The organism is Roseateles noduli, assembly GCF_050626985.1.
GTDB lineage: Bacteria > Pseudomonadota > Gammaproteobacteria > Burkholderiales > Burkholderiaceae_C > Roseateles > Roseateles noduli_A.
This window is the reverse complement of record NZ_CP192463.1, coordinates 3,949,791-4,006,498: the sequence shown is the minus strand read 5'-3', so window position 1 is coordinate 4,006,498 and position 56,708 is coordinate 3,949,791. Positions and strand designations below refer to the sequence as shown.

General features: G+C 68.5%; 47 protein-coding genes and 1 tRNA gene (2 of these 48 cut by a window edge). 20 read left to right on the top strand and 28 right to left on the bottom strand.

Annotation, left to right across the window (positions count from 1 at the left end):
- The 3 genes from prmC to hemA all read right to left on the bottom strand — a co-directional run.
- Positions 1 to 710: the 5' portion of a peptide chain release factor N(5)-glutamine methyltransferase gene (gene prmC, locus ACQ4L4_RS17510; protein WP_431100195.1), read on the bottom strand. Its footprint begins 130 nt before the window's first position; only the first 710 of its 840 coding nucleotides appear in the window; the start codon lies at positions 708 to 710; its stop codon lies beyond the left edge, outside the window.
- Positions 707 to 1,798, bottom strand: a complete 1,092-nt coding sequence (gene prfA / locus ACQ4L4_RS17505; RefSeq protein WP_431100194.1) for a peptide chain release factor 1 — start codon at positions 1,796 to 1,798, stop codon at positions 707 to 709. The genes prmC and prfA overlap by 4 nt, the downstream gene beginning before the upstream one ends.
- Before the next feature lie 121 nt (positions 1,799 to 1,919).
- On the bottom strand, positions 1,920 to 3,248 hold the full coding sequence (gene hemA / locus ACQ4L4_RS17500) for a glutamyl-tRNA reductase (RefSeq protein WP_431100193.1): 1,329 nt from the start codon (positions 3,246 to 3,248) through the stop codon (positions 1,920 to 1,922).
- Positions 3,249 to 3,387: 139 nt separating this feature from the next.
- On the opposite strand from hemA, the gene ACQ4L4_RS17495 reads away from it, so the two are divergent.
- The gene (locus ACQ4L4_RS17495) at positions 3,388 to 3,660 is read left to right on the top strand and encodes a hypothetical protein (RefSeq protein WP_431100192.1); all 273 of its coding nucleotides are present in this window, start codon (positions 3,388 to 3,390) and stop codon (positions 3,658 to 3,660) included.
- Positions 3,661 to 3,708: 48 nt separating this feature from the next.
- Here the strand turns inward: ACQ4L4_RS17495 and miaB are convergent, their stop codons facing one another.
- The 3 genes from miaB to ACQ4L4_RS17480 form a co-directional block, all read right to left on the bottom strand.
- Complete coding sequence (gene miaB / locus ACQ4L4_RS17490; RefSeq protein WP_431100191.1) at positions 3,709 to 5,049, bottom strand: tRNA (N6-isopentenyl adenosine(37)-C2)-methylthiotransferase MiaB; 1,341 nt, start codon at positions 5,047 to 5,049, stop codon at positions 3,709 to 3,711.
- A gap of 20 nt (positions 5,050 to 5,069) precedes the next feature.
- A complete protein-coding gene (locus tag ACQ4L4_RS17485) occupies positions 5,070 to 5,534 on the bottom strand; it encodes a hypothetical protein (protein WP_431100189.1) in 465 nt (154 codons plus the stop codon).
- A gap of 171 nt (positions 5,535 to 5,705) precedes the next feature.
- Positions 5,706 to 6,371 (bottom strand): hypothetical protein, encoded by a 666-nt coding sequence (locus ACQ4L4_RS17480; RefSeq protein WP_431100188.1) that lies wholly within the window; start codon positions 6,369 to 6,371, stop codon positions 5,706 to 5,708.
- A gap of 466 nt (positions 6,372 to 6,837) precedes the next feature.
- On the opposite strand from ACQ4L4_RS17480, the gene ACQ4L4_RS17475 reads away from it, so the two are divergent.
- Genes ACQ4L4_RS17475 through ACQ4L4_RS17465 form a run of 3 tightly spaced genes read left to right on the top strand, consistent with a single transcriptional unit; the run spans position 6,838 to position 12,789 of the window.
- Complete coding sequence (locus ACQ4L4_RS17475; RefSeq protein WP_431104964.1) at positions 6,838 to 10,089, top strand: efflux RND transporter permease subunit; 3,252 nt, start codon at positions 6,838 to 6,840, stop codon at positions 10,087 to 10,089.
- A complete protein-coding gene (locus tag ACQ4L4_RS17470; protein ID WP_431100187.1) occupies positions 10,040 to 11,299 on the top strand; it encodes an efflux RND transporter periplasmic adaptor subunit in 1,260 nt (419 codons plus the stop codon). Before ACQ4L4_RS17475 ends, ACQ4L4_RS17470 begins: the two co-directional genes overlap by 50 nt.
- A gap of 26 nt (positions 11,300 to 11,325) precedes the next feature.
- Entirely contained in the window at positions 11,326 to 12,789 is a 1,464-nt protein-coding gene (locus ACQ4L4_RS17465; protein ID WP_431100186.1) for an efflux transporter outer membrane subunit, read from the top strand.
- A gap of 25 nt (positions 12,790 to 12,814) precedes the next feature.
- Here ACQ4L4_RS17465 and ACQ4L4_RS17460 read toward each other — a convergent pair whose 3' ends face one another.
- Together ACQ4L4_RS17460 and ACQ4L4_RS17455 are read right to left on the bottom strand one after the other, a co-directional pair.
- Entirely contained in the window at positions 12,815 to 13,123 is a 309-nt protein-coding gene (locus tag ACQ4L4_RS17460; RefSeq protein WP_431100185.1) for an addiction module antidote protein, read from the bottom strand.
- Positions 13,124 to 13,126: 3 nt separating this feature from the next.
- Positions 13,127 to 13,315 carry a type II toxin-antitoxin system RelE/ParE family toxin gene (locus ACQ4L4_RS17455; protein WP_431104963.1) on the bottom strand — a complete coding sequence of 63 codons (189 nt, stop codon included), beginning with the start codon at positions 13,313 to 13,315 and terminating at the stop codon, positions 13,127 to 13,129.
- 448 nt (positions 13,316 to 13,763) lie between these two features.
- On the opposite strand from ACQ4L4_RS17455, the gene ACQ4L4_RS17450 reads away from it, so the two are divergent.
- Positions 13,764 to 15,236 carry a pectate lyase family protein gene (locus ACQ4L4_RS17450; protein WP_431100183.1) on the top strand — a complete coding sequence of 491 codons (1,473 nt, stop codon included), beginning with the start codon at positions 13,764 to 13,766 and terminating at the stop codon, positions 15,234 to 15,236.
- Between the two features lie 162 nt (positions 15,237 to 15,398).
- Here ACQ4L4_RS17450 and ACQ4L4_RS17445 read toward each other — a convergent pair.
- Positions 15,399 to 15,475, bottom strand: a tRNA-Met gene (locus tag ACQ4L4_RS17445).
- 100 nt (positions 15,476 to 15,575) lie between these two features.
- On the opposite strand from ACQ4L4_RS17445, the gene ftsY reads away from it, so the two are divergent.
- Positions 15,576 to 16,820 carry a signal recognition particle-docking protein FtsY gene (ftsY, locus tag ACQ4L4_RS17440; protein WP_431100182.1) on the top strand — a complete coding sequence of 415 codons (1,245 nt, stop codon included), beginning with the start codon at positions 15,576 to 15,578 and terminating at the stop codon, positions 16,818 to 16,820.
- Between the two features lie 177 nt (positions 16,821 to 16,997).
- Here the strand turns inward: ftsY and ffh are convergent, their stop codons facing one another.
- Entirely contained in the window at positions 16,998 to 18,392 is a 1,395-nt protein-coding gene (ffh, locus tag ACQ4L4_RS17435) for a signal recognition particle protein (protein WP_377160192.1), read from the bottom strand.
- A 45-nt stretch (positions 18,393 to 18,437) separates the two neighbouring features.
- Between ffh and ACQ4L4_RS17430 the strand changes: the two genes are divergently transcribed.
- The 7 genes from ACQ4L4_RS17430 to ACQ4L4_RS17400 all read left to right on the top strand — a co-directional run bounded on the left by ACQ4L4_RS17430 (position 18,438) and on the right by ACQ4L4_RS17400 (position 28,794).
- Complete coding sequence (locus ACQ4L4_RS17430) at positions 18,438 to 19,271, top strand: cytochrome C assembly family protein (RefSeq protein ID WP_431100180.1); 834 nt, start codon at positions 18,438 to 18,440, stop codon at positions 19,269 to 19,271.
- A 50-nt stretch (positions 19,272 to 19,321) separates the two neighbouring features.
- On the top strand, positions 19,322 to 19,636 hold the full coding sequence (locus ACQ4L4_RS17425) for a PP0621 family protein (protein ID WP_431100179.1): 315 nt from the start codon (positions 19,322 to 19,324) through the stop codon (positions 19,634 to 19,636).
- A gap of 14 nt (positions 19,637 to 19,650) precedes the next feature.
- Entirely contained in the window at positions 19,651 to 21,399 is a 1,749-nt protein-coding gene (locus ACQ4L4_RS17420) for a sensor histidine kinase (RefSeq protein WP_431100177.1), read from the top strand.
- Positions 21,389 to 23,041 carry a sigma-54-dependent transcriptional regulator gene (locus tag ACQ4L4_RS17415; RefSeq protein WP_431100176.1) on the top strand — a complete coding sequence of 551 codons (1,653 nt, stop codon included), beginning with the start codon at positions 21,389 to 21,391 and terminating at the stop codon, positions 23,039 to 23,041. The genes ACQ4L4_RS17420 and ACQ4L4_RS17415 overlap by 11 nt, the downstream gene beginning before the upstream one ends.
- 546 nt (positions 23,042 to 23,587) lie before the next feature.
- Positions 23,588 to 26,515, top strand: a complete 2,928-nt coding sequence (locus ACQ4L4_RS17410; RefSeq protein ID WP_431100175.1) for a ribonucleoside-diphosphate reductase subunit alpha — start codon at positions 23,588 to 23,590, stop codon at positions 26,513 to 26,515.
- A 281-nt stretch (positions 26,516 to 26,796) separates the two neighbouring features.
- Positions 26,797 to 27,969 carry a ribonucleotide-diphosphate reductase subunit beta gene (locus ACQ4L4_RS17405; protein ID WP_377160204.1) on the top strand — a complete coding sequence of 391 codons (1,173 nt, stop codon included), beginning with the start codon at positions 26,797 to 26,799 and terminating at the stop codon, positions 27,967 to 27,969.
- A 219-nt stretch (positions 27,970 to 28,188) separates the two neighbouring features.
- Positions 28,189 to 28,794 (top strand): histone, encoded by a 606-nt coding sequence (locus ACQ4L4_RS17400; RefSeq protein ID WP_377160206.1) that lies wholly within the window; start codon positions 28,189 to 28,191, stop codon positions 28,792 to 28,794.
- A 150-nt stretch (positions 28,795 to 28,944) separates the two neighbouring features.
- On the opposite strand, the gene ACQ4L4_RS17395 is transcribed toward ACQ4L4_RS17400, so the two are convergent.
- The 11 genes from ACQ4L4_RS17395 to ACQ4L4_RS17345 all read right to left on the bottom strand — a co-directional run bounded on the left by ACQ4L4_RS17395 (position 28,945) and on the right by ACQ4L4_RS17345 (position 40,319).
- Complete coding sequence (locus ACQ4L4_RS17395) at positions 28,945 to 30,465, bottom strand: zinc-ribbon and DUF3426 domain-containing protein (protein WP_431100174.1); 1,521 nt, start codon at positions 30,463 to 30,465, stop codon at positions 28,945 to 28,947.
- A 187-nt stretch (positions 30,466 to 30,652) separates the two neighbouring features.
- Positions 30,653 to 31,549 (bottom strand): 50S ribosomal protein L11 methyltransferase, encoded by an 897-nt coding sequence (prmA, locus tag ACQ4L4_RS17390; protein WP_431104962.1) that lies wholly within the window; start codon positions 31,547 to 31,549, stop codon positions 30,653 to 30,655.
- 231 nt (positions 31,550 to 31,780) lie between these two features.
- Positions 31,781 to 33,130 (bottom strand): acetyl-CoA carboxylase biotin carboxylase subunit, encoded by a 1,350-nt coding sequence (accC, locus tag ACQ4L4_RS17385; RefSeq protein ID WP_297532228.1) that lies wholly within the window; start codon positions 33,128 to 33,130, stop codon positions 31,781 to 31,783.
- A 122-nt stretch (positions 33,131 to 33,252) separates the two neighbouring features.
- The gene (gene accB, locus ACQ4L4_RS17380; protein WP_431100173.1) at positions 33,253 to 33,720 is read right to left on the bottom strand and encodes an acetyl-CoA carboxylase biotin carboxyl carrier protein; all 468 of its coding nucleotides are present in this window, start codon (positions 33,718 to 33,720) and stop codon (positions 33,253 to 33,255) included.
- An 86-nt stretch (positions 33,721 to 33,806) separates the two neighbouring features.
- Positions 33,807 to 34,259, bottom strand: coding sequence for a type II 3-dehydroquinate dehydratase (aroQ, locus tag ACQ4L4_RS17375; RefSeq protein WP_377160213.1), 453 nt, complete (start codon positions 34,257 to 34,259; stop codon positions 33,807 to 33,809).
- 167 nt (positions 34,260 to 34,426) lie between these two features.
- A complete protein-coding gene (locus ACQ4L4_RS17370; protein ID WP_431100172.1) occupies positions 34,427 to 34,969 on the bottom strand; it encodes a TlpA family protein disulfide reductase in 543 nt (180 codons plus the stop codon).
- A gap of 24 nt (positions 34,970 to 34,993) precedes the next feature.
- The gene (locus ACQ4L4_RS17365) at positions 34,994 to 35,590 is read right to left on the bottom strand and encodes a hypothetical protein (RefSeq protein ID WP_431100171.1); all 597 of its coding nucleotides are present in this window, start codon (positions 35,588 to 35,590) and stop codon (positions 34,994 to 34,996) included.
- A 62-nt stretch (positions 35,591 to 35,652) separates the two neighbouring features.
- Positions 35,653 to 36,399 carry a transglycosylase domain-containing protein gene (locus ACQ4L4_RS17360; protein WP_431100170.1) on the bottom strand — a complete coding sequence of 249 codons (747 nt, stop codon included), beginning with the start codon at positions 36,397 to 36,399 and terminating at the stop codon, positions 35,653 to 35,655.
- Positions 36,400 to 36,410: 11 nt separating this feature from the next.
- Entirely contained in the window at positions 36,411 to 37,346 is a 936-nt protein-coding gene (gene aroE, locus ACQ4L4_RS17355; protein ID WP_431100169.1) for a shikimate dehydrogenase, read from the bottom strand.
- Between the two features lie 39 nt (positions 37,347 to 37,385).
- Positions 37,386 to 38,243 (bottom strand): energy transducer TonB, encoded by an 858-nt coding sequence (locus tag ACQ4L4_RS17350; protein ID WP_431100168.1) that lies wholly within the window; start codon positions 38,241 to 38,243, stop codon positions 37,386 to 37,388.
- 15 nt (positions 38,244 to 38,258) lie between these two features.
- Positions 38,259 to 40,319, bottom strand: coding sequence for a ribonuclease catalytic domain-containing protein (locus ACQ4L4_RS17345; protein WP_431100167.1), 2,061 nt, complete (start codon positions 40,317 to 40,319; stop codon positions 38,259 to 38,261).
- 123 nt (positions 40,320 to 40,442) lie between these two features.
- On the opposite strand from ACQ4L4_RS17345, the gene lplT reads away from it, so the two are divergent.
- Positions 40,443 to 41,687 carry a lysophospholipid transporter LplT gene (lplT, locus tag ACQ4L4_RS17340; RefSeq protein WP_431100166.1) on the top strand — a complete coding sequence of 415 codons (1,245 nt, stop codon included), beginning with the start codon at positions 40,443 to 40,445 and terminating at the stop codon, positions 41,685 to 41,687.
- Positions 41,688 to 41,858: 171 nt separating this feature from the next.
- Here the strand turns inward: lplT and ACQ4L4_RS17335 are convergent, their stop codons facing one another.
- Entirely contained in the window at positions 41,859 to 43,115 is a 1,257-nt protein-coding gene (locus ACQ4L4_RS17335) for a glycosyltransferase family 4 protein (RefSeq protein ID WP_431100165.1), read from the bottom strand.
- Between ACQ4L4_RS17335 and ACQ4L4_RS17330 the strand changes: the two genes are divergently transcribed.
- Together ACQ4L4_RS17330 and ACQ4L4_RS17325 are read left to right on the top strand one after the other, a co-directional pair.
- Positions 43,114 to 43,932, top strand: a complete 819-nt coding sequence (locus ACQ4L4_RS17330) for a hypothetical protein (protein WP_431100164.1) — start codon at positions 43,114 to 43,116, stop codon at positions 43,930 to 43,932. The genes ACQ4L4_RS17335 and ACQ4L4_RS17330 overlap by 2 nt on opposite strands.
- A gap of 91 nt (positions 43,933 to 44,023) precedes the next feature.
- Complete coding sequence (locus ACQ4L4_RS17325; protein WP_431100163.1) at positions 44,024 to 44,923, top strand: alpha/beta fold hydrolase; 900 nt, start codon at positions 44,024 to 44,026, stop codon at positions 44,921 to 44,923.
- Here the strand turns inward: ACQ4L4_RS17325 and ACQ4L4_RS17320 are convergent.
- The 3 genes from ACQ4L4_RS17320 to ACQ4L4_RS17310 all read right to left on the bottom strand — a co-directional run bounded on the left by ACQ4L4_RS17320 (position 44,844) and on the right by ACQ4L4_RS17310 (position 47,543).
- Complete coding sequence (locus tag ACQ4L4_RS17320) at positions 44,844 to 45,188, bottom strand: hypothetical protein (RefSeq protein ID WP_431100162.1); 345 nt, start codon at positions 45,186 to 45,188, stop codon at positions 44,844 to 44,846. The genes ACQ4L4_RS17325 and ACQ4L4_RS17320 overlap by 80 nt on opposite strands.
- A complete protein-coding gene (locus ACQ4L4_RS17315) occupies positions 45,185 to 45,670 on the bottom strand; it encodes a Panacea domain-containing protein (protein ID WP_431100161.1) in 486 nt (161 codons plus the stop codon). Before ACQ4L4_RS17315 ends, ACQ4L4_RS17320 begins: the two co-directional genes overlap by 4 nt.
- A gap of 202 nt (positions 45,671 to 45,872) precedes the next feature.
- Positions 45,873 to 47,543, bottom strand: coding sequence for an aminotransferase class III-fold pyridoxal phosphate-dependent enzyme (locus tag ACQ4L4_RS17310; RefSeq protein ID WP_431100160.1), 1,671 nt, complete (start codon positions 47,541 to 47,543; stop codon positions 45,873 to 45,875).
- 77 nt (positions 47,544 to 47,620) lie between these two features.
- Here ACQ4L4_RS17310 and asd point away from each other — a divergent pair, with 77 nt between their 5' ends.
- The 3 genes from asd (at position 47,621) to ACQ4L4_RS17295 (ending at position 50,701) form a co-directional block, all read left to right on the top strand.
- Positions 47,621 to 48,514, top strand: coding sequence for an archaetidylserine decarboxylase (asd, locus tag ACQ4L4_RS17305; RefSeq protein ID WP_431100159.1), 894 nt, complete (start codon positions 47,621 to 47,623; stop codon positions 48,512 to 48,514).
- Positions 48,501 to 49,553: a transporter gene (locus tag ACQ4L4_RS17300; RefSeq protein ID WP_431100158.1), complete on the top strand. Its 1,053-nt coding sequence runs from the start codon at positions 48,501 to 48,503 to the stop codon at positions 49,551 to 49,553. Before asd ends, ACQ4L4_RS17300 begins: the two co-directional genes overlap by 14 nt.
- 140 nt (positions 49,554 to 49,693) lie before the next feature.
- A complete protein-coding gene (locus ACQ4L4_RS17295; RefSeq protein WP_431100157.1) occupies positions 49,694 to 50,701 on the top strand; it encodes a DUF2272 domain-containing protein in 1,008 nt (335 codons plus the stop codon).
- Positions 50,702 to 50,719: 18 nt separating this feature from the next.
- Here ACQ4L4_RS17295 and ACQ4L4_RS17290 read toward each other — a convergent pair whose 3' ends face one another.
- Positions 50,720 to 51,358, bottom strand: a complete 639-nt coding sequence (locus tag ACQ4L4_RS17290) for a YqiA/YcfP family alpha/beta fold hydrolase (RefSeq protein WP_431100156.1) — start codon at positions 51,356 to 51,358, stop codon at positions 50,720 to 50,722.
- A gap of 258 nt (positions 51,359 to 51,616) precedes the next feature.
- On the opposite strand from ACQ4L4_RS17290, the gene ACQ4L4_RS17285 reads away from it, so the two are divergent.
- The gene (locus ACQ4L4_RS17285; protein ID WP_431100155.1) at positions 51,617 to 54,367 is read left to right on the top strand and encodes a zinc-dependent metalloprotease; all 2,751 of its coding nucleotides are present in this window, start codon (positions 51,617 to 51,619) and stop codon (positions 54,365 to 54,367) included.
- 88 nt (positions 54,368 to 54,455) lie between these two features.
- Here ACQ4L4_RS17285 and ACQ4L4_RS17280 read toward each other — a convergent pair whose 3' ends face one another.
- Together ACQ4L4_RS17280 and mpl are read right to left on the bottom strand one after the other, a co-directional pair.
- On the bottom strand, positions 54,456 to 55,535 hold the full coding sequence (locus tag ACQ4L4_RS17280) for an AI-2E family transporter (protein ID WP_431100154.1): 1,080 nt from the start codon (positions 55,533 to 55,535) through the stop codon (positions 54,456 to 54,458).
- 121 nt (positions 55,536 to 55,656) lie between these two features.
- Positions 55,657 to 56,708: the 3' portion of a UDP-N-acetylmuramate:L-alanyl-gamma-D-glutamyl-meso-diaminopimelate ligase gene (mpl, locus tag ACQ4L4_RS17275; protein ID WP_431100153.1), read on the bottom strand. It continues 313 nt past the right edge of the window; the window shows 1,052 of its 1,365 coding nt (coding positions 314-1,365); its start codon lies off the right edge, out of view; its stop codon occupies positions 55,657 to 55,659.

Genomic DNA, 56,708 nt, shown 5'->3' with positions numbered 1-56,708 from the left:
AGCAGCCATCCGTTGGCGCGCAGCCAGACCGGGCCTTCCTCGATCAGTTGCCGAAGATCGGCCAGCCCGTCGCCTTCCGGCGTCAGCGCCATGCGCGGCTCGTGCCGCAGGGCGTCGAGGTGATGATCGTCGCCGGCAACGTACGGCGGGTTACTGATGATCAGGTCGAACGCCAATTGACCCGCCAGCGGCTCGTACCAGTTGCCGAGATGCGCGTCGACCGACAGGCCCAGCCTGCGCGCGTTGTCCTGGGCGACGGCGAGGGCCCCGGCGCTGGCGTCGACCATCCGGACGTCCGCTTCGGGGCGTCGCGACTTGATTGACAGCGCGATCGCACCGGTGCCCGTGCCCAAATCGACGACCCTTGGCGCGGGCAGGTCGGCCATCCGTTCGAGGGCCCATTCCACGAGCACCTCGGTGTCCGGCCGCGGGATCAGCGTGTCCGGCGTGACGCGCAGCGTCAGGCCGAAGAATTCTTTCTCGCCGCTCAGGTAGGCCAGCGGCACGCCGTCGAGGCGGCGGGCGAGCCATTCCTCGAAACGCTCACGCAGCGGAGCATCGAGCGGATCCGTGTCGTGTGCGATCAGCCAGGCGCGCGAGACGCCCAGCAGCGCCTGCAGCAGGTATTGCACCTCGCCGCGGGGCAAGCCAGCAGTGATCGCGGCGCGTTCGGCTGCTGCAACCGTCATCGCATCGTTGGAAGCGCTCATCCCTGGCCGCCTTCCAGCGCCGCCAGCTGTTCCGCGGCTTGCGCCTGTTGCAGGCCCAGCAGCACGTCGGCGAGATCGCCGTCCATGATCGCGCCGAGCTTGTAGAGCGTCAGATTGATCCGATGGTCGGTCAACCGTCCTTGAGGGAAGTTGTAGGTGCGGATGCGATCGCTGCGGTCGCCGCTGCCGATCAGGCTCTTGCGCTGCGCGGCTTCCTTGGCGGCACGCTCGTTGCGGTCCTTGTCGCGCAGCCGCGCGGCGAGTACCGCCATCGCCTTGGCCTTGTTGCGATGCTGGCTGCGGTCGTCCTGGCACTCGGCGACCAGGCCGGTGGGCAAGTGGGTGATCCGGATCGCGCTGTCGGTCTTGTTCACGTGCTGCCCGCCCGCGCCGCTCGCGCGGAAGGTGTCGATGCGCAGCTCGGCGGGGTTGAGCTGGATCTCCTCGGCCTCGTCGGGCTCCGGCATCACCGCAACCGTGCAGGCGCTGGTGTGGATGCGGCCCTGCGACTCGGTGGCGGGCACGCGCTGCACGCGGTGGCCGCCCGACTCGAACTTCATCTGCCCGTACACGCCGTCACCGTCCAGGCGCATCACGATTTCCTTGTAGCCGCCGAGATCCGATTCACTCGCCGACAGCACCTCGCAGCGCCAGCCCCGGCCCTCGGCGAAGCGCGTGTACATGCGGGTCAGGTCGCCAGCGAAGAGCGCCGATTCGTCGCCGCCGGCGCCGGCGCGGATCTCGAGGAACGCGGGCCGATCGTCGTCCGGATCCTTGGGGATCAGCGCGAGCTGCAGCTCCTGATCGAGTTGCGCCAGATCCGCTTCGGCGCCGGCGATCTCCTCGCGCGCCATCTCGATCATGTCGGCATCGCCGCTGTCGAGCAGCTCGCGGGCGGCGGCAAGGTCCTGCTCGCGCTGGACATAGCGGCGGTAGCGCTCGACCAGCGACGACACCTCCGACTGCTCGCGCGTCAACGCGCGATAGCGCTTCATGTCGGCGGCGACGCTGCCGTCGGCGAGCGTGCTGTCGAGTTCCGCCAGCCGATAACCGAGGCGGTCGAACTTCTGGCGCAGGGCGTCTTTCATGGGCGTGGGCAGGGGAAAAGCGGAGGGACGACGGTGCGGTCCGTGGACCGCGAGCGGAAAGGCACGGCGTGCCCCGAAAAGAGCGACCGGAGCCGGCCGCCCGTGCGCGAGGAACGCGCCGCTACGAATCCGCTTCGTCGCCGAGTGCGTCCGGACGGGCGCCCGACGCTTTTGCGCTGCCGCGCAGGAACAGGCGCGACACCGTCTGCGCCATCTGCAGCCGCTGCTCGCCATCGCTGCCGTTGAGCTCGGCCATCGCGCCGTGCAGCATCTTCTGCGTGAGGCCGCGTGCCAGCGCGTCCAGCACATCGTCGATGTCCTCGCCCTTGGCGATCAGCTTGCGTGCGCGCTGGATCTCGGCCTGCCGCCAGCTGTCGGCCTGCTGGTGCAGGGCCTGGATCAGCGGGACCGTGTGGCGCTGGCCCAGCCAGTGGACGAAGCTCTGGACGCCGGTCTCGATGATGGCCTCGGCCTGCTGGACCGCGGCCTGGCGCTTCTCGCCGGCGGTCTGGACCAGCTTGGACAGGTCGTCCACGGTGTAGAGGTAGACGTCGTCCAGCTTGGCCACTTCCTGCTCGATGTCGCGGGGGACCGCCAGGTCGACCATGAACATCGGCTTGTGGCGGCGCTTCTTCAAGGCGCGCTCGACGGCGCCCAGGCCGATCAGCGGCAGGCTGGACGCGGTGCAGGAGATCACCGCGTCGAATTCATGCAGGCGGTCGGGCAGGTCGGCCAGCCGGAAGGCCTCACCGCTCAACTGATGGGCGAGCTTCTCGCCGCGCTCCTGGGTGCGGTTGGCAATGGCGATCGCCTTCGGTCCCTTGGCTGCGAAATGCGTGCCGACCAGTTCAATCATCTCGCCCGCGCCGACCAGGAGCACCCTGATGTCGGTGAGGTTCTCGAACAGCTGCGAGGCCAGCCGCACCGAGGCCGCGGCCATGCTGATCGAATGGCTGCCGATCTCCGTGGAGCTCCGGACTTCCTTGGCCACCGAGAAGCTGCGCTGGAACAGCTGGTGCAGCGTCGTGCCGAGCGTGCCGGCCGAATCCGCCTCACGCACGGCCTGCTTGAGCTGGCCGAGGATCTGCGGCTCGCCCAGCACCATCGAGTCCAGCCCGCTGGCGACCCGGAAGGCGTGCCGCGCGGCGGCGCCATCCTCGACCACGTACGAGTGGTCCATCAGCGTCGAACTGCCAACCCCCCCGACCTGAGCCAGCCAGTCGACGGCGGGGCGGACCATGTCGGCGTCGCCGGCGACATAGAGTTCGGTGCGGTTGCAGGTCGAGAGGATGGCCGCTTCAGCCGCGGCGGTGCGGCGGCGGTGGGGTGTGCCGATCTGGTCCTGGAAACGCAGCAGCGTCGGGGCCAGTTGCTCGAGCGTGAACGCGAAACGTCCACGCAGATCGAGCGGCGCGGACGTGTGGTTCAGACCCAGGGCAAAGACGGACATGCAGCGATTATAAAATTCCTGCCCGACCCGTGTCTCGCACGGGCGTTGGCGGCGCGCTCATCGCCCCGGGATGCGTCAAGATGACGTCGCTCGACCGCCGCCCTGTTACATCTACCCCTCGCGCGGAGCGAACCGACCTGTGGATCCACTCGACGCCGTCTGGCATTTCGGCAACCTGTTCCTGCCCGCCTGGGGTGTCGCGGCGCTGATGGCGTCGGCGCTCAAGCTGATCTGGCGGGAGACCGTCTCCGGCATGCGTTGGCGCACGCTGGCGTCCTGGGGTGGACTCGGCGGCACGCTGGGCCTCTTCGCCGCGTTGATGCTCACCGGCCGCGACGGCACGATGGCCGGCTACGGCCTGATGCTGATCGGCATCACCGCCACGCAGTGGGGCGTCAGTTACAAGCGCTGAGCGAACGCGCTACCGCTTTCGAGTGAGGGGCCGCCGCCCCTCCAACGTTCAGCCCGTCAGATCCTCGGTCACCGGCACCTCGCCGCGCAGCGAATGCGCAAAGGCTTCGGTGATGTGCATCGGGATGATCTGGTGCATCAGCCGCTCGTGGCCCTTGAAGTTGACGATGCGGTTGCACTCGGTGCGGCCCATCAACTCGGTGGCGTCCTTGCGGGCATGACCTGACACCAGCACAGGCACGGTCTTGCCGACCATGCTGTGGTTGTAGCGGATGGCGGTCGCCTCGATCTCGGCCTGCAGCTCCTGCAGGCGTCGGACCTTCACCTCGTGCGGCGTGTCGTCCGCGAGGTTGGCGGCCGGGGTCCCGGGACGCGGGCTGAAGATGAAGCTGAACGACGCATCGAAGCCGACGTCTCGCACCAGCTGCATGGTCTTGGCGTGGTCCTCGTCGGTCTCGCCAGGGAAACCGACGATGAAGTCCGACGCGATGCGGATGTCCGGTCTTACCGCGCGCAGCTTGCGGACGATGCTCTTGAACTGCAGCGCGGTGTAGCCGCGCTTCATCGCCATCAGGATGCGGTCCGAGCCATGCTGCACCGGCAGGTGCACGTGGTTCACCAGCTTGGGGATCGTGCCGTAGGCGTCGATCAGGCGCTGGCTGAACTCGTTGGGGTGGCTGGTCGTGTAGCGGATGCGCTCGATGCCGGGGATCTCGGCGACGTATTCGAGCAGCAGCGCGAAATCGGCGATCTCGTCGGTGCCGCCCATCGTTCCCCGATAGGCGTTGACGTTCTGGCCCAGCAGCGTCACTTCCTTGACGCCCTGGTCGGCCAGTCCGGCGACTTCCTCGAGCACGTCCTCGAAGGGCCGGCTGACCTCCTCGCCGCGGGTGTAGGGCACGACGCAGTAGGAGCAGTACTTCGAGCAGCCTTCCATGATGGACACGAAGGCGGACGCGCCCTCGACCTTAGCGGGCGGCAGGTGGTCGAACTTCTCGATCTCGGGGAAGGAGATGTCCACCTGCGGCCGCAGCTGCTGCTGGCGCTGGGCCAGCATCTGCGGCAGGCGGTGCAGCGTCTGCGGACCGAAGACGACGTCGACGTAGGGCGCGCGTTCGATGATCGCCGCGCCTTCCTGGCTGGCGACGCAACCGCCGACGCCGATCATCACGCCCTTGGCCTTCAGGTGCTTGATGCGGCCGAGGTCGGAGAACACCTTCTCCTGCGCCTTCTCGCGGACGGAGCAGGTGTTGAACAGCACCAGATCGGCCTGCTCGACGTCGGTGGTGGGTTCGTAACCTTCGGCGGCGCGCAGGACGTCGGCCATCTTGTCCGAGTCGTACTCGTTCATCTGGCAGCCGAAGGTCTTGATGAAGACTTTCTTGCTCATGGCTTCAAGGCCTCACGACATCAGGGCTTGCGCCAGACCTGGCTGGCCTGGTCGAACACCAGCTTCGAGGCCTGGTCCGGCGTGGTCGGCCAGGACTTGTTGGCCAGCTCGACCTCGCTCAGCAGCCAGATCTCCATGAGCAGGCCGTTGATGTCGCGTGTGTAGAGCACGGTGGCCTTCTGCTCGTAGAGCGAGCCCGGCGTGGCCACCAGATCGACCGCGTTGCGGATGCGGGCGCCGGGCGCGAGCCGCGCCGGCTTGCCGTTGAGCAGCACGTCGGGCGTGACGCCGAAGACGATCTCGCCGCGCAGCGCGCGTTGCGGGAAATAGCGGTGGCCCGGGGCGATCTGGGCCTGGGCGGGCGTCGGCGTCGCGATCGCGGCGACGCCGCCGAACGTGGCGACCAGCGAGAACAGGGCGGTGCTGGCGGCCGCTGCCATCATCGAGCGACGGCGGGGCGGGGCGGGCGGGGCACAGCGGTACATGGTGTAGATCCAGTGGCTGCGGAAATGCGCAAGGGCGCAAGTGTAGCGGGCGTGGTCCCGTCGCCGGCTGGGGCGGGCTGCCGGTTTCCGATGGTGGTCGGGCGGTCCGGAGCGATTCAGACGGCCGCTCGAAGACGGGTCAGCGGCTGCCCAGGGCGGCCCAGGCGCGGCTCAAAGGCGCCCGTTGGCCGTGTTCTGTGCCACGGCCGCGGAGGCCGGTTCGGGCAGCACGTAGACGACGCCCGCTCCGTGGCCGAGCACCGGCGCGACGACGCGGTCGAAGAAGTCGCCCGTCACGACCACGCAACCCAGCGAGATCCGGTTGTCGTCCGGCGACAGCGAGGCGAGTCGCTCGGCCCGGCGCTCGTAGGCCGGGCCCGGGCGCAGCCGGTGGATGGCGAACGCGGCGTCGTAATCGACCCAGATGACGGTCTCGCCCTTCAGATTGGGACCGGGTTGGCTGTCGTAGCGACCGGAAGGGGTGGTCCGCAGATCCGGCGGGATGCCGGTGCTCACCATCTGACCCACGCCGGGCGCGACCGTGTCGCCGCGAGCCAGGCCCAGCAGCGCCGCTGAGGCACCGATCAGATGGCCATCGGCGCTGAAGACGAAGAGCTTGGCTTCCTTCTTGTCGACGACGGCGAAGGGCAGGCCCTTGGCGTCGGCGCGGTCGAAGGCGACCCGGGCCATGGCGCGAGCCTCGGGCGACGCGGCCTCGCCGTGGAAGTCGACGGTGGCCGGCGCCATCCGCGCAGAAGGCTGCGACAGCTGCGTCTGGAGTGCGGGCTCGGCGTTGACGCCCGGAGTGCCCGTCGACAGTGCGACGGCCGCTGCCATCGCCATCCATGCCTGTACCGCTTGTCTGGACTGACCCAACGACCCGATCGACTTCATGCTGCCCGATGTCTTTCTGGCGGACGGTCTGGCTTGCTCCGGCTGGGGCCGGGCGGGTCCGCTGGGGCCGCATATTAAGGAGCAACCGGGTGTTTCAACGGTCGATCTGTCGGCAAAAACGGCAGGACTTTCCCGGGAATTTGTAAGGCGTGCGCGTTGCGGCACGAGATGGCGTACGTTAGGTACGAGATAGGAACTTCCATCCGGTCTCCGCCCGCTTTTGCGACAGGTTTCGCACCACACCGATGCTTGCCGCCCAAAGGCGGGGTGCGATCCCCCGTACGCGTACGGTCATTACCGATCAGCAATACAGGGCGGCGCGTCGACACACAAAATCCGCGCTCTGCATGACCGGGAAACGGTCAAAGAAGAGAGCAACGATGACACCGATCGTGGGAACCCGTCCATGCTGATGGCCGCCGTGCGCGTCGCGCTGCGACGTCCTTACACCTTCTTCGTGCTGGCGCTGCTGCTGCTGATCCTGGGCCCGCTGGCGGCCCTGCGCACGCCAACGGACATCTTCCCGGAGATCCGGGTGCCGGTCATCGCGGTGGCCTGGCAGTACACCGGGCTGCCGCCGGACCAGATGGCCGGGCGCATCTCGACGCTGTTCCAGCGCACGCTGACGACCACCGTCAACGACATCGAGCACATCGAGGCCAACACCTATCCCGGCGTCTCGGTGGTGAAGATCTTCTTCCAGCCAGGCGTGAACATCGCGGTGGCCAACGCGCAGGTCACCGCGGTCGCGCAGGTCGCCGTGCGGCAGATGCCGGCCGGCACGACGCCGCCGCTGATCCTGAACTACAACGCCGCCACGGTGCCCATCCTGCAGCTGGCGCTCTCGGGCAAGGGGCTGTCGGAGCAGCAGCTCTTCGACCTCGGCTTCAACACGATCCGCACGCCGCTGGTGACGGTGCCGGGCGCGGCGATCCCGCTGCCCTACGGCGGCAAGCAGCGCCAGGTGCAGATCGACGTCAACCCGGCCGCGCTGCAGGCGCGCGGGCTGTCGGCGCAGGACGTGGCCACCGCGCTGGCGACACAGAACGTGCTCACGCCGATCGGCACGCAGAAGATCGGCGAACTCGAATACACGCTGCAGCTCAACAGCGCGCCGTCGGCGATCGAGGAACTGGGCCGGCTGCCCGTGAAGGTGGTCAACGGCTCGACCATCTATCTGCGCGACGTGGCCGACGTGCACGACGGCAATGCGCCGCAGACCAACATCGTCCATGTGGACGGCGGGCGCTCGGTGCTGATGTCGGTGCTGAAGAACGGCGCGGCGTCGACGCTGGCGATCGTCGACGGCGTGCGCGCCAAGCTCGGTGAGTTGCGGCCCTCGCTGCCCGACGAGCTCGAGGTCAAGCCGATCAACGACCAGTCGGTCTTCGTGCGCGCCGCCATCAAGGGCGTCGCGATCGAGGGCGCCATCGCCGCGGCGCTGACCAGCGCGATGATCCTGCTGTTCCTGGGCAGCTGGCGTTCGACGGTGATCATCGCGGTGTCGATCCCGCTGTCGATCCTCGGGTCGATCATCGGCCTGGCGGCGATCGGCGAGACGCTGAACCTGATGACGCTGGGCGGATTGGCGCTGGCGGTGGGCATCCTGGTCGACGACGCGACGGTGACCATCGAGAACATCAACTGGCACCTGGAGCATGGCAAGGGCGTCGAGGAGTCGATCATGGACGGCGCGCGCCAGATCGTGACGCCGGCCTTCGTCTCGCTGCTGTGCATCTGCATCGTGTTCATCCCGATGTTCTTCCTGGAAGGCGTGTCGCGCTTCCTGTTCGTGCCGATGGCCGAGGCGGTGATCTTCGCGATGGTGTGCTCGTTCATCCTGTCGCGCACGCTGGTGCCGACGATGGCGAAGTACCTGCTTCAACCGCACGCGCCGCTGACCGACGGCCACGGGCATCTGGCGCAGGCGCCGTCGCGCAATCCGCTGGTGCGCTTCCAACGCAATTTCGAAGCCCGCTTCGAGCGCGTGCGCGAGGGCTACCGCCGGATGCTCGAGACCGCGCTGGGCAGCAAGAAGCCCTTCCTGATCGGCTTCGCGGCGGTGGTGCTGCTGTCCTTCGCGCTGGTGCCCTTCATCGGAAGCAACTTCTTCCCGCAGGTCGATTCGGGCCAGATCCTGATGCACGCACGGGTGCCGGTGGGCACGCGCGTCGAAGAGACCGCCGCGCGCTTCGCGAAGATCGAGCAGGCGATCCGCCGCGTGATCCCGTCCGAGAAGATCGAGACGATGGTCGACAACATCGGTCTGCCGCCGTCGTCGATCAACCTGACCTACAACAACACCGGCGTGCTGGGCACGTCCGACGGTGACTTCCAGATCGCGTTGAAGGAAGGCCATGCGCCCACGGCCGACTACGTGAGGCAGCTGCGCCAGATCCTGCCGCGCGAGTTCCCGGACACGACCTTCTCCTTCCCGCCGGCCGACATCGTCAGCCAGATCCTGAATTTCGGCGCGCCCGCGCCGATCGACGTGCAAGTGCGCGGACGCGATGTCGAGTCCAACTTCGCCTACGCGCAGCAGCTGCTCAAGCGCATCAAGGCGATCCCCGGCGTGGCCGATGCGCGCATCCAGCAGTCCAACAAGGCGCCGACCTTCAACGTCGACGTCGACCGCACGCAGGCGCAGTTGCTGGGATTGACCACGCGCGACGTGGCCAACAGCCTGGTCGTGAACCTTGCCGGCAGCAGCCAGGTCGCGCCGACCTTCTGGCTGAATCCGCAGAACGGCGTGAGCTATTCGATCGTGATGCAGACGCCGCAGCACCAGCTCGATTCGCTGGCGTCGCTGAGCAACCTGCCGATCGGCAACGGCAACCAGGCGGGCACGTCGACGCTGGGCGGCCTGGCAAGCTTCCAGCGCGTCAACAGCCCGGCGCTGATCAGCCAGTACGACGTTGCGACGATGGTGCAGATCCATGCGACGACGCAGGACCGCGACCTGGGCGCCGTCGCGCGCGACATCCGCAAGGTGCTCGCCGACACGCAGGCCGACGTGCCCAAGGGCTCGAACGTGCAACTGCTCGGCCAGGTGCGCACGATGGACCGCGCGTTCTCGGGGCTGCTGTTCGGGTTGCTCGGCGCGGTGGTGCTGATCTACCTGCTGATCGTCGTGAACTTCCAGTCCTGGCTGGATCCGGCGGTGATCGTGTCGGCGCTGCCGGCGGCGTTGGCGGGCATCGTGTGGATGCTCTTCGCGACGGGGACGACGCTGTCGGTGCCCGCGCTGACCGGGGCGATCATGTGCATGGGCGTGGCCACCGCCAACAGCGTGCTGGTGATCAGCTTCGCGCGGGAGCGGCTCGAGGAACTCGGCGACGCGACCGCCGCCGCGATGGAGGCCGGCTTCGTGCGTTTCCGGCCGGTGCTGATGACGGCGCTGGCGATGGTCATCGGCATGCTGCCGATGGCGCTGGGCCTGGGTGAGGGCGGCGAGCAGAACGCGCCGCTGGGACGTGCCGTGATCGGCGGGCTGGTCTTCGCCACCTTCGCGACGCTGGTCTTCGTGCCGGTCGTGTTCAGCATCGTGCACCGACACCACCGCAAGACCGGACCTGCTTCCGACCTTTCCGAATCGAACGACTTGACTGCCGGTGCCGCGACTGCGCTGCCCGGGGCCGGAGATCCTTCCCATGCGAACTGATGCCGACAACGCCGTTGTGTCTTCCCGTCCTCCCGCGCGCTTCAAGCTCGCCGCGACCGTCGCGGTCGTGATCGCGATCGCGGTGGTGGCGGCGGGCCTGTGGGCCCGCAAGTCCAACGCCGAGCAACTGCAGGCCACGGCCGACGAACGCGGTCAGCCGAGCGTCGCGGTGGTCACGCCGCAACGCTTGACCGAAGGCGGCTTGGAGCTGCCCGCGCGGATCGAGGCCTGGTCGCGCGCGCCGATCTATGCGCGGGTCAGCGGCTACCTGAAGCGCTGGAACGTGGACATCGGTGGCAAGGTCAAGGCCGGGCAGCAGCTCGCCGAAATCGAGACGCCCGACCTCGATCAGCAACTGATGCAGGCCAAGGCCGAGCTGGCGACCGCGCGCAGCAACGCCGCGCTGGCGGCGAGCACCGCCAAACGCTGGCAGGGGCTCCTGGAGTCGGACTCCGTGTCCAGGCAGGAGGTCGACGAGCGCACCGGCGATATGACTGCCAAGCAGTCGCAGGTCAATGCGCTGCAGGCCAACGTCGATCGCATCGAGGCGCTGAAACGCTTCACGCAGTTGACGGCGCCGTTCGACGGCGTCGTCACCGCGCGCAATACCGACGTCGGCGCGCTGATCAACATCGGCGGTGCGCCGGGCAGCGAGCTGTTCGTCGTTTCCGACATGCGCAAGCTGCGCGTCTACGTCAATGTGCCGCAGCGCCAGGTCGCGCAGGTCCGGGCCGGCGGCAAGGCCGTGCTGACGGTGCCCGAGCGGCCCGGCCAGCGCTTCGCCGCGACGGTGCAGTCGACCTCGCAGGCCATCAACACGGCCAGCGGCTCGATGCTGGTGCAACTGGCCGTCGATAACGAGAAGGACGAGTTGTTGCCAGGCGGTTTTGCGACGGTGCGCTTCGACGGCGCGGCTTCGGCCGGGGCCGACGCGCCGGCGAATGCCGCTGTCTCGCTGCCGCCGGGCGCCGTGATCATCAACAAGGACGGCGTGCAGGTCGCGACCGTCGACGCGAGCAATCGCGTGAAGCTTCGCAAGGTCACGATCACGCGCGACATGGGCACGAGGATCGAACTTGGCGGCGGTCTGACGGCCTCGGATCGTGTCATCGCGAACCCGCCGGACGGCATCGCCGATGGCGACGTGGTGCGTGTCGCGCAGCCCGCGGCCGCGCCAGATGCTGCGGCTTCGGCGAAGGGGCGTTCATGATGGAGCGCCGGTCAACCCGCCAGGCCGTGTACGTTGCTCGTGGCGTCTCGCTCGCCGCTGGTACCTTGATGGCCGCGTTGATCGCGGGCTGCGCCCAGCCCCCGAAGACGGCCTTGCCCGAGGTGCCGATGGCGACGGCTTTCAAGGAAGCCCGTGGTCCCTGGGTCGAGGCTGGCGCCTCAGCCGCCGCGCCGATCGCGTTCGACGGTTGGTGGAAGGGCTATGGCGACCCCGAGCTTGACGCGCTGCAGCAGCGCCTGATCGAGAACAGCCCTGACCTTGCCTCCGCGCTCGCCCGCTACCAGCAGGCGAAGGCGGCGACGGACAGTCTGCGTGCGGCGCAGTCGCCGACGCTGAACAGCTCGCTCAACGGCCAGCGCGACCGGCAGTCGGAGCGCCGCCCGTTGCGGGTGCTCGGGCCGACCTCGCCGGATTGGTACAACAGCGCGACGCTGGGCCTGGATCTGAGCTACGAAGTCGACCTGTGGGGCCGCATCTCGGAACAGGTCCGCGCGGGCCTGGCGACGGAGCGGGCGGCTGCCGCGGACCTCGCCGCCGCGCGACTCGCCCTGCAGGCGCAGCTCGCGGATTCGCTGCTGCAGCTGCGGGGCCTGGATCGCGACAACGCGCTGCTGGCCGACGCGGAAGAGGCCTACACGCGTGCCTTCGATCTGATCTCACGCCGGCACCAGGCCGGCATCGCGTCGGGCCTGGATCAGGCGCGGGCCGAAGGCCAGCTCGAATCGGCGCGCTCGCAGCGCCGGCAGTCTCAGGCACAGCGCGCGGTGCTGGAGCACGCGATTGCCGCGCTGGTCGGGGCCAACGCGTCGAGCTTCCGCATCGAGCCGGCCTCGTCATTGGATCTGGCGATGCCGGTGGTGCCGCCGGGGCTGCCTTCGACCTTGCTGGAGCGCCGTCCCGACATCGCGGCGGCGCAACAGCGCGTGGTGGCGGCGACCGCGACGCTGGGGGTGGCGAAGACGGCGTTCTTCCCGTCCGTCGTGCTGAGCGCGCAGGGCGGATTCCAGAGCAGCGACTTCGGCCGCTTCCTCGAAGCACCGAACCTGTTCTGGGCCATCGGTCCGACGCTGGCCTACAACCTGTTCGACGGCGGCCGCCGCAAGGCCGAGGAAGCGCGCGCGAGCGCGGCGCTGGACGAGTCGGCGCAGCGCTATCGAGGCACCGTGCTCGCCGCGTTCCAGCAGGTCGAGGATCAGTTGGTGCTGCTGGATCGCTACGGCGAGGCGCTGGTGGCGGAGAACAAGTCGGTCGACGCAGCGGAGCGCTCGCTCGCGCTGGCGACGAACCGTTATCGCGCCGGTGCGGCGGCCTACCTGGAGGTGGTCACCTCGCAGACGGCGGGCCTGCAGGCGCGGCGCAGCGCGGTGGATCTCGCGACGCGGCAACGCCGTGCGACGGTGGCGCTCGTGAGGGCGCTCGGCGGCGGATGGAGTGCGCCGGTGGAGATGAAGGCGGACGCGCAGCGCTGAGCGCTCCGCGCGAGGCCCATTGCGATCAGGCCGGATGCATGGGCATCGCCACGAGGCGCAAGCCCAGTGCCGCGCAGACCTTGCTCACCGTATCGAAGCGGGGCGAGGCGCCGGGCCGCAGGGCCTTGTACAGCGCCTCGCGGGTGATCCCGGAGTCCTTGGCGATCTGCGTCATCCCGCGGGCGCGCGCAATGTCGCCGAGGGCCGCTGCCAGCAGCGCGGGGTCGTTCTCTTCCAGGACCACCGTCAGATAGATCGCGATGTCTTCTTCCGAGGTGAGGTATTCAGCGGCATCGAATTCCTGAAGGTCTGAGATCTTGATCTTCTCGCTCACGGCTCACTCCTCGAGTTTGGTCGCCACCAGCATGGCCCGCTGGATGTCGGACTGCTGCGAGGATTTCTCGCCGCCGCCCAGCATCCAGATCGCCGTGCTGCTCCGACGCACGTAGTACATGCGCCAGCCGGGCCCGAAGTGCTCACGCATTTCATGGATCACGCCGCCGCCGACAGGCGCCACGTCACCCAGGTTGCCGAACTGGACTTTGCGCAGGCGGTTGGTCAGACGCAGCCGGGTGGTCGGGTCTTCGCAGGCTCCGGAGCCACTGGGAGAACTCGTTCACCTGCATGACCGTATAAGACATGCGCGAAGTGTAATCGAACGATGACACTCACCAGGTCGGTGCGGCGTTTGATAGCGATCCGTAACGCCAGATCGGCAAATGTAAAACGGCTTTTCGAAAATTCGCGTTCTCGTTAGTCTGCGCCCGTTGTCGACGTGGCCGCGCCTGCGCGCTGGCGCATCGACACGTGGCCTGTGCCGACGGCCACCGTCCCCGACGCGGATCCTGCAGGTCCGTGCCGTGCGAGGCGGAGGAAACGGCGTTGGGTTCCCGAACATTTTTCGATTCACCGCTGACCGGTGAGGGCGGAGCCATGCCCTTGCCGATCGCTCCAACGACTTTGGGAGACATTCGATGAAGAGCATCCGAATTGACGAGTCCGCTGCGCTGGTCGCGCCGAAGCCGCCGACCGCGGGATCGCTGCGCGCGCCTGGCCCGCGGCAGGGCCTGATGGCGATGGCGGTCATGGTCGGCGCCGTTGCGCCGATCGGCGCGGCGCACGCGGTCGATTGGCCGTCCGGCTATTCCAAGTGCGCGGACGAAGGCGGCACCTGCAAGGTGGGTGACACGGCGCGTCAGGTGTCCTTCGGCGTGAAGGACAAGTGGGTCATCAAGACGCTGAGCGGCAACGTGGCCTGCGCGTCGTCCACCTTCGGCGGCGCGGATCCGAATTCGGGCAAGGCGGAGAAGTGCGCGGTGGGACCGGCCGGGTCGCCGGCGCCATCGCCGTCTCCGGCACCGTCTCCCTCGCCGGCGCCTTCCCCTGCGCCTTCCCCCGCACCGTCGCCTTCTCCCGCACCGGCCCCGGCGGGTCACAGCGGCGGCTACGCGGGGCAGGTCACCGGCGGCGGCTCGGCAACGCCGATCACCGTCACGACCGCCGCGCAGATGCAAGCCGCGATCGATGCCTACAGCGGCAACGGCGGCCTGGTGATCCGCTACGCGGGGACCTTCGATTTCGGCACGATCCCCGATCCCTGCGCGCAGTGGAAGAAGGCGGCCGGCGCCGTCGTCGAGGTCAAGAACAAGAGCAACGTCACGATCGAGGGCGTCAACGGTTCGGCGGCCAACTTCGGGCTTGCGATCAAGGCCGCGGCGACCAACATCATCATCCGCAACATGACGATCGGGCTGCTGCCCGGATCCATCGATGCCATCGGCATCGAGGGCCAGAGCGGCAAGTTCCCGGGCTACGTCTGGATCGACCACAACACGCTGTTCAGCTCGACGGCCGAATGCTCCGGCGCCGGCGACCTGGAGTTCGACGGTCTCATCGACAGCAAGGCGGGTGCGCATCACATCACCTACTCGTACAACTACATCCATGACCACCACAAGGTCGGCCTGATCGGATCGAGCGACAGCGACGCGAGCGACCGCTACATCACCTTCCACCACAACGTGTACAGCAACGTCGGCTCGCGGCTGCCGCTGCAGCGTGGGGGCTACACGCACCTGTACAACAACCTGTACTCGGGCGTGCTGACCTCGGGCGCCAACATCCGCATGGGGGGCTACTCGCTGATCGAAGGCAACTACTTCGAGAACGCGCAGAACCCGGTGACCTCGCGGGACAGCTCGTCGATCGGCTACTGGGAACTGCGCAACAACAACGTGCGCAGCCCCGCCGACTTCGCGACCTACGGGATCAAGTGGGTGGCCAGCGGTTCGAGCCCGTCGCGCGACGCGAGCGATTGGACGACGACGGCCAACTTCCCGGTCGGCATCCCGTATGCGTACACGGTGCATGCGCCGGCCTGCGTGAAGCAGAAGCTGCTCACCGTGGCGGGGGCGGGGAAGAACTACGCGACCTTGAGCTGCAATTGAGCTGCCGTTGATCAGTCATTGAGTGACTGACCATGAAGGGGCCGTCGCGACGCGATGGCCCCTTCTCGCTGATGGATGCTGGGGGCACCGATCCGGCCACCCCCAAACGGCAACCCCAAACGGAAAACCCCGCAGAACTTGCGTTCTGCGGGGTTTCGTATTTGGTGGCGCTTCAGGGATTCGAACCCCGGACCTGCGGATTATGATTCCGTCGCTCTAACCGGCTGAGCTAAAGCGCCTTGCGAAGACAGCGACTATAGCAAAGTTTTCGCAGACAATGCAAGCCCCGCCGATCACGGCATCGACAGTTCGGCGCGCGAGTCCCACTCGACCCCCTCCATGTTCAGCTTCCTCAAGAAAAAACTGGGCTTCGGCTCCGCCGAACCCACACCGGCTCCCGCTCCAGACGCGGCGCCTGTCGTCGATACGGCGCCTCCGCCGGCCCCAGCCCCGGCCGTTGTGCCGTCGCCGGTCCCGGCCCCTACGCCCGCAGCGCCGCAAACCCTGACCCCAGCGCCGACGCCAACGCCAACGCCCGTTCCGGTCTCAGCCCCGGTCGTGGCGCCGCCCCCCGTTGCCCCGGCGCCTGTCGCAGCGTCGACACAACCCAGGGTCCCACTCGCCGCAGCGCCGGCCCCTGCGCCCGCTCCGGCGCCTGTGACGGCGCCGGTCGTCGAGGTGGTGCCGCGCAAGAGCTGGATGGACAAGCTCCGCCAGGGACTGCGCAAGACCGGGTCCAGCATCTCCCAGGTCTTCACCGGCACGCAGATCGACGATGCGCTGTATGAAGAGCTGGAGGCCGCGCTGCTGATGGCCGACGCGGGCGTGAAGGCGACCGAGTTCCTCCTCGAGGACCTGAAGCGCCGAGTGAAGGACGCCAAGGCCACCGAGCCGGCCGCCGTGCGGCAGTTGCTCGTGGACGCGCTGACCGAGCTGCTGCAGCCGCTGCAGCGTCAGCTCGTGATCGGCGAGCACTCGCCGACGGTGATGATGGTGGTCGGCGTCAACGGCGCCGGCAAGACGACCAGCATCGGCAAGCTCACGCGCCACCTGGCCGATGCCGAGGCCAACGTGCTGCTGGCCGCGGCGGACACCTTCCGCGCGGCGGCGCGCGAGCAGCTCGCCGTCTGGGCGGACCGCAACCGCGTGCAGATCGTCAGCCAGGAGGGCGGTGATCCGTCCGCGGTGACCTTCGACGCGGTCGTCGCCGGAAAGGCGCGTGGCTGCGACGTCGTCATCGCCGACACCGCCGGCCGGCTGCCGACGCAGCTCCACCTGATGGAGGAGCTCAAGAAGATCAAGCGCGTGATTGCCAAGGCCCAGGAGACGGCGCCTCACGAAGTGCTGCTGGTCGTCGACGGCAACACCGGACAGAACGCGCTGATGCAGGTGAAGTCCTTTGACGACGCGCTCGGACTCACCGGGCTGATCGTCACCAAGCTCGACGGCACGGCCAAGGGCGGCGTGCTCGCAGCCATCGCGCGCGAGCGTCCGATCCCGGTCTACTTCATCGGCGTCGGAGAGAAGCTCGAAGATCTGCAGACCTTCGACGCGCGCGAGTTCGCGCAAGCGCTGCTGGAGTAACGACCGAAGTCCCCGGTCGCGAAACCGTCGAAGGACGGGGATGGTTGGGGACGGTGAGTCGTGGGGTTTCGGCGCTCGCCGCCGGGGCCCCATGACTCGGCGGCCAGCGCGCCGAACCAAGCAGGCAGCAAAAGAAAAGGGCTCCGTGTTGGAGCCCTTGTCATTGGTGACTGACGGTCACATCGGGAACCCGCCGCCCCCGCCGCCCATGAGGTTCTTGAGCCCGCCCATCTTCTTCATCATCTTCATCAGCCCGCCGCCCTTCATCTTCTTCATCATCCCCTGCATCTGGTCGAACTGATTGAGCAGGCGGTTGACTTCCTGGATGTGGACGCCGGCGCCCGCGGCGATGCGGCGCTTGCGGCTGGCCTTGGACTTGCCGTCCATCAGCAGCGACGGCTGGCGGCGCTCCTTGGCGGTCATGGCGTTGAGGATGCCCTCCATGCGCTTCATGTCGCGCTCGGCCTTGTCCATGTCGGGCTGGCCGGCCTTGGCGGTCATCTGCGTGGGCAGCTTGTCCATCAAGCCGGACAGCCCCCCCATCTTCTTCATCTGCGAGATCTGCGCGAGGAAGTCGTTCAGGTCGAAGCCGTCGCCGGACTTGAGCTTCTCGGCCAGCTTCTGCGCCGCCTCGACGTCGACGCCCTTCTGGACTTCCTCGACCAGCGCGACGATGTCGCCCATGCCGAGCACGCGGCCCGCGTGGCGGTCGGCGTCGAAGACCTCGAGGCCGTCGATCTTCTCGGACACGCCCGCGAACTTGATCGGCGCGCCGGTGATCTGCTTCACCGACAGCGCCGCGCCGCCGCGCGAGTCACCGTCCAGCTTGGTCAGCACGATGCCGGTCAGCGGCAGCGCTTCCTTGAAGGCCTTGGCGGTGTTGATCGCGTCCTGACCCTGCATCGCGTCGACGACGAACAGCGTCTCCACCGGCTTGAGCGTCGCGTGCAGGTCGCGGATCTCGGCCATCAGCGCCTCGTCGATCGCGAGGCGGCCGGCCGTGTCGACCAGCAGCACGTCGAAGAAGTGGCGCTTGGCATGATCGAGCGCCGCCAGCGCGATGTCGTGCGGCTTCTGGTCCGGCGCCGACGGGAACCATTCGGCGCCCGCCTGCTTCGTCACCGTCTTGAGCTGCTCGATCGCGGCGGGGCGGTACACGTCCGCGGAGACCGTCAGCACCTTCTTCTTGCGCTTCTCGGTCAGGTGCTTGGCGAGCTTGGCGGTCGTCGTCGTCTTGCCGGCGCCCTGCAGGCCGGCCATCAGGATGATGGCGGGCGGCTGCGCGGCGAGGTTGATGTCGGCGACGCCTTCGCCCATCGTCGCGGCCAGTTCCTTGTGGACCACCGAGACCAGCACCTGGCCCGGATTCAGCGAGGCGACCACCTCCTGGCCCAGCGCCTTCTCCTTCACGCGGGCGATGAAGTCGCGCACCACGGGCAGCGCGACGTCGGCCTCCAGCAGCGCCATGCGTACCTCGCGCAGCATGTCCTGCACGTTGGACTCGGTGATGCGGGCTTGGCCCCGCATGGTCTTGACGAGCCGGCTCAGTCGATCGGTCAGGGTGGATGCCATCGTTTCGGCGCCGCGCAAGCGGGCGCGCCTCATTACACTTTGCGGATGATTTTATCGTCCGCCTCCGCCGAGCCCAGCGGCCTGCTCCTCGCCGCCCTCAGCGCCGCCGGGGCGTTGGCCTATGCCGCCGCCGCCGTCTTCGCCCACCGGCGGCCTCGCACCTGGCGCGCGGTGCTGGTCCTGGCCTGGCTGCTGCACCTGGCCGCGCTGGTCGTGGACATCGGCGGCATCGGGGCCGAGCCGGTCAACGGCGGTCATGCCGCGCGCTTCGGATTCGCGCCGTCGCTGTCGATGACGATCTGGCTGATGATCGGCGTCTATCTGGTCGAAAGCCGCTTCCTCCCGCTTCCGTCGGCGCAACGGCTGCTCAGCGTGCTGGGGCTGGTCGTGATGATGGTGGCCTGGGCCTTCCCCGGCGAGTACCGCCCGCAGGCGGGCTCGCCGCTGGCGCCGCTGCACTGGGCGATGGGCCTGGCGTCCTACGGCCTGTGCGGCGTCGCGGTGATGCATGCGGTGATGCTCAACCGCGCCGAGCGCCAGATGCGTTCGCAGAAGGGGCAGGGCGCGCCTGCCTTCGGCACGCCGCTGCTGCGGCTCGAACGCCTGACCTTCCAGTTCGTGGGGGCGGGTGTCGTCGTGCTGTCGATCGCCTTGCTGCTGGGCGTGGCCTTCACGCCGCAATGGCGCTGGGACCACAAGACCTTGTTCGCCGTGCTTGGCTGGATCGTGCTGACCGGGCTGCTCACCGGACGTCGCGTCTTCGGCTGGCGCGGCAGGCGCGCCACGCGGTGGCTGTACTTCGGCGCCGCGCTGCTGCTGCTGTCCTATGCCGGTTCGCGCTTCGTGCTGGAAGTCGTGCTGCAACGTCCGCCGATCTGATCGCAGATCGCCCCCGTGTTCCTCTCCTCGATCCTTCCGACGCCCTCATCGTGATCAAGCTGCTCTTTTGGATCGTCCTGCTGGCGGTGGTCGCCTTCATGCTCGGCTTCAAGCGCGGGCGGCCAGCCGCGCGCGAGGAGCGCGGCCCGGCGGCGCCCCCGCCGTCCGCACCGGCACCCGCGCCGTCCGCGCGCGAACTCGAGTCCATGGTGAGCTGCGCCGAATGCGGCACGCACCTGCCCGCCGGCGAGGCGGTGCCGGGTCGCGGCGGCCAGTTCTGCAGCGTCGCGCATCGCGCCGCCCATGAAGCGCGCCTGGACCTGGCCGAGGCGGAGCGCGCCCGCGGCGGCGGTGCCGGGACTTGACCGCCGGAGCGCGCATGGCCACCAACGAGGCCCGCGGCGCCATCAGCGCCAGCACCATCCAGCGGCTGTACCGTGCCTTCATGGGCGCGCGCGCCGCGCTCGGCCTGGCCTTGCTGGCCACGCAATCGCTGGCCGGCCTGATGGGCGCGCGGCCGACGGGCTGGGTCGCGCTGCTGGCGCTGATCTACGGCGTGCAGACGGTGCTCGCGTGGCTGCTGCCGCGCTGGTTCGGCGGAGGCGAAGCGCCGCCCAAGGACCGCGCGGGCCTGAGCGCGCGCCAGTTCCTGGTCAGCATCGGAGCCGACCTGCTGCTGTTCACGGGACTGCAGTTGCAGGAGCCCGGAGGACCCTACGGCGCGCTGTTCTTCATGCCGGCGCTGATGGCTGGCGCGCTGATGCCGCGGTTGCGGGCGCTGGGCTGCGCCGCGCTGCCGAGCCTGGTGCTGCTGACGCTCTCCGGCTGGGCCGTGCTGAGCGATCGCGACGGCGCGTTGCGCATCAGCCAGGCGGGTCTGCTGGGCTGCGGGCTGTTCGTCGTCACGTTGCTGTCCAACGAGATCGCGTCCCGCCTGGCACGCGAGGAGCGCGCCGCGCGTGGCAGCCTCGAGTACGCCCGCCAGCAGGCCGACTTGAACCGCCTGGTCATCGAGGAGATGGAGGAGGGCGTCCTCGTCGCGGACCGCCGCGGGCTGGTGCGCACCGCCAATCCGGCGGCGCGCGCGTTGCTGGCCGAGGGCGCCGCGCTGCGCTCCGGCGCCTTCCGGCTCGACACGACGCCGGCCTGGAAGCCGCTGCTGCGAGCCATCGAGAAGGCCTTCGGCGGCGAGCAGTGGCCCGAGTCCGGCCGCGACCTGCTGCTGGACTTCGGTCGCGGCAAGCAGCGCTCGTTGCGCGCGCGGATGCGTTTCACGCAGCGGCCGGTGGACGGCGACGACCTGTGCGTGCTCTTCCTCGAGGACAACCGGATGCTCGAGGCGCGCAACCGCCAGGAGAAGCTGGCCGCGATGGGGCGCGTGTCGGCGGGCATCGCGCACGAGATCCGCAATCCGCTGACCGCGATCGCGCAGGCCAATGCGCTGATGGCCGAGGACCTCGCCGACGACCCGCGGCTGGAGCCGCTGACCCGCATGGTGAGCTCCAACGTGGAGCGGCTCAAGCGGCTGGTCGAGGACGTGATGGAGGTCGCGCCCGGCATCGCGCCGGTGTCGCTGACGCTGGCCGCCGCGCCGCTGGTGCGCGAGTACTGCGCCGACTGGGCCGTGACGCAACGCCTGCCCGAGGGCGACGCCAGTCCGCTGCGCATCGAGATCTGGCGTGACGGCCTGCTCATCAGCTTCGAGCCCGAGCATCTGCGTCGCGTCCTGATCAACCTGCTGGACAACGGTCTGCGCCACGCCCGGCCCGGACCCGGCGCGCTGCGCGTGCAGCTGGCCGAGTCGGAGGAGTGGGTGCGCCTGTCGGTGTTCAGCCGCGCGGAGGCGATCCCGCCGGAAGTCGAACGACATCTGTTCGAGCCCTTCTTCTCGACGCGCAGCCGTGGGTCGGGTCTCGGCCTGTACATTTGCCGCGAGCTGTGCGAACGCTACGGCGCCCGCATCAGTTACCACCGCCATGCCGCGCTCACGGGCGGCCCGGCGGATGCCGAAGCCAACGAATTCCGCGTGCTGCTGCCGCGGCCGGCGACGCCGGCCGGCGTGCTGGCCTCGATCCCGTCCGCGGGGCCGGACTCCTACTTCCCTGACACCGAACTCCATGAGCGCTGATCCCCGCCTGCTGGTCGTCGACGACGAGCCCGACCTGCGCACCCTCTACGAGATGACGCTGCTGCGCGAGGGCTTCACGCTGGACAGCGCCGGCACCGTCGAGGACGCGCTGGAGCTGCTCGGTTCACGCCGCTACGACGCCGTCATCACCGACATGCGGCTGCCCGACGGCAGCGGGCTGGACATCCTGCGCTGGCTGGAGCAGCAGGGCCGCAGCGAACGCGCGCTGGTGATCACCGCCTACGGCTCCGCCGAGAACGCGGTCGAGGCGCTCAAGGCCGGCGCGTACGACTACCTGACCAAGCCGGTCGACCTGCGCCAGTTCCGCATGGTGGTCGCGTCGGCGCTGGGGCGCGCGTCCAAGACCGAAGGCACGGTGCCGAGGCCCTTCTCGTCGGCCCCGCCCGCGGTGGCTGGTAGCCCGTCGGGTGGCGCCGCGCGCGGAGCCGCCGCCGCCGCCGCCGCCGACACCGATGCGGACACCGACGCGTTCGCCCCGACCGCGCCGGCCACCTTCGACGTGCTGCCCCCGGTGGATGCGCCCAGGCCCGGGACGCCGGAGCGGCGCAAGGCCCCGCGCCCCGCGCCGCCGCTGACCGGGTCGACCTCGGCGCTGGAGCGGCTGGTCGGCGATTCGGCGCCGATGCGGCAGGTGCGCGAACTGATCGAGAAGGTGGCCCGCAGCATGGCTCCGGTGCTGATCAACGGCGAGTCCGGCACCGGCAAGGAACTGGTCGCGCGCGCGATCCACGACGTCAGCGCGCGGCGCCCTCAACCATTCATCGCGGTGAACTGCGGCGCGATTCCGGAGCAGTTGCTGGAGGCCGAGTTCTTCGGCTATCGCAAGGGCGCGTTCACCGGCGCGAGCGAGGACCGCGAGGGCTTCTTCCAGGCCGCGCAGAACGGCACGCTGTTCCTCGACGAGATCGGCGACCTGCCGATCGCGATGCAGTCCAAGCTGCTGCGCGCGCTGCAGGAGCGCTCCGTGCGCCCGGTCGGCGCGGTGGCCGAGATCCCCGTCAACGTGCGTCTGCTCAGCGCCACGCACAAGGACCTGGCGGCCGAGGTGGCGGGCGGTCGCTTCCGTCAGGACTTGTATTACCGGCTCAACGTCATCCAGATCCGTGTCCCGCCGCTGCGCGAGCGCATGGAGGATCTGGCGCCCATCAGTGCGCGGATCCTGCTGCGCATCGCCGCCGACGCGGGCGTCGCGCCGATCCCGGTATTGACGACGGCCGCGCTGGCGACCCTGTCGCGCTACAGCTTCCCCGGCAACGTGCGTGAGCTGGAGAACCTGCTGCATCGCGCGCTGGCGCTGTCCAGCGGCGACGGCATCGATCTCGCGGATCTCGGTCTGCCCGACAGCGTGCTGGGCCCGGACGACGCGCCGGTCGATCCTGCCTTCGGCGGCGTGGATCCGTCGCTGGCGGCTGTGCTGCCGGCCGAGGCCGGCGGCGGCGCACCGCTCCCGTCCGACCTCGCGGCCTACCTGGATGAAGTCGAGAAGCAGATCCTGCTGCGCGCGCTCGAACGCCATCGCAACAACCGGACGGCCGCCGGCGCGAGCCTGGGCCTGTCGCTGCGTCAGATGCGTTACCGGATGGCGCGCCTGGCGATCTCCATCGGCGGCGACGAGTCCTGACCCCGACTGTCTTCTGCGCGCATTGCGACCATGACCCCACCGCGGGTGGCGACTCAGGGAAGGTCCTGATCGGGACTTGTCCTAGCCCCCAGGGACACCCCGCGAAGTCGTCATCGAATTGCCATCGTCGTGAGCGCAGCAACCATGGGCGTTCGCAGCGCATTCGGTCCGCCAGCCCGCGTGGATCCTGGCGCTCCGGACGCGATGCGCGAATCCATCGGACATGTGCGGGGTCAGGTCTTCCGGCTAGCCCAGCAGGTGGCGCACGTCAAGCGGGAAGGACGCTACCGCTAGTTCCTTGAAGGTCCCGGGACCACTAGATATAGTGTTTTGCATGCTATCCTGCTGACTTCGCAAACACGGCGATGAATGCTCCATCAGAAGTCTTGTCCGCAGTGCCGGCCCCCCAGCCGGAGGAGCGGAATCACCAAGCCAAGGCGCATCTTCAGCATCGCGAGCACCACCTGACCCCCTGATCGTTTGGCCCTTCGGAAAAGCCGGGCCGGGCGCAGCATTTTTTGTTTTCCAGACCAGAACGAGGATCCCATGCAGACAGTCGCCGCCACACCGACCGCTGAAACGGGCCTGGCGCAGGCTCCCCGCGAGTCCGCCGCCGCTTCGGCCAGCTTCCCGCAGCACCAGATCATCCGCCGCAACGGCGCGGTGGTGCACTTCGAGCCGAGCAAGGTGGCGGTGGCGATGATGAAGGCGTTCCTCGCGGTGCACGGCACCAGCGGCGCCGCATCCGCGAGCGTGCGCGAGACCGTCGACGCGCTGACCGACTCCGTGACCCGCGGCCTGCTGCGCTCGCGTCCGGCCGGCGGCACCTTCCACATCGAGGACGTGCAGGACCACGTCGAGCTGGCGCTGATGCGCGGCGGTCACCATGAAGTGGCGCGCGCCTACGTGCTGTACCGCGAGCGCCGCACGCAGGAGCGTGCCCGCCAGGGTGAGCAGCAGCAGGCCGCCGTGCTGGAGTCCGGCATCTCGGTGACCGAGAACGGCGTGCGCGTTCCGCTCGACCTGAACAAGCTGTCCGCGCTGATCGCCTCGAGCTGCGAGAACCTGGGCGCCGACGTGAAGCCGGACCCGATCCTGGCCGAAACGAAGCGCAACCTGTACGACGGCGTGCCGATCGACGAGGTCTACAAGGCCGCCATCCTGGCCGCCCGCACGCTGATCGAGAAGGACCCCGGCTACACGCGCGCCACCGCGCGTCTGCTGATGCACACGATCCGCCGCGAGATCCTGGGCGAGGACGCGACGCAGGCCGAGATGGCCACCAAGTACGCCGACTACTTCCCCGGCTTCATCAAGAAGGGCGTGCAGGCCGAGCTGCTCGACGAGAAGCTGCAGCAGTACGACCTGGCCCGGCTGGGCGCCGCGCTGAAGGCCGAACGCGACCTGCAGTTCGACTACCTGGGCCTGCAGACGCTGTTCGACCGCTACTTCCTGCACGTCGACGGCACCCGCATCGAACTGCCGCAGGCGTTCTTCATGCGCGTCGCGATGGGCCTGGCGCTGGGCGAGATCGACCGCGAAGCCCGCGCCATCGAGTTCTACGAAGTCCTGTCGACCTTCGACTTCATGAGCTCCACGCCGACGCTGTTCAACGCCGGCACGCGCCGCTCGCAGCTGTCGAGCTGCTACCTGACGACGGTGGCCGACGACCTGGACGGCATCTATGAAGCGCTGAAGGAAAACGCGCTGCTGTCGAAGTTCGCCGGCGGCCTGGGCAACGACTGGACCCCGGTCCGCGCGCTCGGTTCGCACATCAAGGGCACGAACGGCAAGTCGCAAGGCGTGGTGCCGTTCCTGAAGGTGGTCAACGACACCGCCGTCGCCGTGAACCAGGGCGGCAAGCGCAAGGGCGCCGTCTGCGCCTATCTGGAGACGTGGCATCTGGACATCGAGGAATTCCTCGAGCTGCGCAAGAACACCGGCGATGACCGCCGCCGCACGCACGACATGAACACGGCGAACTGGATTCCCGACCTGTTCATGAAGCGCGTCATCGAGGGCGGCGACTGGACGCTGTTCAGCCCGTCGACCTGCCCGGACCTGCACGACCTGTTCGGCAAGGCCTTCCAGACCGCCTACGAGGCGTACGAAGCCAAGGTCGACCGTGGCGAGCTCAAGCTCTACAAGCGCATGCCGGCCCGCGACCTGTGGCGCAAGATGCTGACGATGCTGTTCGAGACCGGCCATCCCTGGATCACGTTCAAGGACGCCTGCAACGTCCGCAGCCCGCAGCAGCACGTGGGCGTGGTGCACTCGTCCAACCTGTGCACCGAGATCACGCTGAACACCAACGACAACGAGATCGCGGTCTGCAACCTGGGCTCCGTCAACCTGGCGCAGCACGTCAAGGACGGCCAGATCGACCAGGAGAAGCTGAAGAAGACGGTGTCGACGGCGATGCGCATGCTCGACAACGTCATCGACATCAACTACTACGCGGTCAAGAAGGCACGCGACTCGAACCTGCGCCACCGTCCGGTGGGCCTGGGCATCATGGGCTTCCAGGACGCGCTGTACCAGCTGCGCGTGCCTTACGCCTCCGACGCCGCGGTGGAGTTCGCCGACCGTTCGATGGAAGCCGTCTGCTACCACGCCTACTGGGCCTCGACCGAGCTGGCCGCCGAACGTGGCCGCTACAGCAGCTATCGCGGTTCGCTGTGGGACCGCGGCATCCTGCCGATCGACTCGCTGGACCTGCTGGCCGAGGCCCGCGGCGGTTTCGTCGACGTGGACCGTTCGTCGACGCTGGACTGGGACGCGCTGCGCGCCAAGATCGCCCGCGACGGCATGCGCAACAGCAACTGCGTGGCGATCGCGCCGACGGCGACGATCTCCAACATCATCGGCGTCGACGCGTCGATCGAGCCCTGCTTCGGCAACCTGTCGGTGAAGTCCAACCTGTCGGGCGAGTTCACCGTGGTGAACGAGCACCTGGTCCGCGACCTCAAGAAGCTGGGCCTGTGGGACGACGTGATGGTCATGGACCTCAAGCACTTCGACGGTTCGCTGCGCCGCATCGACCGCGTGCCTGAAGAGCTCAAGCAGCTCTACGCGACCGCGTTCGAAGTCGACACCGTGTGGCTGGTGGAGGCCGCCGCGCGCCGTCAGAAGTGGATCGACCAGGCGCAGAGCCTGAACATCTACATGGCCGGCGCGTCGGGCAAGCGCCTGGACGACACCTACAAGCTGGCGTGGCAGCGCGGTCTGAAGACCACCTACTACCTCCGCACGATGGGTGCGACGCACGCCGAGAAGAGCACGGTGCAGAACGCCGGTCAGCTCAACTCGGTGAGCAGCGGCGGCAGTGGCGTGAGCGCCGCGCCGGTCGCGGCGGCACCGATCGTCGTCGCTCCGATCGCTGCATCGGCGGCGCCGGAACTGGGGAATGCGACGCCGGCCACCGACGTCACGTTCTGCGCGATCGACGACCCCGGTTGCGAGGCCTGCCAGTAATCGAAACAGGAGGTGTCGGCGTCATGCGCCGACGCCTCCGACGCTCGCGATGCGAGTGTTCATCGATGTTTGCGGCGATCGACGGTTTTTTCCGCGACGCTTGTCGACGATCGATGAACGCTTGATACGACGCCCCGCCGCGCTCATCGGGAGGCGCGCAGCACACGGTCCCACGCGACGAATGCGATGCGGACCAGCAACAGCGAAGCGGCGTCAAAGTCAAGAAGTCCTTTGTGTTTGAACACAACACTCCGATAATCCGCGACCATAGGAAGACCACCATGCTGGTTTGGGAAGAAGACCGTAAATCCTCGAGCAACGCGCCGCAGTCGGGCGCATCGATCCACGCAGCGACGCCCGCCGTCGCGCGTGATGCCGCCACCGCCGCGGCTGGCTCGGTGTCCTCTTCTGAATCGACGACCAGCACCGCGAGCGAGCGCCGCGTGAACGTCGCCGACAAGCGCATCATCAACGGCCAGACCGACGTCAACCAGCTGGTGCCGTTCAAGTACAAGTGGGCGTGGGAGAAGTACCTCGCCACCTGCGCGAACCACTGGATGCCGCAGGAAGTGAACATGTCGCGCGACATCGCGTTGTGGAAGGACCCGAACGGTCTGACCGACGACGAGCGCCGCCTGATCAAGCGCAACCTCGGCTTCTTCGTCACCGCCGACTCGCTGGCCGCCAACAACATCGTGCTGGGCACCTACCGCCACATCACGGCACCCGAAGCCCGCCAGTTCCTGCTGCGCCAGGCCTTCGAGGAAGCGATCCACACGCACGCGTACCAGTACATCGTCGAGTCGCTGGGCCTGGACGAGAGCGAGATCTTCAACGCCTATCACGAGGTGAAGTCGATCCGCGACAAGGACGAATTCCTGATCCCGTTCATCGACGCGATCATGGATCCCAACTTCGTCACCGGCACGCCGGAGAACGACCAGACGCTGCTGAAGTCGCTGATCGTCTTCGCCTGCCTGATGGAAGGCCTGTTCTTCTACGTCGGCTTCACGCAGATCCTGGCGCTGGGTCGCCAGAACAAGATGACCGGCGCGGCTGAGCAGTACCAGTACATCCTGCGCGACGAGTCGATGCACTGCAACTTCGGCATCGACCTGATCAACCAGATCAAGCTCGAGAACCCGCACCTGTGGACGCCTGAATTCCGCGCGGAGATCAAGGCGCTGTTCCAGAAGGCCGTGGAGCTCGAGTACCGCTACGCCGAGGACACCATGCCGCGCGGCGTGCTGGGTCTGAACGCGGCCATGTTCAAGGGCTACCTGCGCTACATCGCGAATCGCCGTGCGACGCAGATCGGCCTGGAGCCGCTCTTCCCGAACGAGGAAAACCCGTTCCCGTGGATGAGCGAAATGATTGACCTGAAGAAGGAACGCAACTTCTTCGAGACGAGAGTGATCGAATACCAATCGGGCGGCGCCCTGTCCTGGGACTGAGTTCCAGGCGGAGCGACCTCCGAGCATTGTTTGTTGAAGAAGAGATCAAGCTTGGCGATGCACTTTGAGACCGACGCAGAAGCGGCTCGAGCGCATCGCACCCCGATTCACCGCACCGCGGATCGCAACTCCCGCGAGTCGTGGGCGGTGAATACCTGCACCGGCATCAACCGGTTGATGACGGGCAGGGCTATTTCCACTTGATCAAGGAGAACTGAAATGGCAACTGCGAAGAAGGCCGCTCCGGCCAAGAAGTCGGCTCCGGCCAAGAAGGCCGCCGTGAAGAAGGCTCCGGCCGCGAAGAAGGCCGCTCCGGCCAAGAAGGCTCCGGCCGCCAAGAAGGCCGCTCCGGCCAAGAAGGCTGCGCCGGCGAAGAAGGTCGCTGCGGCGAAGAAGGCTGCTCCGGCAAAGAAGGCCGCTCCGGCGAAGAAGGCTGCTGCCGCGAAGAAGGCGGCTCCGGCGAAGAAGGTTGCAGCGAAGAAGGCTGCACCGGCCAAGAAGGTCGCTGCCGCCAAGAAGGCTGCACCGGCCAAGAAGGTCGCCGCCGCCAAGAAGCCCCCGATCAAGGCCAAGGCTGCGAAGCCCGCCGCGAAGAAGGCTGCTGCTCCGGCGAAGAAGGCCGCTGCTCCGAAGAAGGCTGCTCCGAAGGCCGCCGCCAAGCCTGCTGCGAAGCCGGCCGCCAAGAAGGCTGCTGCTCCGAAGAAGGCTGCCGCCAAGCCTGCCGCTGCCCCTGCCGCGAAGCCTGCCGCTGCTCCGGCGCCTGCCGCGAAGACCGCGCTGAGCCCGCAAGCCGCGTGGCCCTTCCCGACCGGCAACAAGCCCTGAGCTTGAACGATGACCGGGCCTTCGGGTCCGGTCCTCTCCCGAAACCCGGCTCACGCCGGGTTTTTTCTTTTGGGCTCCCCACAAGGACTCCGCAAAAGCGAAGGGCGCCGGAGGCGCCCTGGGAGGAAGGAGGCGGGGCCTGCGACGCGCTCAGGGATAGAACAGCTCGACGGAATAGCCGCTGATCTTCTGCGTGCCGCTGTCGAAGACCAGCTGCAGCTGCTGGTCCGCGCCCCCGGGCAGCGCGGTGCGCCCGGCCTGCATCTCCGTCGGCGACAGCATCCGGCGCACGACGAGCACGCCGCTCGCGTCGGTGAGGCTCAGGTCCACCCACGGCTGCGCGACTTCCCAGTTGCTGCGATTGCGCAGGCTGATGCTGAAGCGGTAGTGGTTGCCGGCGCCGGCCGGATTGAGGCTGCTGCTCTCGACGCTGAGGGCCTCGATCTGCTGCCAGGGCTTGATCTCCTGGCCCATCGCCTGCGCGACGGAGGCCAGCATTGGTTTGGCGTCCGGGTACTGCGCGGCGATCGCTTCGCGCGCATGCCACAGCAACTGGCCCATCAGTCCGAGCGCCAGCACCGTGGCCGTGCCGCCGAGGGCGATGCGCACGCCGGGACGGCTCCAGCGGCGTGCCGCTTCAGCCTGGCGCATGAAGCTCGGCAGCTGATCCGGCATCACGCTCGGCGAGCCCTGCGCGGAAGCCGCGTCGGCCATTGCCGCGCGGGCGGCCATCAACTCGGACTCGGCGGCGAGCACCGTCATCGTCGTCTCAGGGCTCTCCGTCGTCGTGCGCTCGCTCCGACGTCTGAACAGCGACCACCCGCGACGCGGTTTGGCGGGTTTCTTCGTCGCTTGCCTTGCCGCTTCCTTGGCGGCCTTTCTCGCCGCGATCTTGGCCGACTTCGCAGCGCGCTTGGCGTCGGTGATCGCGTCCTCGTCCGCCGCCATCATCGAAGAGCTCGGCTCGAGCGACGGCTCCTGGCCTGGCGACAGCTCGCCCGCGCGCAACTGCGCCGCGGTCGCGGGACTCAGCGCGAGCGTCACGTCCGGACGCTCGTCGTCGTCGATCATTGGCGGCGGCAGCTCGTCCTCTTCGAAGCGCATGCCCTTCGGTTCGGGGAGATCCTCGCGGGGATCGGGAGCGGCCGGCGCTTCGAGGAAGGGCTCGCGGCGCGCCTCGAACGAAGGCTCGTCGAAGCGCGATGTCGACGCTTGGAAGCGTGCGTCGACGACGTCATCCGTCGGCTCCTCGTCGGGCATGCGACGCGGCGGTGCGAAGGGGTTCAGCGATTCGTCGTCGGCGGCCATCCAGCCGCTGTCGCGCGGCGCTTGATGGTGGGACGGCGGCTCCGGTGCGAAGACCGGCGCGGGCGGTGGCGGCAAGGGCGCGGGCCGGCTCGGTGCGAAGTCGCTGGGGTGGGGTGCGTAAGCCGGCGGAGGCGGCGTGGGAGCGGGCGGAGACGGGCGACGCTCGATCGGCGCGGGCTCGGCCGGCGCGCTCAGCGGCGGCCAGGGCGGCGGGCTGTCGCGCTCGAGGTCGAACAACTGCTCGCGCGCGTCGAACACCTCGGCGCAACGGCCGCAGCGGACCCAGCCCTCGGAGACGCGCAGCTGGTCCTGCACCACCCGGAAGATGGTGCCGCAGGTCGTGCAGCGGGTCGCGAGATTCATGGACGCGATGATGCCACGAAGCAGGGTCAGTCCTTGCCGCGAACACCCCCAGATTGACACTCGGTCACCGGGTGGGCGAAGGCGGAGAACCGGCTGTTCATCGGGGCTGGCGGGCGGTGGGTCGGCGGTGGATGCGGCGGCGGCGGATGGGTCGGCGGTGGGGCGGCAGGGTGCCGGGTTGCCGTCGTCAGGCCGCGCGTCGCGCGGTCATCAGGATCCAGCCGTCCTCGCTGTCCGCGACCTCGAGCTGCACATGCGGCGCGTAGGCCGCCTTCAACTCATCGGCCTGGCGCTCGAGGATGCCGGCCAGCACCAGGTGCGCGCCGGGGCGCAGGTGGTTGCACAGCAGCGGCGCCAGCAGCTTCAGCGGCGTCGCCAGGATGTTGGCGAGCACGACCGGGTACTCGCCCCGGGCGGCGTCCGGCATCGCGGCATTCAGCGTCACGCCGTTGTCCTTGGCGTTCTGCGTCGAGGCGATCAACGCGGCCGGGTCGATGTCGACGGCGTCGATGGCCTTCGCGCCGAACAGGCCGGCGGCGATCGCGAGGATCCCCGAGCCGCAGCCGTAGTCGAGCACGCGGTCCCAGCCGGCCGCCTCGACGCCGTGGCGCGCGATCCAGCGCAGGCACATGCGCGTCGTCGGATGCGTGCCGGTGCCGAAGGCCAGGCCCGGGTCCAGCCGCATCACCTGCTTCGCCTGCGCGGGCGCTTCGTGCCAGGACGGCACGATCCAGAACTCCGGCGTGATCTCGACCGGCGCGAACTGCGACTGCGTCAGCCGGACCCAGTCCTGCTGCGCGATGGTCTGGATCGATTGGACGTGCACGTCCTCCGCCCAGTCCTGCGCGAGCAGCAGCGTCGCGGCCTCGGTCGCCTCCTCTTCGGTGGCGAACAGTGCCTTCACGACCGAACGATCCCAACCCGCGCGCGGCGCAGGCATGCCGGGTTCGCCGAACAGCGCGCGTTCGGCGGGCGTGTCGGCGTCGGCGTCCTCGACCGACACGGCCAGCGACTCCACCTCCATCAGCGCGTCGCTGACGGTCTCGACGTCCTCTTCGCGGCAGATGAGCACGAGCTCGTGCAGCAGGGGATCGTTGGCGTGGTCTTCGCTCATGGCGGCTCCGGGACTTCGATGGACTTCTGAAATGGAGAAGCCCTCAAGGCGGACTCGCGTCCACGCCTGAGGGCCCTGGTATTGTCGCTCAACGATCCGTGCCAGCTTCGCTTGGGTGTGGACCCAGCGGAGCCCGTGGAACTGGCTTTGCCAGGCCACCGGGCTCGCCCCTTGAGGGGCCGGCGAAGCCGGTAGGGGTGGTCAACGTTTATGCGCCGCCATCCATTGTTCGAGGTAATGGATGTCGGTGCCACCCTCGATGAACTTCGCGTCGGCCATCAGCTCGCGGTGCAGCGGGATGTTGGTCTGGATGCCTTCGATGACGGTCTCCGACAGCGCGATCCGCATGCGGGCCAGCGCCTGCTCGCGGGTGTCGCCGTGGACGATGATCTTGCCGATCATCGAGTCGTAGTTCGGCGGCACGAAGTAGTTGGTGTACGCATGCGAGTCCACGCGCACGCCAGGGCCGCCCGGCGGGTGCCACATCGTGATGCGGCCCGGCGACGGGATGAACTTGACCGGATCCTCGGCGTTGATGCGGCACTCGATCGAATGGCCGCGCATCGTGATGTTGCGCTGCGTGAAGGGCAGCTTCTCGCCAGCGGCGATGCGGATCTGCATCTGAACGATGTCGATGCCGGTCACCAGCTCGGTCACCGGGTGCTCGACCTGCACACGGGTGTTCATCTCGATGAAGTAGAACTCGCCGTCCTCGTACAGGAACTCGAAGGTGCCCGCGCCGCGGTAGCCCATCTTCTTGCACGCGGCGGAGCAGCGGTCGCCCACGCGCTCGATCAGGCGGCGCGGGATGCCGGGCGCCGGCGCTTCCTCGATGATCTTCTGGTGGCGGCGCTGCATGGAGCAGTCGCGTTCGCCCAGCCAGACGGCGTTCTTCTGCCCGTCGGCCAGCACCTGGATCTCCACGTGACGCGGATGCTCCAGGAACTTTTCCATGTAGACCTGCGGATTGCCGAAGGCCGCGGCCGCTTCGGCCTTGGTCATCTGCACCGCGTTGACCAGGGCGGCCTCGGTGTGGACGACGCGCATGCCGCGTCCGCCGCCGCCGCCGGCCGCCTTGATGATCACCGGATAGCCGATCGCGCGGGCGATGCGGACGATCTCCTTCGGGTCGTCCGGCAGGGCGCCCTCGGAGCCGGGCACGCAGGGCACGCCGGCCTTGATCATGGCCTGCTTGGCCGAGACCTTGTCGCCCATGGTCCGGATGTTCTCCGGGGTCGGGCCGATGAAGGTGAAGCCGCTGCGTTCGACGCGTTCGGCGAAGTCGGCGTTCTCGGACAGGAAGCCGTAGCCGGGGTGGATCGCCTCGGCGTCGGTGACTTCGGCCGTCGCGATGATGGCCGGCATCGACAGGTAGCTCTGCGCGGACGGCGCGGGGCCGATGCAGACGGCCTCGTCGGCCAGCTTCACGTACTTCGCGTCGCGGTCCGCCTCCGAATACACGACGACCGACTTCACGCCCAGCTCGCGACATGCGCGCTGGATGCGCAACGCAATTTCGCCTCGATTGGCGATCAGGATCTTTTTAAACATCTGCGCCTCGGCTCAACTGCGTTGCCGCGCTGCGCGCGGGCTGCGCTGTGGCTTCGCCGCAAGGCCTGCGGCCTTGTCCCCGCGATTCGCGATGAGGATCTTCTTGAACATCTCGGACCGCCTTACTCGATGACGATCAGCGACTGGCCGTATTCCACCGGCTGGCCGTTCTCGGCCAGGATCTTGACGATCGTGCCGGACTTGTCGGCCTCGATCTCGTTCATGATCTTCATCGCCTCGATGATGCAGATGGCGTCGCCTTCCTTGACCTGCTGGCCGATTTCGGCGAACGGCTTGGCATTCGGGCTGGACGCGCGGTAGAAGGTGCCGACCATCGGCGACTTCACGATGTGACCGGTCTCGACGGCCGGGGCCGGCGCGGCGACGGGCGCCGGCGCGGCGGCGGGCTGCGCGGCGACCGGCTGGGCGGCCGCCTGCGGCGCGGCTTGCATCATGGGCATGGCGGCCACGAGGGGCTGGCCATCGGACTTGACGATGCGCACCTTGCCATCGGCTTCGGTGATTTCAAGTTCAGAAATGTTCGACTCGGACACGAGGTCGATCAGGGTCTTGAGCTTGCGCAAATCCATAAGAACTCTCCAACGGGGATCGGTGATCGGTGGTGATCTTCGGTGATGTCTTCCGGTCCGCGACGGGGATCGACGGACCGCGGCGCTCAGGTGGACGAGGCTGGCCGGCTCAACTGCTGGATCGCGAACTGAAGCGCCAGCCGGTAACCGGTTGGGCCCAGGCCGCAGATCACGCCCTCCGCGAGCGCCGACAGGTAGCTGTGATGCCTGAACGGCTCGCGCTTGTGGATATTGGACAGGTGCACCTCGACGAACGGCAGCGCCACCGCCGCCAGCGCATCGCGGATCGCGACGCTGGTGTGGGTGTAGGCCGCCGGATTGATCAGGATGAAGCGCGTTCCATCGCGACCCGCCGCCTGAATGCGGTCCACCAGCGCACCTTCATGGTTGCTCTGATAGCTCTCCAGGGCTACGCCAGCTTCCTGCGCGATCTGGCGAAGATCTGTATCGATCTCCGCCAAAGTGGTCGCGCCATACACCCCAGGCTCGCGGGTGCCGAGCAGATTGAGGTTGGGGCCGTGTAGTACCAGGACTTGCATTCAGCGACCGGTCCCGCCAATTAGAGCGAAGACACTAGAAGCGTAAAAGGGTGGACTTTACGCGTTTTGAGACCAGATCCCGGCAGCAGCCCAAAAATAAAGAGCTTGACCGTCCCAGGGGTGGTCGCTATGGCCGCGGACCGCCGCTTCTAGGGGTTGACCCGGGGTCAGACTTTGCTGGCGCGCGCCATCGCACGCAGTTCCTCAAGCGTTGTCGCGCCCAGTTTGCGCCAGATCGGTTCCCCTTGGATACCGAAGGCGACGGTAAATGGCAGACCGCCCTTGGCGTTGCCCAAGGTCTTCGAGAGATCAGTGCCGGTGAATCCCGCCAGCGCCACCGGGAACTTCAGCGGGATCTTCTCCAGGAATCCGCGTACCGGCGTCGGCGCGTCGACGGCCAGACCGAGCACCTGCCAGCCCTGCGCGCTGAACTCGTCGTGGAACTGGTTGATCTCGGGCAGTTCCTTGACGCAGGGGGCGCACCACGTTGCCCAGAAATTCAGCAGCAGCGGCTTGCCGCGCAAATGCGCGGCCGGCTGGTAGGTCTGCTGATCGAGGGTGTCGAAGCTGGCATTCCAGAACGCCGCGGCTTCCGCCGACAACGGGCCGGACGGCGCGCCGCCTCCCTGGCCGCCTTGCGCCGCCTGCTTTTCATGATGCAGGGCCAGATACGTGCCCGCGCCCGCCGCCACCAGGCCGGCGGCGCCCAATCCCAGAACAGCGCGTCGTTGCATTCAGTCGTCCTTCGAATTCATCAGTTGGCGCAGCGCGCCGAGGTCGCCGCGTTCGGTTCGGCCACGGGCATCGGGCTTGAGCCCGCCGCGCAGGTCGTCATGGTCCAGGATGGTCAGGGCGATCGCGACGCGTTCGTTCAGCGCGCGACAGGGCGCGTCGAGGATCAACTGGTCCACCGTCTCGCCCTTCGCATTGCGCGACTGGCCGACGTCGAAATCGATGCCCTGATTCAGCAGCGCGATCTCCGCCGATTTGCTGTCATCGCAATACAGCTGCAGATGGATGTGGGACAGCCGCGTCGCGGTGCCGCGCCAGACGGCGCCGGTCAGGTGCGGCCGGAACTCGGCCAGCCGCTCCATCCAGACGGCGGCCAGTTCTCGCAGTGCCTGCAGTTCGGCGGGCTGGGTCTCGGCGCAGAAGATGTCCAGGTACTCGCGGACCTGGTCCTCGAGCTCATCGTTGTTGGGCAGCGCGGTGCGGGGCGGCAGCCCCAGCACCTTCAGCGCGCGGGACTTGGCGGGGCCGTATTCCAGGCCTTCCTCCACCACCAGCCGGGCGGCGGTGGCGGCAATCTCAATCGTCAGTTCGGATGTCATGGCGGTCTCCCGGCCCGGGGCGGGCGGTCCGGAGGGCGCGTGCAAGAGCGCCTGAAAAGCGGTCAGGGTACCTCGACCGCGCCCATCCGGGCCTCGATGGTGCCAGCACGGCCGAGCACGTAGGGCGAACCTGGGCGTTTCTCGAACCGCTTCGGCGCCGGCAGCATCACCGCCAGCCGGGCGGCCTGGTTCGGCCCGAGTCGGGACGCGTCGACGCGGTAGTAGTGACGCGCCGCCGCCTGGGCGCCGAACACGCCTTCGCCCCACTCGACGTTGTTCAGGTAGATCTCCAGGATGCGCTGCTTGCTGAGCATCGCCTCCAGCATCAGCGTCAGCACCAGTTCCTGACCCTTGCGCGCCAGGTTGCGCTCGGAGTTCAGGAAGAGGTTCTTCGCCAGCTGCTGCGAGATCGTCGACCCGCCGATGATCTTGGGAACGGGCGGCGGCTTGGCGGGGTTGGTCTTGGCGAGCCGCGCGGCGCGCTTGTCGGCCTGCTCCTGCGCACGCTGGTTCTTGTCCCAGGCCTTCTCGAGCGCGTCCCAGTCGACGCCGCCGTGTTCGTTGAAGCCGGCGTCCTCGCTGGCGATCACGGCGCGCTTGAGGTTGCGGCTGATGAGGGCGTCGTCGACCCACTGCTGGGACCAGAGGATCTGATGCTTCTCGCGCAGCAGCCGCATCGCTTCGGAGCGTTGGAAGGTCGTCGACTGCGGCGACACGACCGCCATCAGCGCGATGCGCGCCGCGAAGAAGAGCTGCAGGCAGAGGACGCTGACCAGCAGCATCCCGGCGAAGCGCCAGAACTGTTTCATGCCTCGAGGCCTCAGTGGGCGACCAGCCGCTGGCGGAGGTCGGCGAGCACGGTCGCGCTGTCGGGGCGCACGCCGCGCCAGAGGAGGAAGGCTTCGGCAGCCTGCTCGACCAGCATGCCCAGGCCGTCGCGCGTCGCGCCGCCGGGACCCGCTTGATCGGCCGCCCAGGTCAGGAACGGCATCGCGGACGGGCCATACATCATGTCGACGGCCAGACCGCCGCGCGCGAGCACCAACGCCTCCGGATCGGGCAACGGGAGGCCGGCGCCGCTGAGCGAGGCGCTGGTGCCATTGATCAGCACGTCGTGCCGGCCGTCGGGCGCGGCATCGTCGAGGCCCCCGGCGCTCAGGCGCACGCCGTGCTCCGCGGCCCAGGCGCGATGGCTGTCGGCGAGCGCCAGGGCCTTGTCGGCGTTGCGGTTGACGATGCGGATCTCCGCCGGTCGCCCGGTGATCAGACTGCCGAGCACGCCCGCCGACGCGCCGCCGGCGCCGATCAGCAGCACGCGCTGACCGTGCAGCGGACGCGCGGCATTGCGCTCGATGTCGGCGAGGAGACCGGCGCCGTCGGTGTTGTCGCCGAGCCAGCCGCCCGCCGATGCATCGTCGAAGCGGAAGGTGTTGACCGCGCCGGCCAGTTGCGCGCGCGGCGTCCTGCGTGCGGCCAACCGGAAGGCCTCGAACTTGAACGGCACGGTGACATTGCAGCCGCGACCGCCGGCGGCGACGAACGCACGGATCGACGCCTCGAAACCCGCGAGCGGGCAGAGCAGCCGCTCATAGACCAGCGACTGGCCGGTCTGCGCGGCGAAGGTGGCATGGATCTCGGGGGAACGGCTGTGCGCCACCGGATTGCCGGCGACCACGTAGCGGTCGACGCCGGCGCTCTCAGGGGAAGTCGGATCGGAGGCCGGGCCGGAAGTCGATGCGGATGGATCAACGCTCATGACAGTTCCATGGAAACAGGACGACCGACGTGTTGACGCTCAGGACGGTTGGGAGCTGAGCGTCGTCTCCACGCTTTCATCGCGGTTGAACCGGAAACGGAAGGTCATCACGAGGACCTCCGCGCCGCGCCGCATCTCCGACGTGAACTGCCCGAACGGCCCGCTCGCCCGCACGATGGCGACGGCGCGGCGGTCCAGCACCGCGTTGCCCGAGCCCTGGACGATCTCCGTCTCGACGACGCGACCGCGGTAGTCGACCTGGATGTTCATCGTGAGCTCGCCGTAGAGCTTGCGACCCTGGTAGCTGGGGAAGTCGCGCGTGCCGCGCGCCTCGATCCGACGACGCAACTGGTCGTAATAGAGCGCGTGGACGGTCTCGCGCGTGGCGGGGCTGACGTAGCGCTTCTTCGGCCGCGCGTTCTCGGTGTTCACGCGCTTCTCGATCTCCGCCAGCGTCTGGACCAGCTGCCGGCGGTGTTCGGCGATCTGGCGGCCCTCGGCGGTGCTTTTCTCCCGCGCGGGATCCGGCGGCGGCAGCATGGCCAACTGCCGGCGCAGCACGGTCAGCAGCTGCTCCTGTGCCTGCTGCAACTGCTGGATCTGGCTCTTCTGGAGCTCGATGCTGTCGCCGGTTTCCTCGATCGGCGAGGGCGCCAGCGGCGAGGTCGCCCGCACGTTGGCGGACATTTCGCCGCCGCCGGTCAGGTTGGCCTGCGCGAGCGCCTGGGCCTTGGACGGCGCTTCCTGGCCGCGCGCGTTGACGAGGATCACCTCGAGCGGCTCGTCCTGGAAGATCCGGTCGAACTGTTCCGGCGCGACCAGCTTCAACGTTCCCAGGCCCAGGTGCACCCCGGCCGAGGCGATCAGCGCGTAGTGCAAAAGGCTGAGCTTGGGCATCTTGAAATGGAAGGATCAGGAAGCGGCGGGCGCGGACGAGTTCGGCGCCGCGCCGTCTGCGCTCTTCGCGGTGTCGGTGCCGTCGTCGTTGACGTCGATCGCCAGCGTCAGCACGCCGCTGGGTTCCTCGTCCTCGTCGGCGCCTTCGTCGGCCTGGGCCGGTGCGGCCTCGGCGTCGAGGCGTTCGACCAGGTTGGCGTGCAGGTCCAGCGTCAGCTCATCGAGTCCGGTGATGCGCACCTTCACGTGCGCATTGCGCGGCAGGCTTTCGCAGCCGAGCGCGCGGAACACCAGCGGCAGCTCGTCGGCGCGGACCAGGCCGTCCTTCAGCACGGACGCGGTCAGTTCGGTGATGCCCTGCTGCTGCAGATACCGCAGCGTCCAGTAGCGCTCGATGCCGGACTGGAAACCGTTGTAGGCGCTGTACGCGGCGTCGAAGCCCGAGATGACCGAGAACAGCTGCGCGTCCTTCGGCTTGAACGGCGCGGCCAGCGCGGCCGTCTTGCCGTGGCGGGCGCACGCGATGATCTGCCACTGGTTCACCAGGTCGACATAACGCCGCAGCGGCGACGTCGCCCAGGTGTACTGCGCGACGCCCATGCCGGCGTGCGGCGCGGGCTTGGTGCCCATGCGGACCTTGATGCCGGGGGCGAGGCTGGCCTGGCTGCGGTAGATGCCGGGCACGCCGCACTCGGCGAGGAAGCCGCCCCAGCTGGAGTTGGCCAGGATCATCGCCTCGGCCACGATCAGGTCCAGCGCGGTGCCGCGCTTGCGCGTCGTGATGCTGACCTGCTCGGCGCCGGCGGGTTCGACCCCCTCGTTGTCGAGGCGGAAGTTGTAGTCGGGCCGGTTGAAGGTCTCGGGCTTGCCGCGCACGACCTCGCGCTTGGCCTTGAGGTCCTTGGCCAGCCGGTAGGCGAAGGCCAGTTCCGGCGCGAAGTCGTAGTCGGCCGGCGCGTCGCCGGTCAGCGTCGCGTCGGTGATGACGTCGTCGAGCTTGTCGTGGCGCAGGTTGGCCGCGATCGGCACGCGGTCGAGCCTGGTCTCACGCGCGGTGATCTCCAGCGTCGCCTCGTCCATCGTCAGGTAGATGCTGACGGCGGGGCAGTCACGGCCCTCGATCAGCGTGTAGGCCTGGACGACGTCGTCCGGCAGCATCGTCAGCTTCCAGCCCGGCATGTAGACGGTGGAGAAGCGCTCGCGGGCGACCTTGTCGACCGGCGAGTCCGGCTGGATGGCAAGACCTGGCGCGGCGATGTGCACGCCGAAGATCACCGTGCCGGTGCCCAGGCCCTGGACGGACAGCGCGTCGTCGATCTCGGTCGTGGCCGAGTCGTCGATCGAGAAGGCGCGGACCGGGGCGAGCGGCAGCGTGTCCTTGATCTCGGGCGCGGACAGCGCGGGGAAGTTCGTGCCCTTCGGGAAATGCTCGAAGAGGAAGCGCTTCCAGTGGAACTGGTAGGGGCTGGCAATCGCGCCGGCGTCCTTGAGCAGGTCCAGCGGCGCCTTGTGGCTGCGCTTGGCGGCCTCGACGACGGCCTTGTACTCCGGGCCGTTCTTGTCGGGGCGGAACAGGATCTTGTAGATCTGGTCGGCGATCGGCGCCGGGCATTGGCCCTCGGCCAGCTCGGCGGCCCACTGCTCGATCTGCGCGGCGATCTGCTTCTTGCGCTCGATGCCGAGCAGGGCGGCCTTGACGGTCTCGGCCGGCGCCTTCTTGAACTGGCCCTTGCCCATGCGGCGGAAGTAGTGCGGCGCCTCGAACAGCCGGAACAGCGCCCCAGCCTGCTGGGCCAGCGTGGACTTGGCGTCGAAGTAGTCGCGGGCGAGGTCGGCGAAACCGAACTCGCCTTCCGGCGCGAACTCCCAGGCCAGATCGAGGTCGATCTCCTCGGCCAGACGCTGTCCGTCCGCGATCAGTTCGGCCGGGGAGGGCTTGTCGAACTTGAGCAGGACATGGGCGGTCTTCACTTTGACGCGCTTTCCGGATTCGAGCTCGATCTGCATCGAGGAATCGGCTTCGGACAGGATGCGGCCGGCGAGGAATTTTCCGGCGTCTTCGAACAGGGCAAACATAGAGGGCGGATTGTCGCTGATCGTGGAGGGGGTGCCGGGTGGGTGCGTGTGGGGGGCGTGTCAATTCGTTGTCAACACGCGGTCACGCCACCGACGCAGACTCGCCGCGCACTCCGCGCGCCCATGCCCCCACGCTTCCACACCCTCATCGCCGCCCAGTTCTTTTCCGCCCTGGCCGACAACGCGCTTCTGATCGTCGGCATCGCGCTGCTGCGCGAGATGGGGCAGCCCGTCTGGTGGGCGCCGCTGCTGAAGCTGTGCTTCACGCTGGCCTATGTGGGGCTGGCGCCCGTGGTCGGGCTGATCGCGGACGCCTGGCCCAAGGTCGCGCTGATGACCTGCATGAATGGCCTGAAGGCGATCGGCGTCGGCGCGATGGCGGCGGGGCTGGATCCGCTGCTCGCGTTCGGAATCGTCGGCACCGCCGCCGCCTGCTACGCGCCGGCGAAGTATGGATTGATCACCGAGATCGTGCCGCCGACGCGGCTCGTGGCGGCGAACGGCTGGATCGAGGTCTCGGTCGTGTGCTCCGTGCTGCTGGGCACGATGGTGGGCGGGCTGCTGGTCAGTCCGTGGTGGATGGCGGCGATCGGGGAACTGGGCGTCGCCCGGCCGCTGACGGCGTCGCTCTGCGCGCTTCTCGGGGTCTACGCGCTGGCCGCGGTGCTGCAGCTCCGGGTGCCGGAGAGCGGCATCGTCTATCCGAAGCCGCCACGCCGCCTGCGCGAGATCCTGCGTGATTTCCGGACCTCGAACCGGGCCTTGTGGCGCGATCGCTTGGGCGGGCGGCTGTCGCTGTCGATGACGACGCTGTTCTGGGGCGCGGGTGCGACGCTGCAACTGGCGGTCCTCCAATGGGCGCAGGACGTGCTGGGCTTGCGGCTCAACCAGGGCGCCTACCTGCAGGCGACGGTGGCGATCGGCGTCGTCGCGGGGGCAGGTCTTGCGGGACGATGGATCGCGCTGCACCACTCGTTGCGGGTGATGCCGCTGGGACTGATGCTGGGCGCGCTGATGCTGGCGACGCCGTGGGTGACTTCCTTGGGTTGGGCCTTGCCGGCGATGGTGATGGTCGGCGCGGTCGGGGGAGCCATGGTCGTGCCGATGAATGCACTGCTGCAGCACCGCGGCGTGCAGATCCTGAGCGCCGGCCGGTCGATCGCCGTGCAAGGGTTCAACGAGAACCTGAGCATCCTCCTGATGCTCGGCGTCTACGCACTGCTGCAGGCCATGGGCGTACCACTGGTCTGGCTGATGAGCGGACTCGGCGTCGTCGTGTTCACGGGCGTGCTGATCTTGATGATCCGCCGTCGTGCGCGGCGTGAAACACTGTCCGCCGACGTTGTGGAAGGTGGGATCGCCGGTTGAGTCGGTGGAGCGGGACGAAGAGCGCCCGGGGCCGGCGGCGTCGTCCGCCTTGGGGCGCCAACTCGCGACGCTCACCTGCGGTTCGCTCTGCTCAAACAGACGGCGCCCAGTCAGATGGGGAAGGCGGACAACGCCGCCGACCCCGGGCGCTCTTCGTCAGCAGCGAGCGGTTCAGTGCGCGCGGGCTTCGAGACCAGAGAGGTGGGAGCCGGCGCGCAGCGCCACGGAAGTGCCGTCGATGGCGGAGGCGTAGACCTGCTCGATGCCCTGAACGATGCCGTCCCAGTCGAGCGATTCCGCGCTGCCGCGCGCCGCGAGGCTCATGGCGCGGAGCCTCGGCAGGTCGTCCAGCAGGGCCAGCGTGCGCGCCTGGAAGCTGGTCGGATCGTTGAACGGCGCAAGCCCGCCGTTGATGCCGTCGCGCACGAGCAGTGCCGCCGCGGCGTACTGGTAGGCCATCACCGGCAGGCCGCTCGCCAGCGCCTCTGGCGTGACGTTGCCGTAGGTCTCGGTGATGCTGGGGAAGGCGAACAGGTCGCCGCTGGCGTAGCAGGCGGCGAGGTCCTCACCGTGCTTCATGCCGGCGAAGACGACGTTGGTCGACGGCGGCAGGAGTTGCTGGAAGTCGGCGCGCGCCGGTCCGTCGCCGACCAGCACGAGCCGCGCGCGCGGATGGCGCTGGCGGACTGCCGGCCAGAGATCGACGAGCAACTGGAGATTCTTCTCCGCGGCGAGCCGGCCGACATGCAGCACCACGGGATCGCCGGGCGCTGCGCCCCAGCTGTCGCGCAGCGCGTCGCTGCGGCGCGAGGGGTGGAAGAGCTGAGTGTCGACGCCGCGCGCGATGACGCTGACGTGGCGGAAGCCCTGCGCCATCAGTTCGCCGGCGAGGGCGGCGTTGGGCACCATCGTCGAGTGGCAGCGGTTGTGGAACTTGCGCAGATAGGCGAGCAGCGGCCGGCGCAGCCAGCCGATGCCGTAATGCTGGGCGTAGGCGTGGAAGTTGGTGCGGAACTCCGACACCACGGGCAGCTTGAGCTGCCGCGCGGCCTGGAGCGCGGACCAGCCCATCGGGCCTTCGGTCGCGATGTGGACGATGTCGGGGCGCTTGCTGGCCCACAGGTTGACCAGCGTGCGCTTGGACACGACGCCCATGCGAAGGTGCGGGTAGCGCGGCACGGCCAGGCCGCGCATCAGCACCTCGTCGACGGGCGCGTCGGGCGCCGGCGGCGTGCCGGCGGGCGCCTGTCGGGGGCGCAGCAACTGCACCGCGTGGTCGCGGGCCTGAAGGCCCTGGACGACGCAGGCAATGCTGCGCGCCACGCCGTTGACCTCGGGCGGATAGGTCTCCGTCACGACCGCGACGCGGAAATGCCGCTGACGCGTGGGGAGCTCGTCGACTTCGAGTTCGATCGGCGGTGTCGTCATGGCGCGCATGATGGGCGGCGAACGCAACAGTTCTGTGACGGTGCCGGCCGTCACGCGCCTGACACGGCTGATCGACACAGTCGCCACGCGTCCGTCATCGATGCATCACCGGGCCATCACGGCACTGACATCGACCGGCGTCACGCTCACCGCTCATTTCAAGGACGAGGCCCCCATGAAGGACTTTCTGGCACTTCTGAATGAACAGCGTTGGGACGACCACCGCTACTACCACCATTGCCGCATCAACCAGTCGCTGCATCTGCTGAGCGCCTGCTGCTTCGTGGTCGCCTACGGGCTGCTGCTGGTCGATCCCGCGTGGTCGGCGCTGCTGGCGTGGGGCGTGTCGATGACCAGCCGCCAGGCCGGGCACTTCTTCTTCGAGCCTAAGGGCTACGACCACGTCAACCAGGCGACGCACGAGCACAAGGAAGAGATCAAGATCGGCTACAACCTGCGCCGCAAGGTCGTGCTGATGGCGCTGTGGGCCGCCTCGCCGGTCGCGCTGTGGCTGCAGCCGGGCCTGTTCGGCCTGTTCGCGCCGGCGGCCAGCTTCACCGAGTACCTGCATCAGCTCGGCCTCGTGTGGTTCTGGCTGGGCGTCGGCGGTCTGGTGTTCCGCGTGCTGCAGCTGGCGGTGATCCGCGATCTGCGCACCGGTCTGGCCTGGGCGACGAAGATCATCACGGACCCCTTCCACGACATCCAGCTCTACCACCGGGCACCGTTGCAACTGTTGCGCGGTGAGCGGCTGGATCCGGCGTTGTGGCCGCGCGACGATGGGCACAATGCCGGGAACGGCGAACAGGCGGCCTGATCCACCAGGGATGACACGTGCCGCGATCCTCCTCGCGGGGATCGCGCACAGGTGCGGGACCGGCCGGTTCGCCGGAAGAAGGAGTTCCCGCATGTCTGGAGTTGAACGGCGCCTTCGGGCGCCGATGTCGTTGGCGGTGGTCCTTGCGACCGCGGCCGCCGTGCTGGCCGGCTGCGCCAGTCCGATGCCGAACACCGGCAACCAGCGGGTCACGGGCGGTCCGATCGTCTTCACGAAGGTGGGTCACGGCGAGCCGACGGTCGTCCTGCAATCGGGTCTCGGCGATGGCCGCGATCCGTGGGCGACGGTGCTGAACGAGCTGCGCGCCGACCACAGCGTGTTCGCCTACGACCGCCCCGGCTATGGCGACAGCACGGCCACGCCGCCGGTGCCGCGCAATCCCTGCGGGATCGCGACCGAACTGCACGGACTGCTGCAGAGCGCCGGCATCAAGCCGCCGTACGTGCTGGTCGGCCATTCGATCGGCGGGCTGTACCAGTACGCGTTCTCGCGGCTGTATCCGGACGAGGTGGCGGGCATCGTGCTCGTCGATGCGACGCATCCGCTGCACCTGCGACGCATGCAGGTCGAGGTGCCGGTGATGGCCAACATGCTGGACAGCATGAGCCGGCGGGTCTTCCGGGGCATGATGCAGGCGGAGTTCCTGCAGCAGCAGGACTGCATCGACACGCTGTGGCAGAAGCCGCGGCCGAACGTGCCGGTGCGGGTGCTGACGCGCACGGTCTATTCGCAGACGGAAATGGCGAGCGGGTTCGAGACGATGGTGCACAACCTGGAGCCGAACTGGCTGCCGCTGGTCGGCGGCAAGGAACTTCAGCCGGTCGAGGGATCGGGTCACTACATCCAGCGGGACAAGCCGGAGGTCGTCGTGAAGGCGATCGAGGAGGTGGTCAAGGAGGCGCGGGAGCGCGCTCGTCCTTCCCCGGAAACAGCCCTCGGATCACCCCCAGGAACGCCGCCAGCACGCTGACGGTGACGCCGGTGGTGACGGCGATGAGGACCTGGTCGGACCAGAGGTCGATGCCCGTCGCAGCCTTGGTGCCACCCTGAACCGCGAGAAGGGCAGCCCACAAGCCGATGCATCCTGCGGCCAGGCCGTAAGCCTTGGCGGCGTAGATCTGTCGAAGGTGACGATTGGCGCGACTGTTGGCGATGCGTTCTGCATGCCTTTCGAATTCCGAGTCTGTACCCGCTGCTCGCGCGTCATGGATTCGCGGCTCGTCGCGCTCGTTCATTCGAACTCTCCGACCTGGATCGTCGGGTCCTCCTGAATTGTCCTGTTCAGGATGGGGCTTCCGTCAGCGGGAGCGGCGGACCAGGCAGAGAGCGGCAGATGCGTGAGGTCGGACAGCGCAGTCGGAGACTTCTTCCCGTGGGTGTAGATGATGGCGTCGATCAGATCCCAGGAGGATCGATCTTCCGGAGGCAAGTAGGGCTCGTTCCATCGCTCCGGATCGTCGTGCGCCGTGAGTGTGGTCACGAATTGGCCGATGCGCCCTGACCCATATGCCGTCAGCTGAAAGGCGATGGAAGGAAGCACCGGGCCAGTCGCGCCGCGGAGAAAGGTGTCCTGGAAAAGCGGGATGCCCTTCTTCTTCAGACGCCAGGCCTGCGCGAAGAACATGAGCTTCTGAAGCTTCATCGAGTTCAGCTCGCGCAGACGACCGTCGAGCGCGCGCCCGATGAATGCGTTGGCAACGCAGAAGGCGGAATACATGTGACAACTCCCAATGGCACACGCAAATGCGCATGCAAGGCGGAGCAGTCTAGGAATCGCGCGGCGCCCAGGACAACGGGGCGCTCTGACATTCGTCAATGAATGTCGAGGCGCCCCGCTTTGTGGGGAGTCATTGGGGAGTCATGGGGGATTCGCGGGGGATGCCTGCAGCCCCCAGTCGATGGCTGACTCGCCGTGATCGTCAGTTGTGAAGACCCAACGTCTCCATCAGCAGCCGGCGCTTGATCGCCTTGTTGGTCGGCAGCGCCGGGTTGCTCCACCAGCCGCCGTCGCGCATCGCGCGGGCCGCGGCGACGATGCGGCGCTGGACTTCGTCGAAGTCCGCGTCGCTGAAGTCCAGGCTGAAGATCAGCCGGCCCGTGCCCACCCAGCTCAGTGCCAGGCCTTGCTCGCGCAGGAAGTACTGCAACATCCAGTTGTAGCGCGAGGGCTCCGTGTAATAGAGCGTCCAGATCGACGACATGTTGGCCGCGCGCAGCGGCAGCTGTTCTGCCTCGAGCGCTGCGTTCAAGCGGGCGCGCCGGCCATCCTGCTGCTCGTCCTGTTCATCGAGCTGACGCAGGCGGTCGGGGTCCTCCAGCGCGTCGAGGAACACCGACATCGCGCCCATCACGTACGGATGCGTGTTGAAGGTGCCGCGTGCGAAGCAGACATCGGCGGGACGTTCGTCGCGGAAGCGCTTCATCCACGCCGCGCGGCCGCAGACCACGCCGACCGGCAGGCCGCCGCCCAGCGTCTTGCCGTAGGTCACCAGGTCCGCCTGCACGCCGAAGTAGGCCTGCGCGCCGCCTGCGCCGAGGCGGAAGCCCATGAACACCTCGTCGAAGATCAGCGCGATGCCGCGCTCGGTGCAGACCTGCCGCAGCTCGCGCAGCCAGGCGGCATAGGCGGCCTTGTCGTAGGACGCGCGGCGGGAGCTGTCGACCAGCGAGCCGTCGCCCGGCGCCGGCTTGTTGGGATGCAGCGCCTGCAGCGGATTCACCAGCACGCAGGCGATGTCGCGCCGCGTGCGCAGCACCTGCAGGCTGCGTTCATGCATGTCGCGCAGCGTGTAGGTGCGCTCGGCGGGCAAGGGATTGCCGGGGCCCGGCTGCGCCTCGTCCCACCAGCCGTGGTACGCGCCGCAGAAGCGCACCAGGTGCGTTTTCCCCGTGTGGTACCGCGCCAGCCGCACCGCCTGCATCACCGCCTCGGTGCCGGACATGTGGAAGGACAGCTGGTCCATCCGCGCGTGCGACAGGATGCGGCGCACGTTGTCCTCGACCAGCGGGTGATAGACGCCGAGCACCGGTCCCAGCGCGTCCACGCGCGCCGCGCCCTCGGCGATGCAGCGCTGATAGAACGCGTAGCCGAACAGGTTCACGCCGTAGCTCCCGGCCAGGTCGATGAAGCGCTCGCCGTCGAAGTCGGTCAGCCAGTGACCGTCGCTGGCGACCATCACCGGCCCCAGCGGCAGCTCGCGCTGCACGAGCGGGCTGAACGACGGCGGTACCCGGTAGCTGCTGGTGAACTGCAGGTCGGGGAGTGACGGCTTCATCGACTGCGTCGCGGCGATGCTGCGCGCGTGGCGCGTCTTCAGCGTGTGCGACAGCGCGGCGAAGCTGGACCGCCGCGTCGCGACGATGTCGGCCGGCGCGTCGTCCGCATTGAAGAAGTGCGCATCGTCGAAGCGCTGCGTCGGCATCAGCCGCGCCAGCCGCACCGCCATGCGCGAGTGACCCGCCAGCGACGGATGCTTCGCGCGGGAGAGCTGCAGGCGTCGCCAGCCGGTCGGCGCGTAGTACAGCGCCAACAGTCCCGCCGCCGCCGCGGCGACGGGCAACAGGTCAAAGGTGAAGAACGTCGTCGACATGGGCATGGGCCTCCGGAGCCTCGTTCAGCTGTCACACAGCGTTGGCAAATTACCGGGGTGTATCCGACGGAATTGACATGTCAATGAAACTGGCCCGCTTTCGCGACCGTCTGACCCAGCAGGAGTCCCTCAACTTCCTCCTCACCAACCGGGTACCCCGCCTGGCGCTGACCCGCTTCATGGGCCGGTACGCCCGGATCGACAGCCCGGCGCTGACGCGTTTCAGCGTCGCGGTCTGGCGGATGTTCACCGACCTCGACCTGAGCGAGGCCGAGCCGCCCGCCCACGGCTACCGCTCGCTGCGGGACGTGTTCACACGTCGGCTGAAGCCGGGACGGCGGCCGGTCGATCCGGCGCCGGCGACGATCGTGAGCCCCTGCGACGCCATCGTCGGGGCGCACGGCCCGGTCACGCGCGGGATGGCCCTGCAGGCCAAGGGCATGGATTACCGCATCGCCGACCTGTTCGGCGACGCCACGCGCGCCGCCCCGTATCTCAACGGCACCTATGTGACGCTGCGGCTGACCTCGGCGATGTATCACCGCTTCCACGCGCCGGCCGACCTGCGCATCCAGCGCGTCACGCACATCGCCGGCGACACCTGGAACGTCAATCCGATCGCGCTCAAGCGCGTCGAGCGGCTGTTCTGCCGCAACGTCCGCGCCGCCGTCGAATGCACGCTGCCCGACGGCACGCCGATCGCGCTGGTGCCGGTGGCGGCCATCTTGGTCGCCAGCCTGCGGCTGCATGCGCTGGACCTGACGCTGCGCCCGGACCATCCCGGTCCGCATCGCTTCGAGGTGGGCCACGATCACGCGCGGGGCGAGGAGATGGGCTGGTTCGAGCAGGGCTCGACGATCATCGTGTTCCTGCCGCCGGGCGTGCATCTGTTGGCGGGCTTGCAGGCCGGGCAGCGGGTCCGCATGGGAGAGGCGATCGCGCGTCTACCATCCGCCGATGGCGATGAATGACACGACGCAGCTCCCGGGGGGACTGACCGGCCACTATGCCGGCCCATATGGCGGAGACGAGCACGGCTTGATCTGCGGTTTCTGGATCCATCCGGACCGGCCGACCGAGGCACTGCCGACGCTGGCCCAAGCCCAGGCCCGGCTTTCCCAGCCGGACGGCGGCTATCTCTGGCTGCACCTGAACCTGGCGCATGCGGGCGCGCTGCCCTGGCTGCGCCGCAATGCCGCGCTGGCCGAGAGCTTCGACGAGGCACAGCAGCAGGGCTCGCGTTCGTCGCGGATCGAGCGCGTCGGCGACCACCTGTTCGCCGTGCTCAACGACGTGACCTTCGATTTCGCCTTCGACGTGGGCGATGTCTCGACGCTGTGGATGCAGGTCAGCGAGCACCTGGTGCTGAGCGTGCGGCGCGCGCCGCTGCGCTCGGTGGATCGGCTGCGGATGGCGATCAAGCGCGGCGACCGGCCGAGGTCCAGCGTCGCGCTGCTCGACCACCTGTTGCGCGACCAGGCCGACGAGCTCCAGCGCATCGTGCGCCAGGCCACCGAACGGGTCGACGACATCGAGGATGCGCTGCTCGCCGGGCGTCATGCCGGCCACGGTTCCGAGGTCGCCGCGCTGAGGCGGCTGATGGTGCGCCTGCAGCGGTTGCTGGCGCCGGAGCCGAGCGCGCTGCTGCGCATGCTGTCGAATCCGCCGGAGTGGGTCGCCGAACGCGACAAGCAGCAGCTGCAGCAGGCCAGCGAGGAATTCGCGCTGGTGCTGCGCGACATCCAGGCGCTGCAGGAGCGGATCCGCGCGGTGCAGGACGAGACCTCGGCACGTGTCGCGCAGGAGAACAACCAGACGCTGTATGTGCTGACGATGGTCACCGTGCTGGCGCTGCCGATCAACCTGATCAGCGGCCTGTTCGGCATGAACGTCGGCGGTCTGCCGCTGCTCGAGCATCCGCACGGGTTCTGGGTCGTCGTCGGATTGATCGTGCTGCTCACCGGCCTGGTGACCTTGCTGCTGCTGAAGGCGACGGGCCGGAGGAAGTAGCGGCGACGGCATGTCCCGTCGGGACGTGTGCGCAGGCGAGACCGGCGATAGCCGCCGGGAATGACTGTCGCGCCGATTGGCATGACCGACGGTCCCGGGGCGCTCCCACAATGCGCGCGACTTCACGCCGCCGCGCCGCCATGACCCTTCCGCTGCTTCGATCCCTTGTCCACGCCGCGCTCGCGACGGCAACGGCGTTGGTTCCCGCGCTCGCCGCCGCGCAGTCGTGCGACGCCCCCGGTCCCGCCCCCGAAGTCGGTGCGCGCATCGCGTCGATCGCGATGCAGGAGTACCAGCGCTTCAACGGCCATCGCATCGATGCGCGGGGACATCTGTGGAAGTTCGGCTCGGTGGAGACGGAGACCGAGCCGCTGCGCGCCGCCGATGGCGATGTCGCGCCGCCCGCCGACCGCTACGCGTGGCGACGTGTGTGGCACTACTGGCAGACGCTGGACCAGCACCGCCCCGGCCTCCTCGGCCAGCGCGACCTCAAGTGGGCGCCGGACCTGCTCGACGATCCGATGTCGGCCGGCAGGAGTCGCGTCGACGCGCTGGGCCCGCTGCTCGCCGCCGTGCCGGCAGACGCGCCGCAGGCGGAGCAGATGCGCGAGGCGCTCGTGCGGACCGCCATCTCCGATTCGCCGTGGTCGGGCGCGTTCATCTCGTTCGTGATGCACGAGGCGGGGCTGAGCGACCAGGCCTTCCATTTCTCCGGCGCCCACGCCGTCTACATCGGTGGCGCGCTGCGCGAGACGCCGGGCTACGCCTTCCGCGCCTGCGACATCCGGCGCACCGCGCCGCGCGTCGGCGACCTGATCTGCTACTCGCGCGGCCGGCCGGTGCTCGATACCTTCGCGGATTGGCAGGCCCTGGCGGATCGCATCGACAACCGCACCAAGTCGCACTGCGATGTCGTGGTGTCGGTCGACCGCCGCGCGCTGAAGATCGAATCGATCGGCGGCAACGTTCTGCAAGCCGTGACCCGTCGCCAGCTGATGGTCAACGAGGCGGGCCTGCTGTCCCGTCGCCACTACGCGAGCGCGCCGACGAACCGGCCGCGTCCCGGCAGCCCCTGCGCCGAGGACGCCACCTGCGAGAAGTCCGATCTCAACCAGCAGCACTGGAGCGTCCTGCTGCAGCTGCGCTGACGCACCGGCGATCGCGGCTCAGAGATCGAGGAACGCGGTCAGTTCGTCCAGGTAGTCGTCGAAGTCGGCCAGGCCATGGTCGCTGCCTTCGAGCAGCTTGATCCGGCAGGACGCGTAGCGCGCGTGCATCTCGCGCCAGTCGAGCACTTCGTCGCCCTTGGCGATCACCGCGAGCATCCGGTCGGGATGCGCCAGCGCGCCGGCATTCAGCGCGACGAGTTCGTCGACGAACTCGGGCCGGAAGAAGAAGCGCTCCTCCGGGTTCTGCCAGCAGGTCTGTTCGCCGATGTAGTGGGCGAGGTCCCGGGCCGGATCCACAGCCGGATTCAGCAGCACGGTCCGCGCGCCGGTGTGCTGCGCGACCCAGGTGGCGTAGAACCCGCCGAGCGAACTTCCCATCACGGCCATCGTGTCGCGCGGCCAGTCGCGGATCAGCGTGTCGACGAGCGCCATCGCCTCGCGCGGCGACGGCGGCAGCTGCGGGCAGGCGAAGACCAGGTCCGGACGGTGTTCCGCCGTCCATCGCGCCATCCGCAAGGCCTTCGCCGAACGGGGCGACGAGCGGAACCCGTGCAGGTAGAGGAGGTGGGTGCGACGGGCGACGGTGGGCTCGGTGGGGGAGGGCTGCGCGGCCGCAGCGGAGGACGGGGGACTCATGGCGGGGCAGTGTAGGCGGCACCCCCCGCGCCGGGTGGCCGGGTCACTTCCGGCACGGGTGGGCGGACGTCGACGTGGGCGATCATCGCCACACGCGCGATTCGCAGGGGCTGCGCGCTCGTTAGTGCGCATTGACGCGCGGGCCCCCGCCCCGCACATTGCCCGCTTCACCGGGGCCCATGCGGCGCAACGACCGCAACGCCCGCTTTCTCAACACGGTCCGGCCCCTCCAGGACGGACCCACGACCACATCGATCCATGATCCACAGGGACACGATCCAGCTGACGGCCATCGCCGCCGCGGCGCTGCTGCTCACCGCCTGCGCCACGACCGGCCCGGCCGGCACCTCCACCACCGCGCCGACCGCGCAGACGGCCCAGCCGCCGGCCAGCGCCGCCTCGGGAGCCCCGGGTCAGCCGGGCGCTTCGGCGCCGATGACGGCGCCGCGTCCCGCCGCCGATCCGACCGCGCCGAAGCCGTTCGCCGAAGTCAGCCGCGACACCAAGCGCGACGACGGTCTCTTCCCGATCCTGCGCAAGGACGAGAAGGTCTGGCTCGAGATCCCGCGGGCGATGCTGAACAAGCCCTTCCTGTTCACCATCAACATCACGAGCTCGATCGGCGAGCGCGGTTTCTACGCCAGCCAGATGGGCCCGGAGATCCTGGCCGAGTGGCGCCGCGTCGGCAATTCGATCCAGCTGATCGCGTTGAACACGGCGTTCCGCGCCGAGGGCGGCGGCAAGCGCGCCGGCGAGGAGGCGTTCTCGCCCAGCCTGATCGCCGCCGGTCCGGTCGCCAGCGCGGACCACCCCGAACGCAAGGCCTTCCTGGTCGACGCCGGCCTGCTGCTGAGCGACATCCCCGGCATGTCCACGCGCCTGGAAATGGCCTACCGGCTGCCTTACAACGTCGACCGCGGCAACTCGTACTTCGAGCAGACGCGTGCCGACGCGCAGCTCACGACGCTGAACGCCAAGGTCCACTACTTCACGCCGCGCATCCCCGCGCCGCCGCTGGTGGCTCCGCCCGTGCCGGTGCCGACGCCGCCGCAGGCGCTGCCGGATCCGCGCTCGATGTTCATGGGCTTCGTCTACAACTTCCGCGCGCTGCCGGAAGAGAAGATGGCCACTCGCCGCGCCGACGGCCGACTGGGTCATTTCACCGAGTCCTTCACCGACCTGAGCGACGACGCCAAACCCAATCCGCGCGTCCACTACATCGCGCGCTGGCGCCTGGAGAAGAAGGACCCGGCGGCGGCCTTGTCCGAGCCGGTGCAGCCGATCACCTACTGGATGGACAAGAACATTCCGCCGAAGTACCGCCCCGCGGTCGAGGCCGGCATCCTGGAATGGAACAAGGCCTTCGAGAAGATCGGCTTCAAGAACGCGGTCGTGGCCAAGCAGCAGCCCGATGACGCGGACTGGGACAACATGGACGCGTCGCACGCGTCGATCCGTTGGTTCGTCGGCTCCGACGTGGGCTTCGCGATCGGCCCGAGCCATCTGGACCCGCGTACCGGCGAGATCCTGGACGCCGACATCGGCATGAGCGACGTGTTCGCCCGCGGCGGCCGCGCCTTCATCGCGGAAGACGCGCCGCGCGGCATGGCCGGCGGCCAGGTGTCGACGCTGGCGGAAGAGGCGCAGGCGCTGGCCGCGCTGAACCAGGGCTGGCGCGAGGGTCGCAACGCGACCTACTGCACCTACGCGCACGATGCGGCGGCGGAGATGGACTTCGCGCTGGACGTGCTCGAGGCCCGCGGCGACATCGCACCGGACAGCCCCGAAGCCGACGCCTTCATCCAGGCCCGGATCAAGGACGTGATCATGCATGAGGTGGGTCACACGCTCGGCCTGAAGCACAACTTCAAGGCTTCGACGCAGGTGACGCAGGCGCAACTGAAGGACAAGGCCTGGACCGACGCCAACGGCCTGTCGGCCTCGGTGATGGACTACAACGCCTACAACATCCCGCTGGAGGGCGAGGCGCCGACCACCTACAACAACACGACGCTGGGCACCTACGACTACTGGGCGATCGAGTACGCCTACAAGCAGGTGCCCAAGGAGCAGGAAGAGGCTGAGCTCAAGCGCGTCGCCGCGCAGAACACGCTGCCGGGTCATGCGTACGCGGACGACACCGACGCCGGCGGCTTCGGCCCGTTCGACGGCATGGATCCGACGATCAACCGCTTCGACCTCGGCGACGACCCGATGGCCTACTTCCGCAAGCGCCTGAAGCTGACGCAGGAGCTGTGGACGCGCGTGCAGAACCGGACGCCTGAAGCGGGCGATGATCCGCTGCGCCAGCGCCGGCAACTGGCCAGCGGCTTCAACCAGCTGGCGCGCGCGTCGGACCTGGTGGGCAAGTACGTCGGCGGCATGTACACGCACCGTGACGTGCCGGGCGCGTCGGTCGCGGCGATGCGGCCGGTCGATCCGGCCAAGCAGCGCGAGGCGCTGCGCTTCCTGGCGCAGGGCATCTTCAGCGCCGACAGCTTCCGCTTCAAGCCGGAGTTCCTGACCTCGATCACGACCGACTATGTCGAGTTCATGCGCGCGGGCTTCGTGAACATCCCGGCGGCGGTGGCGCGGGTGCAGCTGGGGTCGCTGGACCGCCTGCTGCAGGCGCAGACGGCGATCCGCCTGATGGAGCTGCCGGCCTACGTGCCGGTGTCGCAGCGCAAGGGCCTGATCACGATCGGCGAGGTCTACGGCACGCTGCAGGCCTCGATCTGGAGCGAACTCAAGACCGGCGCGGAGATCGATCCGCTGCGCCGCAACCTGCAGCGCGAGTACCTGCGCCGCATCCAGGCCAACCTGACGAAGAGCGGCGCGGCGTCGGGCCAGTTCGCCGATGCCTACGCGGTGCTGCGCCTGCACGCCGTGCAGCTGCAGAGCGACCTGCGCGCCGCGCAGGGCAAGGGCTCGATCGAGACCCGCGCCCACCTGGCGGAAAGCCTGGACTTCCTCAGCAGCGTGCTGAAGGCGACGATGACGCGGACGTGATGCCGGGCGAGCGGCCTCCCGGTCGCACGCCCAGCAACGCGAAGGCCGGCGAAAGCCGGCCTTTTTCGTTGGTGCGGGCGCTGGCCTGTCAGTGGTTGTCCCCGACCGGATAGCGCCGTTCGGCCGCGACGATGTCCCAGACCGCGATGAACATCGCCGCGATCAGCGGGCCGATGACGAAGCCGTTGATGCCGAACACCGCCATCCCGCCCAGCGTCGACAGCAGCACCACGTAGTCCGGCATCTTGGTGTCCTTGCCGACCAGCAGCGGCCGCAGCAGGTTGTCCACCAGGCCGATGACCACGGTGCCGAAGACGATCAGGCCGATGCCGGAGCCGACGTGCCCGGTCGACAGCAGGTAGATCGCCACCGGCGCCCACACCAGCGCCGCGCCGACCGCGGGCAGCAGCGACAGGAAGGCCATCAGCACCGCCCACAGCACCGGCGCGTGGATGCCCAGCACCCAGAACGCGATACCGCCCAGCGCGCCCTGGATCGCCGCCACGGCGATGTTGCCCTTGACCGTCGCGCGGATCACCGTCCGGAACTTCTCGCCCAGCTGGCGCTTGTACGAGTCCTGCAGCGGCAGCGCATCGCGGATGCGCGTCGAGAGCTGCTCGCCGTCGCGCAGCAGGAAGTACAGCAGGTAGAGCATCACGAAGAAGCTCACCAGGAAATCGAAGGTGTCCTGCCCGAAACCCAGCGCCTTCGTCGCTATGAACTGGCTGCCCTGGTTCAGCGCGCTGCCCAGCTTCTCCTGCAGGTTCGCCAGGTTGTGCAGGCCCAGCCGCTCCAGCACGTCGAGCAGCCACGACGGCAGCGCCGCGTAGATCTGCGCTACATAGGTGTTGAAGTTGAACTGGCCGGACTTGACCATCTCGAAGACGACCGCCGCCTCCCGCACCAGCGCGCCCATCACGTAGGTCATCGGCAGCACGACCAGCAGCAGGATCACGAGGATCGTCAGCCCCGCCGACGGCCCGGGCCGTTTCGTCTTGCGCAGCAGCTTGCGATACAGCGGCTGGAACACGATGGCCAGCGCCACGCCCCACAGGATCGCGCTCATCATCGGCCAGACGATCCAGCCGAACGCCACCGTCACCAGCGCCAGCAGGCACAGGAAGGACCGGTTCTGCAGCGCAGGCACCAGCTTGCCAGGACCACTCATCGTGAAGTCGCTCCTCGGGAATCTTGAAGGATCTTGCAGGGGGCGGGGATCGCCGGATCGGCACGCGGCGTGCCCGTCCGCCGCCGATGCAAAACCGGGACGGCGGCGCAGGATCGCCGGTTTACTTCAGCGCGTCCAGCAGCTTTTCGTGGATGCCGCCGAAGCCGCCGTTGCTCATGCACAGCACATGATCGCCGGGCTTGGCCGCGCGCTTGACCATCGCCACCAGGTCATCGACGTTCGCGCCCACCAGGCCCTGCTCGCCGAGCGGGGCCAGTGCCTCGCGTGCGTCCCAGGTCAGGCCGTCCTGGTTGCAGAAGCTCAGGTCGGCTTCCTCCAGCGCCCAGGGGAGTTGCGCCTTCATCGTGCCCAGCTTCATCGTGTTGGAACGCGGCTCGAAGACCGCCAGGATGCGTTCCTGCGGCGCGATGCGGCGGCGCAGGCCGTCGACGGTCGTGTGGATGGCCGTCGGGTGGTGCGCGAAGTCGTCGTAGACCTTGATGCCGCGCACCTCGCCGCGCAGTTCCAGCCGCCGGCGCACGTTCTTGAAGCTGTCCAGCGATGCCGCCGCCTGCCCGGCATCGACGCCGACGTGCTCCGCCGCGGCGATCGCGGCCAGCGCGTTGAGCTGGTTGTGCTCGCCAAGCAGCTCCCAGTTGACGTGGCCGACCTTCAGGCTGCCGCGCAGCACGTCGAAGGACTGCGGCTCGCCGCGCGCGCGCAGCGCGCCGGGCTCCTCCTTGCGGGCGCCGAAGCGTTGCACCTCGCTCCAGCAGCCGCGCGACAGCACGCGCTGCAGCGCTTCCTCGCGCGCGTTGACGACCAGCCGCCCCGATGCGGGCACCGTCCGCACCAAGTGGTGGAACTGGGTCTCGATCGCGGTCAGGTCCGGGAAGATGTCGGCGTGGTCGTGCTCGAGGTTGTTCAGGATCGCCGTGCGCGGCCGGTAGTGGACGAACTTGCTGCGCTTGTCGAAGAAGGCGGTGTCGTACTCGTCGGCCTCGATGACGAAGAAGCTGCCGCCGCCCAGGCGCGCCGAGACACCGAAGTTCTGCGGCACGCCGCCGATCAGGAAACCCGGCGCCAGGCCCGCCGATTCCAGGATCCAGGTCAGCATCGAGCTCGTCGAGGTCTTGCCGTGCGTGCCGGCGACCGCCAGCACGTGCCTGCCCT

Excerpts from the sequence above, each read along its gene's own strand:
- ACQ4L4_RS17400 (WP_377160206.1), top strand. The coding sequence starts at position 28,189 with ATGGCAACTGCGAAGAAGGCCGCTCCGGCCAAGAAGTCGGCTCCGGCC.
- ACQ4L4_RS17330 (WP_431100164.1), top strand. The coding sequence starts at position 43,114 with ATGGCGCGCATGATGGGCGGCGAACGCAACAGTTCTGTGACGGTGCCG.
- aroQ (WP_377160213.1), bottom strand. The coding sequence starts at position 34,259 with ATGCAAGTCCTGGTACTACACGGCCCCAACCTCAATCTGCTCGGCACC.
- ACQ4L4_RS17415 (WP_431100176.1), top strand. The coding sequence starts at position 21,389 with ATGAGCGCTGATCCCCGCCTGCTGGTCGTCGACGACGAGCCCGACCTG.
- ACQ4L4_RS17325 (WP_431100163.1), top strand. The coding sequence starts at position 44,024 with ATGTCTGGAGTTGAACGGCGCCTTCGGGCGCCGATGTCGTTGGCGGTG.
- ACQ4L4_RS17395 (WP_431100174.1), bottom strand. The coding sequence starts at position 30,465 with ATGAATCTCGCGACCCGCTGCACGACCTGCGGCACCATCTTCCGGGTG.
- ACQ4L4_RS17350 (WP_431100168.1), bottom strand. The coding sequence starts at position 38,243 with ATGCCCAAGCTCAGCCTTTTGCACTACGCGCTGATCGCCTCGGCCGGG.
- ACQ4L4_RS17485 (WP_431100189.1), bottom strand. The coding sequence starts at position 5,534 with ATGTACCGCTGTGCCCCGCCCGCCCCGCCCCGCCGTCGCTCGATGATG.
- ACQ4L4_RS17480 (WP_431100188.1), bottom strand. The coding sequence starts at position 6,371 with ATGGCAGCGGCCGTCGCACTGTCGACGGGCACTCCGGGCGTCAACGCC.
- accB (WP_431100173.1), bottom strand. The coding sequence starts at position 33,720 with ATGGATTTGCGCAAGCTCAAGACCCTGATCGACCTCGTGTCCGAGTCG.
- asd (WP_431100159.1), top strand. The coding sequence starts at position 47,621 with ATGTCAATGAAACTGGCCCGCTTTCGCGACCGTCTGACCCAGCAGGAG.
- ACQ4L4_RS17430 (WP_431100180.1), top strand. The coding sequence starts at position 18,438 with ATGATTTTATCGTCCGCCTCCGCCGAGCCCAGCGGCCTGCTCCTCGCC.
- ACQ4L4_RS17315 (WP_431100161.1), bottom strand. The coding sequence starts at position 45,670 with ATGTATTCCGCCTTCTGCGTTGCCAACGCATTCATCGGGCGCGCGCTC.
- ffh (WP_377160192.1), bottom strand. The coding sequence starts at position 18,392 with ATGGCATCCACCCTGACCGATCGACTGAGCCGGCTCGTCAAGACCATG.
- hemA (WP_431100193.1), bottom strand. The coding sequence starts at position 3,248 with ATGTCCGTCTTTGCCCTGGGTCTGAACCACACGTCCGCGCCGCTCGAT.
- ACQ4L4_RS17450 (WP_431100183.1), top strand. The coding sequence starts at position 13,764 with ATGAAGAGCATCCGAATTGACGAGTCCGCTGCGCTGGTCGCGCCGAAG.
- aroE (WP_431100169.1), bottom strand. The coding sequence starts at position 37,346 with ATGAGCGTTGATCCATCCGCATCGACTTCCGGCCCGGCCTCCGATCCG.
- ACQ4L4_RS17360 (WP_431100170.1), bottom strand. The coding sequence starts at position 36,399 with ATGAAACAGTTCTGGCGCTTCGCCGGGATGCTGCTGGTCAGCGTCCTC.
- ACQ4L4_RS17420 (WP_431100177.1), top strand. The coding sequence starts at position 19,651 with ATGGCCACCAACGAGGCCCGCGGCGCCATCAGCGCCAGCACCATCCAG.
- lplT (WP_431100166.1), top strand. The coding sequence starts at position 40,443 with ATGCCCCCACGCTTCCACACCCTCATCGCCGCCCAGTTCTTTTCCGCC.
- prfA (WP_431100194.1), bottom strand. The coding sequence starts at position 1,798 with ATGAAAGACGCCCTGCGCCAGAAGTTCGACCGCCTCGGTTATCGGCTG.
- miaB (WP_431100191.1), bottom strand. The coding sequence starts at position 5,049 with ATGAGCAAGAAAGTCTTCATCAAGACCTTCGGCTGCCAGATGAACGAG.
- ACQ4L4_RS17345 (WP_431100167.1), bottom strand. The coding sequence starts at position 40,319 with ATGTTTGCCCTGTTCGAAGACGCCGGAAAATTCCTCGCCGGCCGCATC.
- ACQ4L4_RS17300 (WP_431100158.1), top strand. The coding sequence starts at position 48,501 with ATGGCGATGAATGACACGACGCAGCTCCCGGGGGGACTGACCGGCCAC.
- ftsY (WP_431100182.1), top strand. The coding sequence starts at position 15,576 with ATGTTCAGCTTCCTCAAGAAAAAACTGGGCTTCGGCTCCGCCGAACCC.
- ACQ4L4_RS17280 (WP_431100154.1), bottom strand. The coding sequence starts at position 55,535 with ATGAGTGGTCCTGGCAAGCTGGTGCCTGCGCTGCAGAACCGGTCCTTC.
- ACQ4L4_RS17290 (WP_431100156.1), bottom strand. The coding sequence starts at position 51,358 with ATGAGTCCCCCGTCCTCCGCTGCGGCCGCGCAGCCCTCCCCCACCGAG.
- ACQ4L4_RS17335 (WP_431100165.1), bottom strand. The coding sequence starts at position 43,115 with ATGACGACACCGCCGATCGAACTCGAAGTCGACGAGCTCCCCACGCGT.
- ACQ4L4_RS17365 (WP_431100171.1), bottom strand. The coding sequence starts at position 35,590 with ATGACATCCGAACTGACGATTGAGATTGCCGCCACCGCCGCCCGGCTG.
- accC (WP_297532228.1), bottom strand. The coding sequence starts at position 33,130 with ATGTTTAAAAAGATCCTGATCGCCAATCGAGGCGAAATTGCGTTGCGC.
- ACQ4L4_RS17405 (WP_377160204.1), top strand. The coding sequence starts at position 26,797 with ATGCTGGTTTGGGAAGAAGACCGTAAATCCTCGAGCAACGCGCCGCAG.
- ACQ4L4_RS17410 (WP_431100175.1), top strand. The coding sequence starts at position 23,588 with ATGCAGACAGTCGCCGCCACACCGACCGCTGAAACGGGCCTGGCGCAG.
- ACQ4L4_RS17310 (WP_431100160.1), bottom strand. The coding sequence starts at position 47,543 with ATGTCGACGACGTTCTTCACCTTTGACCTGTTGCCCGTCGCCGCGGCG.
- ACQ4L4_RS17320 (WP_431100162.1), bottom strand. The coding sequence starts at position 45,188 with ATGAACGAGCGCGACGAGCCGCGAATCCATGACGCGCGAGCAGCGGGT.
- ACQ4L4_RS17295 (WP_431100157.1), top strand. The coding sequence starts at position 49,694 with ATGACCCTTCCGCTGCTTCGATCCCTTGTCCACGCCGCGCTCGCGACG.
- ACQ4L4_RS17285 (WP_431100155.1), top strand. The coding sequence starts at position 51,617 with ATGATCCACAGGGACACGATCCAGCTGACGGCCATCGCCGCCGCGGCG.